We start from the raw sequence: 54,165 nt of genomic DNA, 5'->3' as shown, positions 1-54,165 counted from the left end.
TATTTTTGGGTAATTCGACGGAGTAGCTCTTTCTCCAGCGCCGGAACCGCGCCATCAGGAAGTTTCTTCGTACGATCGATGGTGATTTCTATCTTCATGATTCCCTCCCGTGAATACTGTACATTTAAACAGTATACCCATAAGAAAAAATGATCAACGTTTTAACAGCACTTTATGCAAACTCTAGTGTGTTGTTTATGCTGGATTTTCCTTAGCTACACTTCTGAAAGCCAGTAATATCGGGCGTTCCGCTCACAGAGTTTTTCCGACATTTTTATGAAATTTTATTGTGCCCCTTAACAAAAATCGGGGGCTTGCTTTAGCTTCCGAGCATCGCGGCGCGTCCTTTCGCCTGTTCTCTGGTAATGGCGCTCATAGTCAGGCGTCCCAGTTGCTTACCTCTTCTGCTACGGCTTCGTCTGCTGCGTCCTGACAATCAATTACCTCATGCCATGACTCAGCAGCAGCGGCAGTTACAGCAGCCCAATTACGGGCGCAAGCTTTGCGATGCTTGCGCTTACCCATGCCCCAAGCTGGAATTTTCAGTTCTTTGTTCCACGCGCGAACCATGTATTTCATTGGCGATTTTGTCATCTCACTCTCCTTTAACGCCGACGTGGCAATAATGAGCGCCGTCTGGCCTATCTGATACAGTCCCGCAACGAGGACAAGGCGTAGGGGGCATAATTGACGCCCGGCATAAATCCCAAATACCCTGCCCGTCAAATCCCGCGTCGCACATATCGCTCATCCCATCCAGTACGTGAGGCGGAATATCGTCCGGAGCGGTCAGCACTGCGAGCGCAACTTCATAAATGGCTACGGTCTTTTTGAGTGTCTGCAATTCGTTATCAGGCGTAATGCAATGACGAAAGCACGGCAAAGTCTCGTTGATGCGTTCTATTAACTGCTCTTTAGTGAATTCCATCATTCAATCTCCGGCAGGCGGTAAAGCTTAATGACTCGACGTGAGTCTGCGTGTGGCGTAACAGGGTTAACAGTAAACAGGTATCCGCAGCCGTCTTTTTCGACGCACCGCAATTCCTGCTCGTCAGTCCAACCAATTGGCTGACTTGCCGCTTTCCGGTATTCCTGAAGCTCTGTCAGTGCCGCCTGGATAACCGCCGGACTTACTGACTCCAGATAGTCACAGAGCCACGAAGAATCCCGGCTATCGTCATTAGCCTGCACAACTACAGCCTGAATAGTGTCAGACGTTACTGCGTGGAAATTGCCTCCAACGCCACCTACAAGGGCGCTATCCCATTGAGGCCCGTAACGTTTAGCGGCATCAGCGGCCATTTCAATGATATTTTCTACCTGCTCGTCTGTTAGCTTGTTATTCATCAGCGCATAAATCCTCATATTTAACGAACTCACCGAAACACTGCAGCTCAGCGCCAGCCATGAAGTACCCCAGCGCCTCAGACCGTTCGCTGTCGTTCTTAAATCCGGCTAATGGGTAACGCTCGTAAAACTTATTTATCAGGTGTGCCAGCTTCATTTCTGGTGTTGCGGCTTTCCTGTATTCCTGAATCTCTGCCCGTTCTGCGTCATACAGCCATGAATCAATCGGGTTAAGCGAGTTTTCGCCTGGTGTTCCGCCTGATTGATACATCAGTGCCTTTGCACGTAGAAACAACTCATGTACCTTCTCCAGCCCGGCAATCTTCATCTGTGCCTCGGTCAACTCGCCAGCAAGCTTCCACTCTGATTTTGATAGCGTTTCTAGCTCGTTCAGAAGCTCTTCAGCGAGGGTTATGCGCATCACTACTTTCTGATAATTAAAGCGTTTAGCTTTATCGATGGTGGCGCATAGCGCCTGTCTGTCTGTCATTCTTGTGCTCTCTCGATAGGTTTCATTTCGGTTATTGGATCAATCTACTGGTGAGTAAATATCGATGACTCGCGCCGGGCTTAATGCCACCGCTGGCGACTCACACTGATTTCCCCACACGTCGAAACCGTGGGATGATTTACGGGCGAATAGTTCAATGCGCGGTACATCGCCCAGCAGCTGCACCAGCATTTCGCGAGCCTCATCCGGCTTGCGTGAGTTCTCGCGCCGGGGCGCGCTAAAATGCTGGATGATCGATGCATCCTGCCGTGGTGGTCTCCTGCCGCGCACAGCAAACAGCACGTCTTCAGAATTGGCGCGAGTCAGATGCCCCATCCCCATCGCCGATTTTTCTGGCTGGAGGAGACAGGTTTTATGCCAGGTGAAACCCTTCATGGTCACCAGCTTAAAGCCCCACGCCTCGACAACTTTCAACGCTTCCAGAGGCTGGGTTGGAACCCACCACATAGCCAGCAGGCTGTTTTCATCGGCCAGTTCCCAGACAGGTAAGCGACATATGTCCTGTACTTTCATCGTCGGATATTTGAACCCGGCACCGCGTTTCCCCGATTTACTTTTATCCCGGTATTCCCAGGGCGGATCCGCGTAAATCAACGTGTATTTTTTGTTCATGGCTCCCTACTTAACAACGCGGAGGTGAGTAACGTTTTTGCGATAACTCCCCCAGTCAAAATTCACCCATATGCCGCCGTCCATCGTCAGACGATCCATGATCCGGACACCCAGCACGCGTTCCAGCTCCCCGTGGTTCAGGTTCGTTAAAATCCCAACGGGTTTCATACCGGCCAGACGGCGATCAACAATCTGATTCAGGATGACCAACTCGCCGCGGGATTCACGCTGCACGCCGACTTCATCGAGGATCAGCAAATCCACAGCGCACAGGTCGTCAATCAGCGTGGCCTCGCTACCGCCGTTGTCGTAGCACGAGCGCACCCTCAGCATCAGGTCAGGAATCGTCACCACCAGGACGGTTTTACCCTGCTTCAGGAGGTGGTTACCGATAGCCGCAGCCAGGTGATTTTTTCCAGTACCCGGGCTGCCGCTGAAAATAAAACTGCTGAATCCGGTACCGAAGTTCTGCGCGTAGCTTTTCGCCATTGTGAAAGCTTTACGCTGGCCGTCTTCGTGCACCTGGTAGTTCGCAAAGGTGCAGTTGCGGTGCAGTTCCTGGATGCCGGAGCGCCCGAGAATTTTTTCAGCACGCGCCTGACGGTTCAGCTCGTTCACTTCGGCAGCACGTTTCCGCCCTTCCGCCTCCTGCCATTTCCGCCACTCGTCCACGTTGCTGAACTTCGGCGTTACACCTGCAGGAATGATTTTTTTCAGACGCTCCAGCGCGCCGCCTGATGCTGAGATGTTTTTCATGCCTACCCCCTGAAACCGTCCGGGATATTCCCGTAACTGCCCGATGGCTCAATGCCTCCGGATCTCGTTGGTGGCGTCCAGGCTTCGGCGTAATGACCTGCAGGGCCGAAGAACGTAGCCGCCTGTTTCACGAATTCGGTATTTGATTTCCCGGTAGCTCTGACGAATTCCGCATAGCGCTTCGTGCCGTCAATCAGCTCCTGAGCGGTCACACCCGATTTGATCCGAGCTTTCCAGGCCTTAAACGCAGATTGCTTGCTGTTTCCACCAGCGCGTTTGGGGTAATTCGCCCAGGCCTCCTCGAATTCAGATGAATATTCGCTTTTTGATTCCGCTTCCCCCTCGGGGGGACTAGAGGGGGGATCTTTTAAAATCTGTTTACTGCTTACTGCTTTCTGGATACCTGATGGCAAAGGCGTAGGCTTATCCTTAGGCAAAGGCATTGCCATATCGAAAGCCTTACCTATAGCCTCGGAAACCCCATAGCACGCGGCTTTAAGCGATATAAGTGCTTCCCATTTCAGCGGGCATTCCGGTAATAATTCAAAGGCTCGCACCCACGATTTAACGACATTCACCGAAGCTGGGGGATTGTGCTTTGCGGCATTCGGCAGCCAGAACACTCGGGCTTTCATGTCGGCTTTTACCATTCCTAAGGCTATGGCTTCGCCTAAGGCTAAGTCGAAGTCTTCGATTTCCCAGCCTAGCTCTTCGGCCATGGCAGCACGCCCGGCCTTGAACAGGCCCGGAATAATGCCTGTGAACGGGCTTGTCAGCAGGTAGATAAATAAGCTCTGCCCACTCGGCGGCAATGCGGACAACGCCCTGAATTTCGGGTCATCCCACATAGTGATCTTTACCTTGCGGTAAGGCTCATTGTTAGCCTTGGTCTTAGGCTTAGTGTTTGGCATACTGGTAGCCTTAAATATCGTCCAACATATTGAGGTAACTGTGATGTTTCCAATTGAAGCGGTAGAGCACAAAGCTCAGATAACGATTGATCATGATGCTGATAGCGACGGATTTCTTTTGTACTTCAAAATGGATCCTACAATTCCTGAAGGTGGAGATGCCCCGTTCTATATTCCGATCGAAGATACCCCAGCGGTAATTGCTGCACTTGAGGCGGCCTACGTACACATCACCGGAAAGAAGCCATGAGTTAGACATAATCACCCCCATTGCACCGCAACCAGTTTTCTCCAGTGCCAGGTATCACGGTATGCCACCTCAATTCCATGGCTTAGACGCATATCACGGAACCACTGACGCTGCTCCCAGATCTGCCAGCGACGGTTTTTTATTTTCCGGGGGATAATCAGGACAGAAAACAATCCAAGAACCGGGACTTTTACTGCGGAAATTCCACGGGCATAATCACGTTTGCATGCCGCTCGCAGGCTTAAATACACACCCAATGCAAAGGCGAACAGGGTGCTAGCTAACAAACTCAAAAGGAGTTGCCGGGTACTATGAACACCATCTGGAATGAGTTCGTTCTTTTGTTCAACACTAATCCTGCCCTGATTAGTTTCACCTGGACGGTTATAGCTTTTGGTTTGGGAACCTGGTTCGGCCACTGGCTTGCTATAAAGCGAGACAGGCTCAAAGAATTCAATGCTGTTGCTGATCCAATCGCCGTTGTGTTGATGCAAAAAATTAGCCTTGCCCAAAAGGGGCAAACCAACAATGCTCAAATCAGTTCGAGTGACATATTGAAGTTGAGTAGGATGATGACTAAACGTAACGCCCTTAAACTCTCCAAAGCATTTTCCACTTATCAGGAGGGCTGCAAGAACTGCGGTACCACTTCCGAACACGGGGATTATTCTTTTCACAACCCCGAACTTTTTATTGCCGGAGCTGAACAACTGCTGACTTTTCTTAAACGTCGTTAATTTCATTTTCATACCTCAAATCACGCAAAGGCAGGACTGGCAAACTGCCGTACAGCTGCGTTACGCATAGCTATCAAAGCGGCAATCGCCTGAGTTGTTTCCCTGACAATTACTTCGGGTGTGGCTCTCAGGTGCACAGCATTCACAGCCTCGATTCCTTCCCTCACTGCAACAGCAGCCAGCAACACAGGATCATCGGGTGCTTCCAACCGTGCCCGACGTTCAGCCGGAAGCGCTGCCAGAGCTGCAGGTTTTAACCCCTCTGCCTGTGGCGCATATCTCGGGCCATCAAACCCACGGAAGATCCGTTTAACGCGCTGCGTGGCGTTAATCAGCCCTTTTTCCGTATCGGTGATCGGCAGAATGTAACCACCACCTGCAGCGTGATATTGCTCAGCCACTGCCAGGCCAACAAACTTCCAACCTTCCACCAGCGCCCATGATTCCAGCTCGGCGGCCACGGCCTCAATCGGAGGACTGATTTTCATGATTCAGTTTGCCTTTGCGTTTAGCCTTATATTGGTCGTATGCAATCGGGTCATATTTCAGAACCCCACCAGAAGCGATTTGAAGACGCATAGCTTTGCCCTCTGGAACCAGATCCCCCCAAACAGATACGGATGAAGGTTTCACCCCTGCGGCCATTGCTAACTTCGTCTTGCTTCCGAAAAATTTTACTGCGTCATTTTTGAGCACTTCACTCTCTCCCTTAGGTTTTCCTAAGGAGATTAGATCGTAGAGAAACTTAAGTAAAGAAAATTTAGAATAACTTAATATGCAAAACGAAACTTTTGGCTCCCGTCTGTTACGCAGACGTAAAGAATTAAAGCTATCTCAAGCTGCCTTAGGGAAAATGGTCCAGGTGGCTCACGTAACTATTTCTCAATGGGAGCGAGATGAAACACAGCCTGCGGGAAAACGGCTTTTTGGTTTAAGTAAGGCTCTTCAGTGCAGTCCTACATGGCTAATGTTTGGTGACGAAGATAAAGTCCCAACTGAGCCAGTTCAGCAGCAGGTTCAAGAGTTATCGCCTCAACATCAGGAGTTGATCGAACTGTTTGATGCATTACCGGCATCAGAGCAAGAGGCTCAACTCAACGAGTTGCGCGCCAGGGTAGACAACTTCAGTCGCTTATTTGACGAATTACTGCAGGCACGTAAGCGCACCCAGAAAAAATAATCTCTCTTTTTCCCCCTACTGCGGGAATAACAGTCACTCTAAGTAAAAATTAAGCACCTTAAAAATCATAAGGTTAGCTTTTTTTGCCCTTTAATTTAGGTTTTTCTACATTTTATGTATTGATCTAATCCTTAGGTTAATCTAAATTCACCCCATCAACAGCAATCACCGCACAGTGATTACTCAGCAAAACGTTCCGTTAGCCGCGATAAGGCCACGATGGGAGAAACAAGATGACCACCAAACAAAACGCAATCGAGTTAGCACGTACCGCACGCAGCGAAGCGGCTAATACCGCCAAGCGCACTATCGCGGCGATTATCAATAACTGGAATGAGTGCGTGAAACAGGCAGGCTTCTGGTGCATTTACGATTTTCCAACTACCGGCTACACCCGTAAATCTCAGCTGGTGGCCGACCTGCTCCGCTGCGCTGATCAGCTGGATGAATATGTTGAACCTAACCCGCACGCAGCTCAGACCGTTGAACAGCAGACCCGCGAATTAAACGCATCTCTTACCCGCGTTTTGGACGTAGAAGAGGCCCACGCCGAAGCTCTGGAAATCAACAACGCTTACAACACCCTTTACGTTTATGCAGCAGGCGACGCCGCGCAGGATGTTTGGCCTCACTTGACCGAAGTAGAACGTACAGTATCAGTAGAGTTTGCCCACAAGCAGGCACTGCACGAGAATCGGCAGCATGATGATGCAATTGCATATTTCGCGGCAGAGGGCCCCCGCATATGTTTGGAAGCTTTTACTCAGCACCAGATAAAGCAGATCGCTGATTTTTGTCACTCTGATGCACTGGAATTAAATTCTGCATACAGGGAGTACGTGTAATGTACGGAACTCAGGAAGTTATTCGCGCCTGTGTTAAACCCGGAATGCTGGTAAGACATGAAGGGAAAACATATCAGGCATCTGCAAATAAAAACGGTAAGCTGTATCTATTCAACCTGACAGAATCAAAGCGTATCACCGATATATTCGTTGAGGTCTGCCTTAATTCTCGCGGCGAACCTCTTATTAACTAAGCAGTAAACGCAACATCTGTTTTATTTATGCCCTTACGGGCAGGGCATTTCTCAATCAAAATTCAGGAGCACATTATGAAAGCAGCATTTTTAATTAACTTCATTGCCGACACGATTGTTGAAAATGAAGAAATCAAAGTAGACCACATCCAGCTTGAAAACATTATCAGTGGCAATGTTAGTCTCGGTTATATTGCATTCAATAAAAATAAAAACGATCCTGAAGCTCGTCCACTAATCACGCCCATCATGGAGTCCGGTGAACTGGAAGAAGCATGCTGCGCATCTTGCGCAGCACGCTCCTTGTTCGCGGCGACAACTGGTTTGACTCTCGAATGCATTGAAACAGGCAAAGCAAACTCTCCTATGTCTGCTGTTAGTGCCTTAATTATGGCTTCAGTCCTTCACGCAGGCCTACGTAACAAACATTAACTCTGTGCCCCTGCGGGGGCATTTATCAACATGAGGATTTTCGAAAGTCCTCAGCTTGATAAATGAGGAGTTATTAGTGGATATCACACTCGCATTTAAACAGTTATCTCTCGTCAATGGCGATGAAATAACGTTGAGCATTGCACCCGGCGCAATGAAAAAAATGATTATGGAGTTAGTCGCCAATGGTTATTTAACCACTGAGGAATTAGTCATTCTTTCAATTGGTCAGCTGAAACTTTGCGATAAGCGTCATCTGGATCATGTTTTACCAGAAAACGTTTTAAAAAAATTAATTAGCACTTTCCAATCCGTTAAAAATGGAGAAACCCATGAACGATAAGCCGTTATTTATTCTTTATGCCATTCCCAACGAAAATATCGTTGAGGAAACTGGTGCAGTAAAAACCACCATCGCGTTTCATGCGGCAAATTTGCGCCAGGCTCGCGCACGGGCAACCATGCTTTTTATTGAACAGTTCCATGATGTTGACGAGGAACAGTTCGAGCTCGTTGTATGCGAGGACACTCCCGGCCTCCCTCATGGTGAGATTGATTGCTGGGATGATCAACTGCTGGCGGATTATGACTGGGACGCAGAAAACGGACTCCCGGTCCTCCGCGAAGAAGACGAGGAAGAAATCCCTCAACTGGTGGAATTCGACAAACTCTCCGCAACCATGAAAATTGCGGTGTTGGTTAAATACATGACCACAGAGATCACGAAAGACCAGCTGCCGGCCGCCCTTGAATTACTGCAGGATGAAGCCAGTACATTCCCCGGCCATATCGTCGAAGCGGTCAGTAAGATGCCGCCGATTGTTTCTATGTACCCAGAACGCATTATGGAGGCAATCGCCTACGTCGTCGAAAAATGCCCGACTAACAAAAAATGGCCGGAGATTAAAGCTCAGCTGGCGACCTGGCTCAAAGAGCATGAGAAAGAGCGCAAAGAAGCTACTGGCGAAGCCGACCGCGAAGAAGTGATCACAACGTCGTCAACGACCGCCTATAACGGTCGCACATACGAACACAATTACCGTACTCTCAACAAAGAAATCGCCTATGCCCTCTGGTCTGGTGATGTGGATCCCGCTAAGACCGATCCTTCAATTTCCCGTTGGGCTGACGGCATTATCAAAGATGATCGTGAAGACTGGAAACGTTGGTCTGCATGCATCGTCACCCGTGAAAATATTCTGACCTTTGACCGCCCCACTATCTTCGGTCTGGTGCGTAATGCCCCGAAACCGGACATCTACAAATTCCCGGGCGAACTGAATGCCTACATTACCGATTACCTGGCAAAACACGGCGTTATTGAAGGAGGAGACAATGAGAAAGAACAGGAACCACAGAACGCGCATGGCACACTGGCAGATGCGCAGACTGCATCTGGCTCAGTGGATACGCAACACCCTGACAGCGAGCCTGAGGAAGCGCCGGAAGAAGTGGTAACAGAGCGTCAGGGCCCGTTTTATTACCGTACCGCTGCAGGCGATAAAATTGGGCGCGCCAATAAGCTGCCGAAGCTGCAGGAAGTTATTGCGCAGGGCTGCATTGAAATCTCCCAGGAAGAATATCAGGCACGCAAAACCGGGACGTATAACGATCCCGTTAATCAGAAACAGGGTAGTGAAACATCTGACGAGGTGGGAAAACAACTGGCAGCTGGTCGCGGCGAATACGTCGAGGGCATCAGCGACAAGAACGATCCTAAATGGGTTCATACCGAACAGGACGCCTCAAATGAAGTGGAAAAACAGGAAAACTATGCGAATGCTGAGCAACCGGTAGTTGATTTCCAGAGCGTTGGCGCCAGCCTTGAAAAAGATCTGCAGGAGAAGCCAGAGCACGCCCAGGACAATCTAAAAATCTGGCGTAGTGTAATGCGCACGGATCCGCGCTTCACCAAACAAATGACGGGCACCGGATTTGAAGGTACCAGCATCAACGCTGAGTACATGATCATGCGCGCAACTGAAATTTTCGGACCTATCGGCAGCCGCTGGGGATTCGAGATTTTAGAAGATCGCATGATCCCTGGTGCGCCGTTCTCCGAACCGGTTTACGAAGATAAGAAATTTATCGGTAACCGCATGCTGCGTGACGGTGACGGCACCCTTCTTTTTGAGCAAAACCACAGTCTGAAAATCCGCCTCTGGTACCAAACAGAAACCGATGAAGGGTCTGTACATGCATATGGCGCGACGCCGTACATGTTCAAAACCAAACATGGGATTAAATGCGATGGTGAGGCTCAGAAAAAATCCCTCACTGATGCCCTGAAAAAAGCCCTGTCACTGCTTGGATTCAGCGCAGATGTGTGGCTCGGTCTGTACGACCTGCCGGAATACCAGGCGGAAAACTCCACGGAGTTCGCTATTAAAAATGCCAGCGATAAAGCGGAGGACGTAACACGCTTGCGCAACGAGCTGGACGAAAAACTTACCCGGGTGGCGAACACCATCGAGAACGCCGTAAGCACCAATGAAGCGAAGAAGGTATTTGACACCCTAGCGCGTGAAGTCGAAGTCCACCGCAAAGCGGCTGAAGCAAAAGGCGATCTGGAACACGCCAAATATCTGTCCGGCCGCCTGCGCCGTCTCTCACAGATCAAAGATCAGCGCATTAAAACCTTAACTGAAAATCAGGAGCAATCAGCATGAGCCAGAACACCACCGCAATTTCAATCGCCGCCAATATGACCGCCCTGCTCGCACTGGTGGAGAAAGGCGAATTCTCAATGGACGATATCGCCGACACGCTGGAAGGTGAAGAGCTGGCGCTGGGTGACAAATTCGACGGGATCATGACGCTGGTACGCAATCTCGAAGGCCAGGCCAAAACGGTAGACGAAGAGGTTAAACGCCTCAGCGACCGTAAAAAATCATTTGATACGCAGGCCAAAAACCTCAAAGCCTACATTCTGCAATGCCTGCAGGCGGCTCAGTTGAAGAACTTTAAAACAGAGCGAAATACCCTCACCGTGCGCAAAGGCTCCGTTTCTGTGGTGATCGATAACGTGGATCAGTTGCCGGACGAACTGGTAGACGTTGCCACTGTAGTTGCACCAGACAAGAAAAAAATCAAAGAAGCTATTGAAGCTGGTGAGGACATTAAAGGCGCACATCTGGAAATCGGTGCGGAATCACTGCAGGTACGTTGAGCTAGAGGATAAGTAAATGGGCGATATGGGCGATTATTTCCGTGACATCGCCCCTTTCCTGAAAGAAGGCAGGAAAAGGGCACGTAACGGAGCGCATGAAAGAATTAAGGCATTTTTCCTAAATAACAACATTACATTTGAAGAGGGAAATAACACCCTAGTTTTCAGAACTCCATCTGGAACGGTTTGCTATTACACGCCAAGTCAGAAAATGCAACACAAAAATACATGGCAGGAATGCAGCCCAACAAAATGTATGAAATACGTAAACAAATTAAGAGGCGTTAACGGACGTTAATGATTCACCATGACCAGAAAAAACAAGATCACCAATTTTTATACCGCAACCCACGCTCGATTATTTCCGTTATTGCTGATGCTGCAGCGACCGATAACAGCCAGTGCAGCAGCACCCTCAGTAAGCTTGTCAATGAAGGTAAAGTGATCAGGGAGAAAGTTGGACATGTCAGCTTTTACTCAACTGCTCCCGATTACGAACCGGTACCGGAAACCGCGCCGTATGTTCAGACCGCATCAACTGAGGATGTCGCAAGGCTCGAAGCAGAGATCAGCGAACTGGAACGCCGGGGACTCTGGCGCCGTGCTCTTACCCAACTGGCAAAGCTGGCAGGCATGCAAAGCACGTCTATTGGTGTCGGCCTGGTCGCCCAGCGGCGTAATCACTGCCGCAATATGCTGCGCTTTAAACCCGGTGCCGGGCTGTTCAAGTTAAGTGAATTTCGATAATCAGTTGTGATCCCCGGTCAGCGCTATCCTGCAGGCCGGGTATGAGGTGACTCATGACCAAAAAAGTTTTACTTCAGGATTGGGCTATCGGACCAAACGGATTCGACTACCCACAGAAACAATCCAGGCTAAATTATCTGGCGAAAACAGGTCAGATTTTCCCTCCAGCTACAAAAGACGGGAAACGCTGGGTTGTTGATGAGGATGCCATTTTTATTGGCAGTGTAGGTAAACCCAAAATTTCTCAGAATCTCCCTGAAGCGGCGAAAAACCTCGTGGAGAAAGTGATCAATGGGCGCACCTCGTAAGCACAATATCGATATCGAGAACCTTTACGTGAAACTCGATAAGCGAAATAACAAAGTTTACTGGCAGTACAAGGATCCGTTTACCCAAACATGGCAAAGTTTTGGTACCTGTGAAGATACCGCGAGGGCCGCCGCTATGGAATTGAATCGCCTGTTCGCTTCTCAGCAGGTGGAACAGAGTTTTGCCCTTATCGATCTTGCAAAGAAGAAGCGGGCCGGCAACGGGGTGGACGTTCGATTTAAGGATTGGGTGGAAAAATACCTCACGTTGTTGGATAAAAAACTCCAGAAAGGAGAGCTATCCCGGTCAACGGTCGAGGGCCGCAAACGCGCCGCTAACCTCCTCTGTGACCGGGTGGCTAATACGCCTCTTAAGGAAGTAGGATCGCGCGAGATGGCTGCCATTCTTGAGGAATTTATTGACCAGGGTAAATTCAGCCAGGCCAAGAACATCAGAGCGGATTGGGTCGATATCTTCAAAGAGGCTCAGTTTGCGGGAGAAGTGCCGCCTGGATTCAACCCGGTCATGGCAACACGTAAACCTCAGATAAAGGTCACCCGGGCGCGACTGAAGCTGGAAGACTGGCTGCTGATATTCGAGCATGCGAAAAAGAATGAATCGCCCTGGGCCGTCAATGCGCTGTTGCTGGCCATCGTCACCGCGCAGCGCTTATCAGATATCTTGAAGATGAAATTTAAGGACATCAAGGACGGGTATTTATACGTCGAACAGGGTAAGACTGGCGCAAAACTCGCCCTTCCCCTGTCTCTTCGTTGTGAGGCAATTGCTCTGACGCTGGGGGAAGTTGTGGATAGATGTAGGGATAATGCGCTGAGTCCCTACCTTGTTCATCATGTCAGAACGACGAAGAAATACAGATCAGGCGATCCCATCAACAAGGCCACAGCCAGCACTATGTTTGCGCGTTGCCGTGACCATGTTGGTATTGTTCCTCCTGAGGGTAAAACGCCAACGTCATTTCATGAACAACGCTCTTTGTCTGAACGTTTATATGAAAAACAGGGTGTCGATACCCAGCAACTTCTGGGGCACAAATCTGCAGCAATGACGGAGATGTACCACGATGAGCGCGAAGATGGATGGACGTTTATTGCTGCTCAGTAAGTGAGCGGTTTTGGGGAAGAGTTTTGGGGGGATTTTGGGGAAGAGGTTTTATGGTGGGTAAACTGTTATAGGTAAATAGGTCTGGTCTGTTTCTGCAACCCAGAGCTGGCGCGGCTTAGAATGGCATCGACATAATTACATCGCGGAGTTTTGCATGTTTGGTTTAGATGCTTTTCACCTTGCACGGATACAGTTTGCCTTTACCGTATCCTTTCACATTATTTTCCCGGCGATCACCATCGGCCTGGCAAGCTATCTTGCCGTACTCGAAGGGCTGTGGCTGAAAACCAAAAATCCGGTCTGGCGCTCGCTATACCATTTCTGGTCGAAGATTTTTGCCGTCAACTTTGGCATGGGCGTGGTCTCCGGGCTGGTGATGGCCTACCAGTTCGGCACTAACTGGAGCGGATTTTCACAGTTTGCGGGCAGCATTACCGGCCCGCTTCTGACCTATGAAGTGCTGACCGCCTTCTTCCTCGAAGCCGGGTTCCTCGGCGTGATGCTGTTCGGCTGGAACAAAGTCGGGCCGGGTCTGCACTTCTTCTCCACCTGCATGGTGGCGTTGGGTACTATTATTTCTACCTTCTGGATCCTCTCATCGAACAGCTGGATGCAGACCCCGCAGGGCTATGAGATCGTCAACGGTCAGGTCGTGCCGGTGGACTGGTTCGCCGTGGTGTTTAACCCCTCCTTCCCTTACCGCCTGCTGCATATGTCGATAGCCGCATTCCTGAGCAGCGCCCTGTTTGTGGGCGCATCCGCGGCATGGCATCTGCTGCGCGGGAATAATACTCCTGCCATCCGGGCGATGTTTTCGATGGCGCTGTGGATGACGCTGATTGTCGCCCCCATCCAGGCCATGGTTGGCGATATGCACGGGTTGAACACCTTAAAGCACCAGCCCGCCAAGATTGCCGCCATTGAAGGCCACTGGGAAAATCCGCCGGGTGAGCCTACCCCGCTGCTGCTGTTTGGCTGGCCGGATATGGAACAGGAGCGCACCCGCTTTGGGCTGGAGATCCCGGCGCTGGGGAGTCTTATCCTGACGCACAGCCTGGATAAACAGGTTCCGGCCCTCAAAGAGTTTCCGAAGGAAGACCGTCCGAATTCCACCATCGTCTTCTGGTCATTCCGCATTATGGCGGGCCTGGGCATGCTGATGCTGCTGCTCGGGGTGATGGCACTCTGGCTGCGCTACAAAAAACGCGTGTATTCGTCGCGCCCCTTCCTGTGGTTTGCGCTGCTGATGGGGCCAACCGGACTGATTGCCATCCTGGCCGGGTGGATCACCACCGAAGTGGGCCGCCAGCCGTGGGTGGTCTACGGACTACAGCGAACGAAGGATGCGGTGTCTGCCCACGGTGACCTGCACATGAGCGTGAGCCTGCTGGCCTTCTTCGTCGTCTATACCTCGGTATTCGGCGTGGGCTACAGCTATATGGTGCGCCTCATCCGAAAAGGCCCGCAGCCGCATGAAACTTTCGCTACCGAGTCCGACGGACGTCCGGCGCGCCCGCTTTCTGCCGTCACAACTGAACATAAGGAGCAGCCATAATGGGTATCGATCTTTCCATTATTTGGTTTGTGATCATCGTCTTCGCCACGCTGATGTATATCGTGATGGACGGTTTTGATCTGGGGATTGGCATTCTGTTCCCTGCCACGAAGAACGCCGACGATCGCGACGTGATGGTCAACAGCGTCGCGCCGGTCTGGGACGGAAATGAAACCTGGCTGGTGCTTGGCGGTGCCGCCCTGTTCGGCGCATTCCCGCTGGCCTATGCGGTGATCGTTGATGCCCTCACCATTCCGCTAACATTAATGTTGATCGGACTTATTTTCCGCGGGGTGGCATTTGAGTTTCGCTTTAAAGCCACGCCGGCCCACCGCCCCTTCTGGGATAAGGCGTTTATTGGCGGTTCCATTCTGGCAACGTTCACCCAGGGCGTGACGGTAGGCGCCGTCATTAACGGCTTTACCGTCACCGGCCGGGCCTATACCGGCGGCCCCTTTGACTGGTTTACCGCGTTTAACCTGTTTTGCGGCGCGGGGCTGGTAGTGGCCTATGCACTGTTAGGCTCTACCTGGCTGGTGATGAAAAGCGAAAACGCGCTGCAGGAGCGGATGCGTGAGGTGTCGAAAACGCTGTTAATCGTGCTGCTGGCGTTTATTGCGGCGATCAGCCTCTGGACGCCGCTGGCGCAACCGGCCATCGCTGCGCGCTGGTTTACGCTACCGAATCTGTTTTATCTGCTGCCGGTCCCTGCCCTGGTGGTGATTTTTAGCCTGTACCAGTGGCGCTGCCTGAATAATCCCGCCAGCCATAGCCGTCCGTTTATCCTGACGCTGGGGCTGATATTCCTCGGCTTTAGCGGGCTTGGGATCAGCATCTGGCCGCATATTATTCCACCGTCGATCACCCTGTGGCAGGCCGCCGCCCCGACGCAAAGCCAGGGCTTTATGCTGGTGGGCGCGCTGTTGATCATTCCCGTTATTCTGGTCTACACCTTCTGGAGCTACTACGTGTTTCGCGGCAAAGTTCAGCATGGGGAGGGTTATCACTGATGCAACAACCGGTCTGGAAAAGATTACTGTGGCTGGCCATTATCTGGGGCGGCAGCGTACTGGCGCTGGCTGCTGTCAGTATGCTCTTCCGTATGCTGATGACGGCGGCAGGATTTAAATCGCATTAGCGTCATTCCGGGCAACCGCTGCGTTGCCCGGCTCCTCCCAGCACTTTCAGATAAACCCCATTAACGCACGGCAGAGTATCGTTACACTGGAAAAAGATTCACGGTATTTATAGTTTGAGAAGAAAAATGAAAAAGCTCATTGCTTTAAGCGTTATTAGTCTTGTCCTTTCCGGCTGCGTTAATCCGGGCAAAGCCTCCGTACAGCCGGAGCAACTTAAAAACCACCGCTTTGTGCTGGAAAACGTCAACGGTAAGACCGTGAAGACCGCGACAACGCAACCTGAGATCGGTTTTAGCGCGCTGCCAGATATCAGCCTGGTGAATAACATCAGCGTTTCTGGTCAGATGTGTAACAGCTTCAACGGTCAGGGGAAATTGTCCGAAGGCGAGCTGAAGGTTAAAACGCTGGCCATGACGCGCAAGCTCTGTACCGAGCCGCAGCTGAATGAGCTGGATCAGGCCATCGGCGACATGCTGCGCAAAGGGGCGCAGGTCGACCTGACTGAGGACCAGTTAACCCTGGCGACAGCCGATAAAACGCTGATGTTTAAGCGTGTAGAATAATCAGTAGTTACCGCAGCTTCCAACGGCAAGCGACTGTTCGCTACAGCGTTTGCCGTTTGGCAAGGCGCACATCCCAATAGCAGAACCATCAAGCTGGCGGGCGACAGACAGCGAACCGCCAATCATCGCGCAGTTGGCCTGACCTGAACTGGACATTGCCGCTTTCATTCCCGGCGCCACGTGGGCTGCCGTTGCCTGCTGGACTGGCTCACTGCTACATGCCGACAACAATAACGCGGCACACCCTACCCAAAATGCTGAGCGCATGCTCTCTCCCCCATGAATAATGCGAAACCTATGCATAATAGGCATCACATCCCGTGTCGTCGAGAGCGGAAGTGCGTATTTATGCGCTCCGGAAACAATTTCTCGCAATTTTTTCGCCAAAAGTTTGATCTACTCATTGATGGCAGGAATACCAAGGACACAAAAGCGAAAATCGTAAAATCCCTCGTTTGCTAGAATACACAGATAATATTCAGGGTTTGTTGCCGTAATACAGACCCCTATTTTTTGCGCAATGTAAGGGTGTTGTCATATGCAAACTATTGACGGTAATGGTGCAGTTGCCTCAGTCGCGTTTCGCACCAGTGAAGTTATCGCCATCTACCCGATTACGCCAAGTTCTACCATGGCCGAGCAGGCGGATGCCTGGGCGGGTAACGGGTTAAAAAACGTCTGGGGCGATGTCCCGAGAGTGGTTGAGATGCAGTCCGAAGCCGGTGCGATTGCCACGGTACACGGCGCCCTTCAGACCGGCGCGCTTTCCACGTCGTTTACCTCTTCACAGGGATTGCTGTTAATGATCCCTACGCTTTACAAACTCGCCGGTCAGCTGACCCCCTTCGTTCTGCACGTTGCCGCGCGTACCGTTGCCACCCACGCGCTCTCTATCTTTGGCGATCACTCTGACGTGATGGCCGTGCGCCAGACCGGCTGCGCGATGCTGTGCGCCAGCAGCGTTCAGGAAGCCCAGGACTTTGCCTTAATTTCGCATATCGCCACGCTCAAAAGCCGCGTGCCGTTTATTCACTTCTTTGATGGTTTCCGCACCTCTCACGAAATCAACAAAATCGTCCCGCTGGCCGACGACACTATCCTGAATCTGTTGCCGCAGGCGGAAATCGACGCGCATCGCGCCCGGGCGCTTAATCCTGAACACCCGGTTATTCGCGGGACATCGGCGAACCCGGATACCTATTTCCAGTCCCGCGAGGCCACGAACCCCTGGTACAACGCGGTTTACGATCATGTTGAACAGGCAATGAATGACTTTGCCGCCGCAACCGGCCGAGAGTACAAACCGTTTGAGTACTACGGACATCCGCAGGCGGAACGGGTGATTGTGCTGATGGGGTCAGCCATTGGTACCTGTGAAGAGGTGGTTGACGAGCTGCTGACGCGCGGCGAAAAAGTTGGCGTGCTTAAGGTGCGTCTCTATCGTCCGTTCTCGGCCAAACATCTGCTTTCGGCTCTCCCTGAAAGCGCCCGCGCTGTGGCGGTGCTCGATCGTACCAAAGAGCCTGGCGCGCAGGCGGAACCCCTCTATCTGGATGTGATGACCGCCCTGGCAGAAGCCTTTAATCAGGGCGAACGTGAAACGCTGCCGCGCGTAATCGGGGGTCGCTATGGTTTGTCCTCCAAAGAGTTTGGGCCGGACTGCGTGCTGGCGGTATTCAACGAGTTAAGCGAAGCGAAACCCAAACCGCGCTTTACCGTCGGCATTTATGATGATGTGACTAACCTGTCCCTGTCGCTGCCGGAAAATACCCTGCCCCCGACCGCCAAACTTGAGGCGCTGTTCTATGGCCTGGGCAGCGACGGCAGCGTCTCCGCGACCAAAAACAACATCAAAATCATCGGCAACTCAACGCCATGGTACGCCCAGGGGTACTTCGTTTACGACTCCAAAAAAGCAGGCGGCTTGACCGTTTCTCACCTGCGCGTGAGCGAACAGCCCATCCGCTCCGCGTATCTTATTTCTCAGGCTGATTTTGTTGGCTGTCACCAGCTGCAGTTTATTGATAAATACCAGATGGCCGAGCGCCTGAAGCCCGGCGGCATTTTCCTCCTGAATACGCCGTACGGCGCGGACGAAGTCTGGGGGCGCCTGCCGCAGGAAGTTCAGGCGGTGCTGAACCAGAAAAAAGCCCGTTTCTACGTGGTCAACGCCGCAAAAATTGCCCGCGAATGTGGACTGGCTGCGCGTATTAATACCGTTATGCAGATGGCCTTCTTCCATCTGACCAATATTCTGCCGGGCGACAGCGCGCTGGTGGAGCTGCAGGGTGCGATTGCCAAAAGCTACAGCAGCAAAGGCCAGGAGCTGGTCGAGCGAAACTGGCAGGCGCTGGCGCTGGCGCGCGAATTGCTGTTTGAGGTACCGCTGCAGCCGGTGAATGCCACAAGCCCGAACCGCCCTCCGGTGGTGTCCGATGCGGCGCCCGATTTCGTGAAGACCGTGACGGCGGCGATGCTGGCCGGCCTGGGCGATGCCCTGCCCGTCTCTGCGCTACCGCCGGATGGCACCTGGCCGATGGGCACCACGCGCTGGGAAAAACGTAACATTGCCGAAGCGATCCCTATCTGGAAAGAAGAGCTGTGTACCCAGTGCAACCACTGCGTTGCGGCCTGCCCGCACTCTGCTATTCGAGCCAAAGTGGTTTCACCGGAAGAGATGGAAGCCGCGCCTGCCAGCCTGCATTCGCTGGATGTGAAATCTCGCGATATGCGCGGACAGAAATACGTTCTGCAGGTCGCGCCGGAAGATTGCACCGGCTGTAACCTGTGCGTCGAGGTCTGTCCGGCGAAAGACAGGCAGGATCCGGAGATCAAAGCCATCAATATGATGTCGCGTCTGGAGCACGTTGAAGAGGAGAAGGTCAATTATGACTTCTTCCTGAATCTGCCGGAAATCGATCGCAGCAAACTGGAACGTATTGATATTCGTACCTCACAGCTGATTACGCCGCTGTTTGAGTACTCTGGCGCCTGCTCCGGCTGCGGTGAGACGCCGTATATCAAGCTGCTTACCCAGCTGTACGGTGACCGGATGCTGATTGCCAACGCAACCGGCTGTTCATCCATCTACGGGGGCAATTTGCCTTCTACGCCGTACACCACTGACGCGAATGGGCGCGGTCCGGCGTGGGCAAATTCGCTGTTCGAGGACAACGCCGAATTCGGCCTGGGCTTCCGCCTGACCGTCGACCAGCACCGCGCGCGCGTGATGCGCCTGCTGGAACAGTTTGCCGGGCAGATCCCCGCTGAGCTCAATGACGCGCTTCACGCGGACGCGACGCCAGAAGAACGCCGTGAGCAGGTTGCCGAGCTGCGCCGCGCGCTGCAGGGCGTGACGGGGGCTGAACAGCTGCTGACCGACGCTGACGCCCTGGTCGAAAAATCAATCTGGCTGATTGGCGGCGACGGCTGGGCTTACGATATCGGCTTTGGCGGGCTGGATCACGTGTTGAGCCTGACCGAAAACGTCAACATCCTGGTTCTGGATACGCAGTGTTATTCCAACACCGGTGGTCAGGCATCGAAAGCTACGCCGTTAGGCGCGGTAACGAAATTCGGCGAACACGGCAAACGCAAGGCGCGCAAAGATCTCGGTGTAAGCATGATGATGTATGGTCATGTTTACGTCGCGCAAATTTCGCTGGGTGCCCAGCTTAACCAGACGGTAAAAGCGATTCAGGAAGCGGAAGCGTATCCTGGCCCATCGCTGATCATTGCATATAGCCCTTGCGAAGAGCATGGCTACGATCTGGCGCTCAGCCACGACCAGATGCGTCAGCTGACAGCGACCGGCTTCTGGCCGCTCTACCGGTTCGACCCGCGTCGTGCTGACGAGGGTAAATTACCGCTGGCGCTGGATTCGCGTCCGCCTTCGGACGCACTGGCCGAGACGTTAATGCAGGAACAGCGCTTCCGTCGCCTTAACGCCCAGCAGCCAGAAGTGGCCGGGCAGCTCTGGAAAGATGCCGCTGCTGACCTGCAAAAACGCTATGACTTCCTGGCGCAGATGGCGGGTAAAGCCGAAAAACCGACCAGCGACTAGTTCCCCTGCCCGGCTTGTCCGGGCATTTTTTTGCCATAAAAAAAGCCCGGCGTATTAACACCGGGCGAATCCAGATAATCAGTGAATATCTATTTAGTTTCCTTAATAGCATTCACGTTAATTATGGATGAATCATCTTACAGGCATATAACGCCGGCTAGATTAGCTTAATTAACGCCTGATTAATAATTCCAATTTAATATAGTTACTTTTAAATCATTCATCAAACCAATGACCATTTCCGCCGATTTATTCGGTTTAGATTTTACTTAGTTCGTAACAATTATATTTTATTACTCTTACACGGGAGTGATTTAGCATGAGACAACTTTCTCATTCTGAAAGTTCAACAGGTAATTGAATAAAAAAACTGCAAAGGAATATCACAATGCAAAGAAAAGTACTGGCCCTGATGATTCCGGCTCTGTTAATGGCTGGCGCAACTCATGCAGCAGAGATTTATAATAAAGACGGTAACAAATTAGATCTGTACGGAAAAGTAGATGGTCTGCACTATTTCTCCGACGATAAAGGTGCTGACGGCGATCAAACCTACCTGCGTCTGGGTTTCAAGGGTGAAACACAGATCAACGATATGATGACCGGCTACGCGCAGTGGGAATACAACATTCAGGCTAATAATACTGAAGGGTCTGATAATCAGTCCTGGACGCGTCTGGCCTTCGCTGGTGTAAAGGTGGGTGACTACGGCTCCTTCGATTACGGTCGTAACTACGGTGTGCTGTACGACGTGGAAGGCTGGACCGATATGCTGCCTGAGTTCGGTGGCGACTCCTACACCAAAGCCGACAACTTTATGACCAGCCGCGCCAACGGCGTGGCAACCTACCGTAACACCGACTTCTATGGTCTGGTGCAGGGCCTGAACTTTGCGCTGCAGTATCAGGGCAAAAATGAAGATGCCAGCAACAACCAGGAAGGCACCAACAACGGTCGCGACACGCGTCACGAGAACGGTGATGGCTTTGGTATCTCTACCACCTATGACTTCGGCATGGGGATTACTGCAGGGGCCGCGTATACCTCTTCTGACCGCACCAACGAGCAGGTCATGAATACCACTGCGGGTGGAGACAAGGCGGATGCCTGGACGGCGGGCCTGAAGTATGACGCCAATAACATCTATCTGGCGGCAATGTATTCTGAAACCCGCAATATGACACCGTATGGTGATAATACCGACGCCGTGGCGAACAAAACCCAGAACTTCGAAGTGACCGCGCAGTACCAGTTCGACTTCGGCCTGCGTCCGTCCGTTTCCTACCTGCAGTCGAAAGGTAAGGACCTGGGCAACGGCCAGGGTGACCAGGATCTGGTTAAATATGCTGACGTAGGGGTCACCTATTACTTCAATAAAAACATGTCCACCTACGTTGATTACAAAATCAACCTGCTGGATGAAGATGACAGCTTCTACAAAGACAACGGCATCAGCACCGATGATGTTGTAGCGTTAGGCCTGGTTTACCAGTTCTGATGGTCAGAGCCCGCATAATCATGCGGGCTCGCTTATTTTTTGAAGTTCGTCTCAAAAGACAGTTTAAGAAAAGGATTTGTTGAGGGAAAGTTGAAAGAAAGCTGGTTAAACTGCGGTGATAGCCCTTTTATCACTAAGGATAACAACGTTGTTTGGTCGTGTATCCCTTGCCGTACTTACCCTTTTAGCATTGCTGTGGATGGCGTTAATTTTTGATTTTGGTGATATCGTCGGGCATCTCGGCGCGCTGTTAAACCATCTGGATGGCAGTTAACAGGGTTGCCTGGGAAATAAAAAGCCACCAGCAGTGCCGGTGGCGGGTAAACGCGTATGTCGCGTTATTTTTTTACAGGTTGAGGCTTTTTATCACCTGATTCAGGGGCCTCACGCGGATCGTCTTTTTCAACACAGAGCATAGTTTCTCCTGTTTCAGTTACCCACTGCCTACTATAGCCGGAGGAGTAAAAGAGTGGCCAGGCGGCAATCATGCCTGCTCTTCCCCTTTCTCGCGAAAAGAAAGATAACCAAATACCCCACTTTCCCCATCCATGGGATGGTTAACGCCGTCCATCACCTTCACCTCTGGAAAATCAAAAGGTGATACGTTTTCAAAACAGGCGACATTAACGCCATATTCGTTTGGGTTAGAACGCCGCTGATGGAACGTATAAATCCCGCACACCGAGCAGAAGAAATGCCGTGCCGTTCCCGTGTTAAAGCGGTACTCGGTGAGCTTATCTTCACCTTTGGTCACCTTAATGCCTGACAACGGCGCAGAAACGACGACCGCGCCCCGCATACGACAAAAGGAACAGCTGCAGCGCCGGGCGGTGTTCAGCCCATCGGTAAGCTCAACGGTGAACGCCACCGCGCCGCAATGGCACTTCGCATTTCGTCTTTCAGACATGGGCTATACCCCTTTTCTCACCAGCTCGGCAGCCTTAACGAAAACCTCATCTTCTACGCCATCGCCTTTTTGCCTGCCGAGCCTGACCAGTTCATCGACAATGCTGTTGCGATGGATCGGTTTCTGCGCTGAAACCAGCCCAATAACGGCGGCCCCAATCGCCAGCCCCACTAATCCGGTTTGTTCATCTTTGTTTTTCATATTCATGCTCCTGGTACAACAAACAAGCGTAGCAGGAATATGGTAAAACGAAATGCCGGACAGATGCTCTGCGAATGTTATTTAAACAGTTCAGAGAGGTACGACTTCCAGAATCGACAGATACGAACGGGTGTCTATTATTTTGTTCAGCTTCAGATTGGTCTGTTCAAACAAGGCCTGATACTCAGACTCTGTTCGTGCTCGTCCTCCATCAAAGCTTGTTAACAGAAGAAGGTCAATTTCAAATCGTCCCTGTTCATTATTTTCTTTTTTAATAAGCGGTTCAAAAATTAATAAGCGGGAGTTATCTTTCATTGCATTTCTGCAGCACTGAAGTATCTGTACCGCCTTCTCATCAGGCCAGTCCATGAGGATATACTTAAGCAGATAAATGTCCGCTGCAGGACAGGCTTCAAAAAAGCTCCCATTAACGGTTTCCCATCGACGATTATCATTTAACAGGTGCAGTCGATTTCGCTCAAGCACATCTTTTTGATCAAAAAGGATCCCCGTCAGGGTCGGATTTCGACGTAAAACAGCCAGCAATGAGTTACCCAGCCCGCCGGCGATATCGGCAACCACGGCGTTTTGCGGGAACGAATAGCTATCTGCGATGACTTCATTTTCTACGGATGACATAGAGGCCATACCCGCATGAAAAACGTTGCTGTCAGTCATCGTGTCGTCATGCTGCCAGTATTCGTAAAAAGGCTTGCCAAACAAATCATTAAAAACAGGTTTGCCGTACAATATCTCATCCATTTTAGCCGCTGGCTGCCAGAATGTTGGGTCTGTCAGCATGAGCACCGCCGCACGCAAGGAAAATTCATGCTCAGAACAGAGGAATTGCGCTGAATGGCTAAGACTGTATTCAGCTTCAGATAATTCGTTGAAAACGCCACGAGAGGACAATAAGCGCATGATTCGATGAAGATAGTTAACGTCTACATTCAACTCCTTCGCCAGTTGCTTGACGGATTTTTTTCCTTCAACCAGACGATCTGCGACGCCTAATACCGCGACGGCTCGAAGTGCTGCCTGCCAGACAAAACCCATGCTTTGCTCTAACAGGCACATTCCTTCTTTACGGCTTAGTAAATCCAGACTATTACGTTGCGACATTTTCTGCTCCTTACCAGTAAAGATGTGTTGAACAACTAAAACGCCGCTAGCAAGCGTAAGTCTGGTAATGAGCTTTATCCATAACGTCAGAAAGGATTATTTATGCGGTTTTGTACCGTTTAGCATACAGTCCGTTTAAATACGTAAAAAACCAAGGCCACTTACCTTTAATATTTAATAGTAATGCATTACAACTATTAACTTAAAAATGATTGCGTTACATCCTAAAAAAATGCCTGTCGTAATACAGGCATTTCATAGTTAGAATCTCGGTGCCAGTCCATATTTTGGCGTTTTGATATTTGCCGCCCAAATTTTGATATCGTTTTGCAGGAGAATAGTGAAATCAGATCTCAGGTGCATCACCATGCCATTGACGCTTTCCGCGTCCACCACTGAAAAATGTTCAATTCTGTTTTTCCCTATCTGGACACAATTATATTTTGCGGGCAGCACTTTACCGTTCACATTAAGCGGCAGATTATTCTCACCACAGCGGCCTTCAGTAATATAGGATACCAGTAAATTAGCGGATTTTCTCCCAGGCTGGGAGACGCTCACCATGACTGGGAAACCTTCCGATGTCTGTGTCATATCATAAAGGACCGCATTTTTTATATACCAGGTATTATATTCCCGCTCCTGAAAAGCAGACCAGGAAGGCGCAGAAAAGAGCACCAGCACTGCCAGGATAAGTGATTCTATTTTCATGGGATGTTGTCGTCCGTGTTGTTGCACGTATTATTCAGATTGTGCAAAAAACAGCAACCACTTAAGAATAGTCCTACTACTATTGGCAGTGATGAAGGAATGAATTAAAGATATGCCTTACCGTCAACGGTCCCTGCCAACGCTCATAAAAGAGAATAAGAAGAAAAATGATAAACGGCCGCCATCATGGCGATGCTGACGACGACGCTGATGAAAAAGTAGCTTTTGAAGGGCTGCTTTTGGGTTTTATGGCGAAAGAGCTGTTGGCCGACAATGGCACCAGGCCAGCCACCTGTCACGCCAAATACCAGCAATGTCGCTTCCGGAACCCTGCGCATCCCCTTCCGCGCCGCCATTTTATCGGCGCCATACATGACCAACGTCATCACGTTGATCGCCAGAAACCACATGAACAGAGGATGGGTGGTAAGAAGACTGCCGATCGCAGCGAAAATCAGGAGTAAATAACAAAAGCGATTAAGGGTCATAGCACCAGTCACGGGGTGTTTAGCAGTTTTGGATGACGCATTATACGCTAGCTGACGAAAATCTCAGAGTGAGACGGCTATTCTAAAAGCAAACTGCGCCCCGGGCCTTTACTGGTTAACATTTAAACTGCGGTAATAAGTAAGCATTATTTCATTTTGCTTTAGCGGCCAGCATTTTTTTCTTAAAAAATTAACCTGAAACATCTTACGTCGAAAACACAGCGTAAGCGCATTGTTTTAACAAAACAACAAGTATTGCATCCATTAATCTAAAGAGGGGTGCGACAATATTGATTAGAATCAAATTAAACGTTAGGCAGCTAATATTCAAGTTCGCCCATCCTCTTCATATTTTCAAAAACAATGTTGAAAACAATTAATTTGACCATTCGGTCAATGCATAACAAAATATTGCTGTGGTTAAAGCAATAATGGTCTGCATTTTTTGGGGGATGATGTCCCCCCTTTTTATTTTCTCAGAAACAACTAAACAAACATTATTCCACCCTGATCTTAACTTTTGGCTTCGACAAGAGAACTTTGACCAGTTCCTTGAAAGGAAGAGGTTTGTAAAAGAAATACCCCTGTAAAAACCGGATATGATTGCGTGTGAGGTAATCGAGCTGCTCTTCTGTTTCAACGCCTTCCGCCACGATGCTAATTGACAGTTTTTTGGCCAACTCAAGTACCGAATCAAGGATTAGCGTTGAGTCCTCATTCGCGTTAACCCTGGCAACAAAGCTCTGGTCGATTTTAATGTAATCAATATGCAGATCCTGCAGATAGGACAGGCCGGAATAACCCGTACCAAAGTCATCCAGCGCAATGGCAAATCCATTGTTATGTAACTCATTCAATGTATTAACGAGATGTTCATCAATGTCGAGTGGTTCACGCTCCGTCACTTCAACGACAAGGTTAAGATCCTGTTGAGTAAAGCTGCGCTTGTAGTGGAGACACTCTTCAACAAAGGTGGACGCTACGATATGAGAAGCGCTGAAGTTAATCCCTACGTGAAACCCTTCTGGCAGCAATGTCGCAATAGCATTCATGTGTATTGCAACCTGCCTCATTAAGCTCTGAGTCAAAGGAATAATTAAACCGGATTTCTCCGCAAGAGGAATGAAGGACGCGGGAGAAATAAACCCTGATCGAGGATGCTTCCATCTGGCCAACACTTCCACACCCCGTAAGGTTCCCTCTTTGCCGCTCACAACGGGTTGGTAATACGGAATAATTTCATTTCTGTAAATGGCGATGCGCAGTGACTCTTCGGGTGAAACATCCTTAGAAATATAGCGTTGAAGAATATAAGCAGAGAGAGACGATATTATCAGCAGGAATAACACCACGCCTCCGGCTCGATTGAATAATCTCTTAAGGCTAAAAAGAGGTGGAGAGTTAAATTGTACCGAGAAAGGATAACCAGAGGCTTTTACCGTTAATACCTGTTTGTTCGTAAGGTCTGCCGTCGTAACATCCCCTGTCAGACCTAAAAGGGTATTGCCCACTCTCAGTGAATATTCAACGCCATTTAATGGCATATCCAGCGCATCCCGAATATGGCTATCGCTGATGCTAACGATGATTCGGCTTCCGGCGTGAATTGTCTGGTATAAGAGAACCGGAAGACCGTTGACGGTACTGGCCGAAGGGACGAGGAGCAGTGATGACTCAGGCAGGATTGAGCTGTTGACCAACAATACGCGGTTTCCCGGTAACGAGGAGCACCAGACAGCATCATTTTTCAAAATAACGATCGTTCTCAGGTGAGGCTGTAATGCCGCCTCGGTGCCCAGCCGATATTGCCCTTCAGCATCACACTCATTCTCGGCAAGCTGCATTGCCATTTCAGTCGCATGACGAGCTTCTTTAAGAATAACATTCATGTTCCGAACGACGTAGTGCGCCTCTGCCAGGCTATCAGCCCGTGCAGAATACCAGACCTGTAAATTGATGATAAAAACGCCGAGCAAGAACATTGTTGTGGCTGCAGCTACGGGGATAGATGCATGGCGCATTTAGGGTTCTCGATTTAAGTGAAGTAGCCGCTTCAACGATGGTGAAGTGATTGAATTGTTATTGTCTTAAGCATGGTCGATAACGTAATAATTACCATGCCAGGCGTCAGAAATGTTCTTGCCAGCCAGAGTGAGGGGAAACAAAAGGCCGCCGAACGGCAGCCCTGGTGGATAAATGTCTGTTAATATCGCTTTATTGTATTGATCGGGGTTCTTTCTGACCAGTCTGGTCTTTCGCCGGCCATGATTGCACGCTGTTGCGTTGGCGTCACAGACTGGGTTATTTCAGGCATTGACTTGTATTCGGGTTGTTTAGGTGGACTGAGAACCAGATCGGAGCTACAGCCTGACAGCAGGAAAATAGCCAGTAGAAATGAACTAAGCTTGAACACGTTAAACCCTTCCAATGGGATAAAATTTTAAGAAAAAGCGTGGTGCTGAACATACATAGCCTAATCAAAATATATTCACAAGGTCAATGCGCACAACCCTTTTTCCTGCCCCGGACTCGCAGAGGCGAACATCAAGTCGACGACTTTTTATCGAAAATTGACAGCAGATTCAACGTGACCGGAAACGCGCCACGAAAGCCATCCGGAAGGCTAAAATAACGTTTGCTTATCAACTCAGTCCGTGCCTTAATGATTTAGTTGGTTCGATGCAATACCGAATACAATATTTTACCACGCAGTCCTCATAACCAGGCGCTATCGCTGATATCCCCTCCTTTTGAGTCCATACGTTTTAGTCATTTCTTATCATTTAAAAAGTCTTTAAAGGAGTATTTATGTCTTCACGAATTCAAGGTCTGGTTAAGTGGTTTAATGAAGATAAAGGCTTTGGCTTTATCTCTCCCCTTGATGGCAGTAAAGATGTTCTTGTTCGTTTCTCTGCCCTGCAAGGAGAAAGTTTTAATACACTATTTGAAGGTCAGAAAGTCGAATTTGCGATTCTAAGCGGCGATAAAGGCCCTTCTGCTGCAAATGTCATTCTTCTCGATAGATAATATTATCAATGGCTCGTGATTACCAACAAGGTTTTCTGAGTAAACGGGCCCTGGATTATATGACTGTTATTCATATCAACAGCCGACATATTTTCTTAACGAGTGCGCTAACTAATGTGATGAAGTGCAGAACTGGTCCACAAGTAATCTAAACTCTAAGCTAACTCATTTTTCCACTACTTTGATTTATAATCGTTGAGTGGTTTTAAACAAAGCGTGGCAGTACGGGCAGACAAGTTGAGCGCCCTTTTGCACGCGATTAAAGCTATGCTCTGAATCTTTAGAGCAATTTGGGCATGGACATTTGACTAAATGATTTCGACGGGATTGTGTATTTTTACGTCCAGACATAGGCATCTCCTGATTTTACGGACTGCCACCATACACTTTAAAGCTAAAAAATGCTTGCTTTAGTTTTGGAAAGATCTCAAAAACACAGGGTGATTTATGAAGAATGTAATCGTTTTTTTCAATGGGAAACCAGGTAAAGTTGTCACAGTGCAACAAGCAACTACGTCCGTAAGACAAGAATATCCGGACGGTGAAGAAATACACTTTCAGGTTATGTCTGCCGGTTTCCCGTCTTTAACCGGCGATCGCAGCTTTGTCTACGTTGCCTCTGATAGAGAACTCACCTCTCAGAAGATACTTGATGCCGCAAAAATCCATTTGTAATCAGCATTTCCGGCTAGTTCTCTGTACTTCACAAAAGGAAAGATAAAACATCATTAAAATCACCAGTATTTTCAGTGAGCGTTTTTAGGCTTTATCTATTGAATTAAAAAAACAAAAATGCCTTACTATTAAAGCCTGCTAAATGCAGGCTTTTTTTATAAAACCTGCAAATGTAACCCTCTCATCTTTATTTAAACAATACAGACTAAAACTCGACACTTCTTTTCATTAAAATCTGGCTCTTTGCGGGAACTAATGCAAAAGAAATGGGTCAAATGAAGACCCTTGCCAGAAAAGATTATTTTATGACATCTTATATTGTAGTAACCACTGTTGCCGTTGTGATGGGGTTGATAACGTTGAGTCTGATTAAAGTTTGGATTAGCACGTCGAACAATCCTGACAATCTGTGACCTTATCGCAAGCCGCTTAAAGCGAGGCCACTTCCGTTTCTGGTAAATCAATGATAACCAGTGTACCAAAACTGCCTGTTTTTACAGTATGGGGAGTGCCAGCTTTAGCGATATAGAGCTGTCCAGCCGTTACAGAGATTTTTTTACCCTTCACGCCCAGCTCCAGACGTCCATCAATGACCAGTAACCCCTCGTCATACTCATGTACCTCTTCAATCACTGAGCGTTCATCCATTCGTAAAACTTTAAGATTTGCAGTTCCAATGCGGCCCAATACACGAGAGTGCCAGACCTCCGGTAAGGCAAGTACTTCTGTTTTGAGGTCATAAAGCGACATAAAGTCATTCCTTTTTATGTTCATTTAACGCTCTTATGCCATATAAGTTCCCCTCGGTCATATAACAAATATGGAAAACTAACACGAGTAAAATGCTATATGAGGTCCTTAAATCACACCGCACGCTAACGGCGTTGCTGCGCAAGTTATAACCCCGCAGTAAAACGTGCTGGCATTCGCCGCCGGAATCCGTACCATACGCGGCATACAATGTTTGCCCCTGCTGGCTCCGAAGGTAGTACTAAATGCAAGAGAATCAAGAGATTAACAAAAAAGAGCAATACAACCTGAATAAACTGCAAAAGCGACTGCGCCGTAACGTGGGCGAAGCCATTGCAGACTTCAACATGATTGAAGAAGGTGACCGCATCATGGTCTGCCTGTCAGGGGGTAAAGACAGCTATACCATGCTGGAGATCCTGCGTAATCTTCAGCAAAGCGCACCGGTGAAATTTTCCCTGGTGGCGGTCAACCTTGACCAGAAACAGCCGGGCTTCCCGGAGCACATTCTGCCGGAATACCTCGAGAAGCTGGGCGTTGAGTACAAAATCGTCGAAGAAAATACCTACGGCATTGTGAAAGAGAAAATCCCGGAAGGGAAAACCACCTGCTCACTCTGCTCTCGCCTGCGCCGCGGCATTTTGTATCGTACCGCGACGGAGCTGGGCGCGACCAAAATTGCGCTGGGCCATCACCGCGACGATATCCTGCAAACGCTGTTCCTCAACATGTTCTACGGCGGCAAGATGAAAGGCATGCCGCCTAAGCTGATGAGCGATGACGGCAAGCACATTGTGATCCGCCCTCTCGCCTACTGCCGCGAAAAAGACATTGAGCGTTTTTCTCAGGCTAAAGGTTTCCCGATCATTCCATGTAACCTGTGCGGCTCTCAGCCGAACCTGCAGCGTCAGGTAATTGGCGACATGCTGCGCGACTGGGATAAGCGTTATCCGGGTCGTATCGAAACCATGTTCAGCGCGATGCAGAACGTCGTCCCTTCCCATCTCGCGGACGTGGAGCTGTTCGACTTTAAAGGCATCAACCACGAGTCAGAAGTCGTGAACGGCGGGGACCTGGCGTTTGATCGGGAAGATATTCCCATGCAGCCAGCGGGCTGGCAGCCGGAAGAAGATGACAACCAGTTTGAAGAGCTGCGTCTCAACGTGCTTGAAGTGAAGTAAGCGATTAGCGTCTCAGAAACACCGTCTGAGACGCTTCATTCTTTATTTCAGCAGACGTACGCGACAGGTTTTACCCTTAATTTTCCCGTTTTGCAGCTGCTTCCATGCCTTATGGGCAACAGCCTGGCGAACCGCTACGTAGACATGCGCCGGATGGACCGCAATCTTGCCGATATCCGCCCCGTCCAGACCCACATCCCCGGTCAGCGCCCCTAATACGTCACCTGGACGCATCTTGGCTTTTTTACCGCCATCAATGCACAGCGTCGCCATTTCAGCCTCCAGCGGCACTACGCTGGCGCTGGCCGGTGCATTCATCCAGTTCAGCTTAATCTGCAGCATCTCAGACAAAATATTAACGCGCTGCGCCTCTTCCGGTGCGCAGAAGCTGATCGCCAGACCGCTGTTTCCCGCGCGCGCGGTACGACCAATACGGTGCACGTGCACTTCAGGGTCCCACGCCAGCTCGAAGTTCACCACCAGCTCAAGGGATTTAATGTCCAGACCGCGCGCAGCGACGTCGGTTGCGACAAGAACGCGGGCGCTGCCGTTAGCGAAGCGGACCAGCGTCTGATCGCGATCGCGCTGCTCCAGATCGCCATGCAACGACAATGCGCTCTGGCCGGCGGCATTCAGGGCATCACAGACCGACTGACAGTCTTTTTTGGTATTACAGAACACCACGCAGGACGCAGGCTGATGCTGGCTCAGCAATTTCTGCAGAAGCGAAATTTTCCCCTGCTGCGAGGTTTCAAAGAACTGCTGCTCGATAGCGGGCAGCGCATCTACGCTGTCGATTTCAATAGCGAGCGGATTTTTCTGCACGCGCCCGCTGATGGCGGCGATGGCCTCCGGCCAGGTCGCGGAGAACAGCAGCGTCTGACGATCGGCCGGGGCGAAACGGATCACCTCTTCAATTGCATCGCTGAAGCCCATATCAAGCATCCTGTCTGCCTCATCCATCACCAGCGTTTGTAACGCATCCAGCGAGACGGTGCCTTTTTGCAGGTGATCCAGCAGGCGACCGGGCGTTGCGACAATGATGTGCGGCGCATGCTGGAGTGAATCACGCTGCGCGCCGAACGGCTGTCCGCCACAGAGAGTTAAAATCTTGGTGTTGGGCAGGAAACGCGCCAGGCGACGCAGTTCACCCGCGACCTGGTCCGCCAGTTCGCGGGTCGGGCACAGCACCAGAGACTGGGTCTGAAAAAGCGCCGCATCGATATGCTGCAACAGGCCAAGGCCAAATGCCGCCGTTTTCCCGCTGCCCGTTTTTGCCTGCACGCGCACGTCACGGCCCTCAAGGATGGCGGGCAACGCGGCCGCCTGAACAGGCGTCATCGTGAGGTAACCCAACTCGTTGAGGTTATCGAGCTGGGCGGCGGGCAGAACATTCAGGGTAGAAAAAGCGGTCACAGTAGTCTCTCGTGGTCATCTTTGCGGTCAGATGGCGCGTATCCTCGCAGATCTCGCGGTTCGATGCGACAATTTAATCGGTTCTTGATCTGGCGGTGGGTCGGGCATCGGCTGCGGACGCGGGATGGGATCGGGCATTGGCACCGGATCGGTGGGGACGGGATCGGATTGACGCGATTGTTGCAGTAGCAGAGCGTTCAGGATGCTCATCATTCCCTCCAGAATTTGCTGTCGTCCCTTTTAGGGTAGACGCTGAGAATCAGGAGGCAAAAAAAAGCCGACTATGAAGTCGGCGTCGTACGAATCAATTGTGCTATGCAGTAATTCAAAAAAGGAAGTAAGACAATATGGAGCGCAACGCCCATCGCTTGACGTTGCATTCACCTGCGGGAGTAATATTGCACCTTATGGGGTAGATGTTTATTGACTTCGCTCAATTAAAAGAGCGTTTTGATCCCGTTAAAAGCTGAAAAAAGCGTAAATTTACAGCCATTTACTACGATGCAACCACCATGCAACACCACCAATCAAAACAACTAACATCACGCAAAACGCGGTAAAGCCGTAGCGATAAGCGCCACCCGGAATTCCCCCAAGGTTCACGCCAAACAGCCCGGTAAGAAACGTGCTGGGTAAAAACACCATCGCCATCAGGGACATCGTATAGGTTCTTCTCGCCAGAGACTCCTGCATCACCTGCGCGATTTCGTCCGCCATCACCGCCGTTCTGGCAATACAGGAATCAATCTCGTCCAGCCCGCGCCCCAGCCTGTCGGCAATATCCTGCATTCTGCGTCGCTGATCGTCATTCATCCACGCGAGCCTTTCGCTGGCAAGACGCGCATACACGTCGCGCTGCGGCGTCATGTAGCGGCGCATCACAATCAACTGCTTACGCAATAAGGCCAGAAAACCGCGGGGCGGGATCTGCTGATCGAGCAGGTTATCTTCCAGGTCGATGATTTTGTCGTGCAGTTCTTCAATAAATTCACTCGCATGATCGGTCAGGGCGTCACAGACGTCGACCAGCCAGCTGCCGCAGTCGACCGGCCCGGTGCCCTCTTTCAGATCGTTGACGATGTCATCCAGCGCCAGAACTTTTCGCTGCCGGGTCGACACAATGAGCCCGTCGTCCATGTAGACACGCATCGCAACCAGCTGATCCGGGCGTTCATCCGTGCTGCCATTAATGCAGCGCAGGGTGATCAGCGTCCCGTCCCCCATTCGGCTCACGCGGGGCCGCAGGCTTTCACCCGCCAGCGCATCGCGCACGTTATTGGGCAACAGCGGAGTCGAGGCCAGCCAGTCAGCGCTGTCCGGGTGGGTGTAGTTCAGATGTAGCCAGCAGGGATGCGCACTATCGATCGTATCATTATCTTCCAGCGGTCGCGCACCGCCACGACCATCCAGCACCCACGCAAAAACTGCGTCTGGAACGTTAAGTTCAGATCCTTTAATGCTTTCCACAGCGCCTCCACCTTTTTAGCTCTTCGGTGTCAGTCTAGCTTTCATCAGGGGTTAAGCAACAACTATGTATCCCATCGCGCTGAAATTGCTCATGAATTGTACATACCAGGCAGAGGCGTAAAAAAGCCTGGCATGCCAGGCTTTGAGGTGCTGTCAGAGAGAGTGCTCTGGCCGCTGCAGGAAAGATGGCGAGCCGCCAGGTGATGAGGACAAGGATGACTGATCGAGCCTGAAATTACGCGTTCGGGTCTGCAGCTCAATCACCTGATTACGCAATACATCAGACGAACCGTTGAGTTCCTCTGCCATTGCCACGTTACTTTGCGTAACCCGCTCCAGCTCCGATAGCGCCAGGGTAATCTGAGAAATGCCTTTCTCCTGCTCTGAGGTTGACGCGGAAATATCGTCCATTAAGCGGCTGACATTCCCCGAACCCGTCACGATTTCATGCATATTTTTCTCTGCCTGTGACACAACGCTGGCTCCCTGCGTGACGTTACTGCTGGTGACTTCAATCAGCGTTTTGATATTCTTTGCGGCTTCCGCGCTACGGTGTGCCAGGTTTCTTACCTCTTCCGCGACGACAGAAAACCCCTTTCCATGATCGCCCGCCCTTGCCGCCTCAACGGCCGCGTTGAGCGCCAGGATATTCGTCTGGAACGCAATGCCGTCAATCAACGAAATGATCTCCGTCATCTGCTGCGCGCATTCGGTAATGGACTGCATATTGCTGGCGACCTGCCCCATGAGCTCACCGCCCTTGCGCGCCTGTAACGTCGCCACATTTGCCTGCTCGCTCGCCAGGCGGGTGTTATCGGCATTGTTTTTGGTGCTCGCTGCCATTTGCTCCATACTGGCTGCGGTTTGCACCAAAGACGCAGACTGCTGCTCGGTTTTCACCGATAGCTGAGCGCTACGTGCCGAGAGTTGGTCCGATAAGGTCATAGCAGTTTGCGATGATGCCCTGATCTCCCGCACCAGCGTCGCAATATTACCGGAAAGGCTGTTTATGCCGGGGATGAGTCGGCCCGCACAGTTATTGCCAAATTCAGGGATAGATACGCCAAGGTTACCTGCGGTCACCTCCTCAATACTTCTCTTCACCGTATTGATCGGCGTCACAAGATACTTCGTCATATAGACCCAGAGCAAAAATAGCGCAACGAAATTGATGACATTAAGCGAAATAAAGAGAGACGTATTGCTGGAAAATAGAACAACGACACCCGCACTTACCAAAAAAAGAGAGAAAAGGAACCCGATAATAAAGGTCCTGACACTAATATTTTTTAGCATGATAATACCCACGTTTTATATTTTGGTCGGCACTTAGACTTATAGCATTGGCCCGGAAGTTTTTCATCGCAAACAACGCTTGTTTTTTGTTTCGCCGTTAGCATCCTGAGATTTGTCTTAAGTCAGATAAAAAAAGCGTATTAGTGAAAATGTTTTGCTCAGCATGCTGTGATACTGGTTTCCCGCCATCTTAAGCGATAGTATCGCCCGCGGTAAGACGATACGATCGCCTTCCTATTTAAGGAGCTTTGCTACTGTTATTCGTTCTTGTTTAGCAATGCTTAATATATTAACAAGAGAATATATTTTATATTCTTAATAAGTTTTAGAGTATTAATATGACTGGTCATTTTTCACGATAAATAACTAATATGGTTTGAATGCGCATGTTCGTTGTCCGATAAAGATGTACCCGGCAGGCGAAATCGGTAACCCTCTCAGGCGTGGGACTGCATAATGCTCAATATATCGTGGGACCCTGTGTTAATCGCTATCTCTTATCTGGTGGCGTTTATCGCCTCCTTTGTGGCGCTGGACAGCGCCGGAAAGATCCCCCTCTCCAGCCGAAAGGCTGCCCTCTTCTGGCGTATTGCCGGTGGGGTCACGCTGGGCATTGGCATTTGGTCGATGCACTTTATCGGCATGCTGTCGATGCAAATGCCCATGATGATGAGCTACGACCTCTGGTTAACCCTTGCGTCACTGGGCGTCGCGGTGGTTGCATCGGCCACGGCACTTAATATTGCCGTGGCGGGCAAAAAACTTTCTATCTTTCGACTCCTCTTTGCCACGGCGATCCTGAGCGCTGGCGTGGTGTCGATGCACTACATCGGTATGGCTGCCCTGAAGCTGGATGGCAGCATCGTCTGGGATCGCCGCATTGTGGCGTTGTCCGTGGTCATTGCCGTTGTTGCCTCCGGTACGGCGCTGTGGCTGGCTTTTCGTCTGCGGGATAAACGCAAAGGCGTTTTTATCGATCGCATTATCGCGGCTTTCGTCATGGCTGCCGCGATTTGTGCGATGCACTATACCGGCATGAGTGCCGCGCAGTTTCAGGAAATGGCGCATACCCTCCCCGGTGGGATCGGCGAGCTGGGGTTATCCATCTGGGTTTCAGTCACCACGCTCTGCCTGCTCGGGGTGATGTTAATCATCTCACTTATCGATTCCCACCGGCGCACCAGCCGGCTGACGGATAATCTGCATCAGCTCAACCGCCAGCTTGAGCTACAGGCGCGGTTTGACGCGCTCACCGGGCTCGCAAACCGCCACCAGATGGATCTCCGCATGCAGGATTGTCTGCGCAGCGCGCTGCTGAGCAAAAAGCCCTTTGCGGTTATTTTCCTGAACGTCGATCACTTCAAACGCGTTAACGATACGTGGGGTCACAGCGTCGGTGATGAGCTATTGATCACGGTCGCGCAGCGCATCACGGCCCGGCTCACGCGAGAGATGACCCTGGCAAGGCTGGGAGGCGACGCCTTTATCCTGCTGGTGCCAGAATGTGACGACGACAGGCTCAACGCCCTGATCACCGCGCTGCTCGAAGACGTGCGACGCCCTCTGTCTGTATGTGGGCACACGCTAAGCACAACGATCAGCGCGGGCGTCAGCCTCTATCCTCAGGATGGCGAAACGCTGCACGAGCTGAAGCTCAAGGCGGATGCAGCCCTACATCGCGTCAAAGAAGAGGGCCGCAACGGCTGGGCGATTTACCGGGCCGAGATGTCAACGGCGATCCCGGCGAAACCCGGTTTCCTGCAGGAGCTTTCTCAGGCGCTTGAGCGCGATCAGTTTGAGCTGTGGTACCAGCCAACCTGGCATGCGGGAGATAAAACCATTCACGGTTTTGAAGCCCTTCTGCGCTGGCGGCATCCTGAGCAAGGGGTTGTACTGCCCAATCTGTTTATCCCCTCCCTGGAGCAAACGGGTTTAATTATTCCGGTAGGTAACTGGGCCATTGAAGCAGCATGCCGACAGCTTCATTTCTGGACTGAGCAAGGTTTCAGCCAGTGGACGCTGTCGCTCAACCTATCCCCCATCCAGTTTGAACAGCCGGATATTTTCCAGATCATCTCGTCGATGCTGGAAAAATATAGCCTGTCTCCGTCCCGCCTGATCCTTGAGGTAACGGAAAGCACCGCGCTTAAAAATCTGGACCGCAGCATTGAGTTGCTCAATGCGTTTAATCACGCGGGGATCGTTGTCTCGATTGATGATTTTGGTACAGGCTATTCCAACCTTCTGATGCTGAGCGTGCTTCCGGCAAAAGAGCTCAAGATCGACAGAAGCTTTGTCACGTCGATGCTGGAAAATGAAAAAAGCTACAAGCTGGTTGAAACCATTATCAGCATCGCCCGGACCATGGAGATGAATGTGGTGGCAGAAGGGATCGAGACGGAAGAACAGCAGGCGGTTCTCACCCGACTCGGCTGCGATTACCTGCAGGGTTACCTTTTCTCCCGCCCCTTACCTGCCGAACAGGTACCCTGGCTACTGCTGCAGATAAACTCAGAAAAACAGATTATACCCATTAATAAAATTCAAACGGACCCCGCATTTATTTCTCAAAAAAATCATGCCTGACGGGGTTAAGTGGAGTATGTTTCAAAGGAGTACACGCGAGTCAATTCTGTCATGAATGTCAGGCACATGTTGTCGATGAACAGGAAACGCCTATGTCGCAACCTTGTTTTGATGCGTTGAATGTAATTAAAACACCCGTGTGGCTCGTTTCACCCGTGTCGGAAAAGATCATTTTTGCAAATGTGGCCGCAACGCAGATCATGGGGGATAAAACGCTCGATGACCTGCGCAAAGGGATCTACTCTGCCAGTGCGCAAACCGTCCTGTCGATGTATGTATCTGAACTGAAAACAGAGCAAGAGATTGTCGAAATCTGGACAACGAGCCGGGATGGACAGGATACGCCATTAAGCTGTCGCCTCTCGCTTGCCCACTACGCGCCCTGGGGAGATGTGATTGTTTTCCAGGGCATCGCCCAACAAATACTCTCAGGATTGAAGGCCACCCGTTCCGCCACCTACCGGCGGAAAAAACAGGGTTTTTATGCGCGCTTTTTTCTGACCAACAGCGCCCCGATGCTGTTAATCGATCCGGCCCGCGACGGCCAAATCGTCGATGCGAATCTGGCCGCGCTCAATTTTTATGGTTATTCACATGATGACATGTGCAGTAAGCATACCTGGGAAATCAATACGCTGGGGCGAGATGTGATGCCCATTATGACTGCGATTGCCGCGCTGCCCGGTGGTCATAAGCCGCTCAATTTTGTTCACCGCCTTGCCGATGGCTCCACCCGCCACGTTCAGACGTATGCCGGGCCCATTGAGATCTACGGTGACAAGCTGATGCTGTGCATCATCCACGATATCACCGAGCAAAAAAGGCTGGAGCAGGAGCTGGAACATGCGGCGTTACGTGACTCCATGACGGGGTTACTCAACCGGCGCCAGTTCTACGCGATTACCGATCAAAGCAACCTGAATACACTTCCCGCGCAGCAGCAATTTAGCCTGCTGCTGGTGGATACCGACCATTTCAAAAACATTAATGACCTGTTCGGCCATCTGAAAGGCGATGAGGTGCTTATCGCCCTTTCCCGGATGCTGGAAGCCTGTAGTCGGGAGGGCGATATGGTCTTCCGCTGGGGTGGCGAAGAGTTCGTTATCCTGCTGCCCCGCACCTCTCTCGATACCGCGATGCAGATTGCCGAGTCAGTCCGCGCAGCCGTTGCCCGCATTACGATTCCGGGCCTGCCGCGGTTTACCGTCAGCATCGGCGTGGCGCGGCACAATCAGGGAGAGAGTATTGACGAGCTGTTTAAGCGTGTGGACGATGCGCTGTATCGCGCTAAAAATGACGGACGCAATAAAGTGCTTGCGGCATGAAACTGGAGTATCCGGAAAAGCCCCGCTACAATGCCCACCTCGAATCAATTAGCTTCAGGTGGGTAAAAGCCGCAATGGGAAAAACAGAAATAATACTCACCTTAATTATTTTACTCCTTATTATATTGGGCTTCTGGTTTATTTTTAGCGGTGAGATCTGGCATCTCGTCGAATTTCTTGAAAATAGCCTTTACCCGACCTTTGACGCACCGTAACGCACGTTTAATCGATTGTTTCACCTACCGAATATGTCAGGTATCTGCTTCCCTTACAGCCGCGTAAAATACGCGGCGTTATCCTCCAACAACGTTGATAACGAATCACTTATTCATTTGCTTATGTTGCCCGTGCTCTGACGGGCTTTTTTATTTCCGGCAATTCAGCCACGCCAGGCTATATCTTAATCATCTTTATTGATAGAGGTGAGGAAAGATGAGCAAGAAGATCCTGATGCTGGTTGGCGATTACGCCGAAGATTACGAAACCATGGTGCCTTTTCAGGCTTTGCAAATGATTGGTCATCAGGTGGATGCGGTCTGCCCCGACAAACCGAAAGGCGACTACATTATGACGGCAATCCATGACTTTGACGGCGCCCAGACCTACAGCGAAAAGCCCGGTCACCGCTTTACCCTCAACGCCGATTTTTCAGCCGTAAAGGAGCAGGACTACGACGCGCTGCTAATCCCCGGCGGGAGAGCCCCCGAGTATCTGCGGTTAAATGAAGACGTCTTAAAGCTGGTACAGGCATTTGACGCCGCGCGTAAGCCGATTGCCGCAGTGTGCCACGGCCCACAGCTGCTTGCTGCCGCGGGGATCCTGAAAGGACGAACCTGTAGCGCCTACCCGGCCTGCGCGCCTGAGGTCCGTCTCAGCGGCGGACACTACGCCGCTATCGGCATCGATCAGGCCCATGTAGACGGTAACCTGGTGACGGCTCCCGCCTGGCCCGCGCATCCGCAGTGGCTGGCGAAGTTTAATGCGCTATTAGAATAACAGAGACCCGGCATTGGGCCACGCATAGCGGATGAAACCGTACCGCGTATTGCAGACCTGGCGCATTCCCGCGCCAGGTCTCATAAAACATCAGTGCTTCTCAATAAACATCGTCCGGCTATACGCCACGTCTTCCGGGTTATTAATAGGGTAGCCTTTCACCCAGGGCTTAATCAGACGACCATTGGTGTACTGGTAAATTGGCGCGATAGGCGCTTTCTCCATGAGGATTTTCTCCGCCATGTTGTAGTCCGTATTACGCGCTTTCGCCGTGGTTTCCAGCGTTGCCTGGTGGATAATTTTATCGTAGGCCGGGTCGTTGAAACGCGAGATATTACCGCTGTGGGTTGAGGTCAGCAGAGACAGGAAGGTCGACGGCTCGTTGTAATCGCCTATCCATGACGCGCGGATCACATCAAAATTGCCGGTATTACGGCTGTCGATATAGGTTTTCCACTCCTGGTTTTGCAGTTTGACGTCCACACCGAGATTTTTCTTCCACATGGACGCCACCGCAATGGCGATTTTCTGGTGGTTTTCCGAGGTGTTATACAACAGTGTCAACTTCAGCGGACGCTGAGGACCGTAACCTGCGGCCTGGAGCAACGTTTTCGCCTGAGCGTTCAGCTCCTGCTGGGACATCTGCTCGAACGGTGAAGGCTCTGGGGTGAAACCCGCCGTCACGTCAGGGGTGAAATGCCAGGCCGGCTTCTCGCCTGTACCTAATACCTTTTCTGCCATAATGCGGCGATCGATAGTCATGCTCAGCGCAAGACGAACCCGGGCATCGGCCGTCGGGCCCTTTTGCGTGTTAAACGCGTAGTAATAGGTTCCGAGCTGAGGCGGCGTATACACCTGTCCCGGAATGTCCTTCAGGAGCTTCTGATACATGTTTTTCGGGAACGATTCGGTGATATCAATATCCCCCGCCAGATAGCGCTTAGTGGCGGACGATTCCTGATTAATCGGAATGAAGGTCACTTTTTGCAGGACAGTTTTCGCGTTGTCCCAGTAGTGCGTATTCGGCACGACAACCAGTTTTTCATTCACCACGCGGTCGTTCAGGACGTACGCACCGTTGCCCACCAGGGCGCCCGGACGCGTCCACTCTTTCCCGCTTTCAACGTTCGCTTTTTGCACCGGATAGAAGGCGAAGTTCGCCGTCAGGTTGCTAAACCACGGGAGCGGTTTGTCCAGCTGGACGCGTAAGGTTCTGGCATCCACCGCCGTCACGCCCAGGGTGTCAGGCGCCGCTTTGCCATCGATAATGGCCTGCGCGTTGTTGATGCCTGCCAGCGCCGCAAACCAGGCAAACGGAGACGTGGTTTTCGGGTCAACCAGACGCTGCCAGCTGTAGACAAAATCCTGCGCGGTGACGGGCATACCGTCTGACCATTTCGCGTTATCGCGCAGGGTAAACGTCCAGATACGGTTATCGTTGCTCTGCCAGCGCGTCGCCACGCCCGGGGTCAGCTCCCCTTTCTCGTTCTGATTCACCAGCCCTTCGAAAAGATCGCGAATCACCTGAATCTCGGGTAATCCCACCGCTTTTGCCGGGTCGAGCGAAGCCGGCTCGTCTTTAATATGCCTGACCAGCTCCTGTTTTTGCGCCAGTACCGTGCCCTGGGGCACATCAGCAGCGTACGAGAGTGTAGAGAGTCCGCACAGGTACAGTGCAGCGCAGAGACGCGAAACAGGATGCTTCATATGATCCCCTTTAATAAATTCAGGTAACAAGCAGATGCGTAATTATTTGTTTCGAAACAGAGAAATGCAAATACCTTACGCCTGAATAGTGATTTAAGGCAATTCTCAACCGTTACGGAAACTATTTGATTAACAGCGAGTTTTGCACAACACTGCCAGTAGAGACATCTTTATCAGGATTTCGTATGGCAATCACCCGACCACGAGCGGAGCGCGGAGCCTTTCCGCCGGGCGCTGAGCAATATGGCCGCTCATTTTTAGGCGCATCGCTGATCTGGTTCCCGGCGCTCGATGCCGATCGCAGCAGCGGTTTGATCATTGCCGGCACGCACGGAGATGAGAACTCGTCCATCGTCACGCTTTCCTGCGCGCTGCGGACGCTGACGCCTTCATTGCGACGTCACCACGTGATTCTTGCCGTCAATCCGGACGGCTGTCAGCTTGGTTTACGGGCGAATGCGAGGGGAGTCGACCTGAACCGTAATTTCCCGGCGGCAAACTGGCGCGCCGGCGAAACGGTTTATCGCTGGAACAGCTCCGCCGAGGAGCGGGACGTGGTGCTGCTGACGGGAGACAAGCCCGGCTCCGAGCCGGAAACGCAGGCGCTGTGCCAGCTTATCCATAAGATCCACCCCGCATGGGTTGTCTCCTTCCACGATCCGCTGGCCTGCATTGAAGATCCGCGTCACTCCGACCTGGGCGCGTGGCTGGCGCAGGCTTTCGCCCTGCCGCTCGTCACCAGCGTGGGCTATGAAACACCCGGATCGTTCGGTAGCTGGTGCGCCGATTTGAGCCTGCCCTGCATCACCGCTGAATTCCCGCCGATTTCCTCCGACGAAGCCAGCGAAAAATACTTAAACGCGATGATGGAGCTTCTGCGCTGGCAGCCTCAGAGATGAAGCACGCCGCTGGTAAAATTAAGCGCCGGTGAAACGTCAACCGCCAGCCACGTCGGGCCATCCAGATCGGCGAAACGGACCTGATTGACCAGCGGCAGCGCCGCGCCGATCGCCCGGGATGTGCAGAGCATGCATCCCAGCATCAGGGAAAAGCCCTGCGCCTGCGCTTCCGCCGCCAGGGCCAGCGCCTCTGTCAGCCCGCCGGTCTTGTCGAGCTTGATATTGACCATCTCATAGCTGCCCTTAAGCGCGCTCAAATTCTCGCGGGTATGACAGCTTTCATCCGCACAGACGGGCAGCGGATGGATAAAATTCTTCAGCGCCGCATCATCCTTCGCTGGCAGAGGCTGTTCCAGCATCGCCACGCCCAGGTCAGCCAGCAGCTGGCATCGGGCGGCAAGCCCCTCGGGATGCCACGACTCGTTGGCATCAACAATCAGCGTGGCCGAGGGAACCGCCGAGCGAATGGCGACCATCCGCTCGCTGATCAGGCGATCGTCGAGCTTCACTTTTAACAGCGTGGCCCCGGCGTCATAGAGCGCTTTTGCGCTGGCGGCCATCTGCTCCGGCTCACCAATCACGACCGTTTGCGCCGTTACGACGGACTCCGGCAGCGCCGCTCCCAGCAAGGACGTCAGCGATTGCTGGTGCCTGGCGGCCTCAAGGCTCCAGAGCGCGCAGTCGATAGCATTGCGTGCTGCCCCGGCGGGTAAATGCTGCTGTAACGCCTCGCGCGTGAGCCCTTTTTGCAGCTCTGGCACCAGGGTCATGATATGCGCCATCACCGACGCAGGACTTTCTCCGTAGCGCGGGTAAGGCGTACATTCCCCAACGCCTTTAAACCCCTCTTCTTCGATTTCGACTACGACCACGCTGGCTTCACTTCGACTGCCGCGGGAGATCACAAACGGGGTATGCAATGGCCAGGCTTCTTCATAGACCTTAACGCTTCTCATCACTGACTCCTTGCGGCCCGGAAAGGCGAAAAATTTGGTTTGCCGTGTTATCCGCTGATGGCATACACTAGCCCCGACGTTAACTATATGTAAACAGGAAGATATCTATGTCACAACTCGTTCATTTCCAGGGCAACCCGGTTGCTGTTGCAGGTTCCATTCCGCAGGCTGGCAGCAAAGCGCAGGCTTTTACTCTGGTGGCTAAAGATCTGTCTGACGTCACACTGGCTCAGTTTGCGGGTAAACGCAAAGTACTGAACATTTTCCCAAGCATTGATACCGGCGTTTGTGCCGCGTCCGTGCGTAAATTTAACCAGCTGGCGACTGAAATGGACAACACCGTTGTGCTGTGCATTTCCGCTGACCTGCCGTTTGCCCAGTCCCGTTTCTGCGGTGCCGAAGGCCTGAGCAACGTTATTACCCTCTCCACCCTGCGCAGCGCAGATTTCCTCGAGAAATACGGCGTCAGCATCGCGGAAGGCCCACTGAAAGGTCTGGCAGCACGTGCCGTACTGGTTCTGGATGAAAACGACACCGTTGTCTTCAGCGAACTGGTTAACGAAATCACCACCGAGCCGGACTACACTGCCGCGCTGGACGTGCTGAAAGCATAATAAGTACTTAGCATTCTATACAACTTAATCTCAACCTCGCCGCGGCGGGGTTTTTTATTATCTCAAGGCTGAATCGTTAAAGCATAAATATTCACAAATCACATTAATCATGCAATAACTTAGACAATATGTAACATGAGCGTGATCAATAACGCATAATAATCGTTAAATTCCCCTATTTTCATCCCCAGTGAAGCACATCACATTTCCCTTTTTGTCTAAACATTAGATTTGCTTACGAAAGAAAATAATCGTTTCAGCAAAAAGGATAATATATGAAGATTAAATTCGCTTTTACGCTCCTTGCGGTACTGATTTCTGGCCATGCAGCGGCTAAAACCTGGGTGCTGACAAGCGCTGAAAGCAGCTTAGAGAAAGGAAACTGGAAGATTTCCAGTGATGAGCTGAAAGTTAAAAATCAAACGTTCAGCATTGAGCAAAAAGTCTTGCATGGTGGTAAACAGGAAGGCAGCAAAGTCATCATAATTAGCAGCAAAGACGGCCTGACGATTACCCTGAGCCCGACCCGCGGGATGAACCTTCTCCATGTTGAAGGCTTTGGCACCCGACTGGGGTGGAATTCGCCCGTTAAAGAGGTTGTTAATCCGGCCTACATCAACCTTGAAAGCCGCAACGGTCTCGGCTGGCTGGATGGTTTCAACGAGATGATGGTGCGCTGTGGCTATGAGTGGACAGGACATCCGGTCACCGCTGACGGGCAAATTTACACCCTGCACGGCAGGGCCGGTAATACCCCTGTTTCGCAGGTCGAGGTTGAAATCGCGGATGCCGCCCCGCATGAGATCCGCGTTCGCGGTTTGATCAAAGAGAGCACGTTTAAAAAAGCGGATCTGCAGACCATGACCGAACTGCGCTACGTTCCCGGAAGCAACCAGTTCAGCCTGCATGATGTTCTGACCAACCATGCGGATTACCCTCATGATTACCAAATCATCTATCACAGCAACTTCGGCACGCCGATCCTCGAAGAAGGCGCGCGTTTCCTTGCGCCGGCGGCGAGCGTGAGCCCATTCAATGACTACGCCAAAGCGGGCGTTAACGACTGGCAAACCTATGCCGGGCCGACAAAAGGCTTTGATGAGATGGTCTTTAACATTAAACCGCTCGCGGACAATAACCACGAAACGCTTGCAGCGGTGGTCAATAAAGCCGGAGATAAAGGCGCGTCAATCCAGTTTGATACCCGCCAGCTGCCCGTGCTGACCTTGTGGAAGAACACCGACACGCTGAAGCAGGGCTACGTCACGGGCATTGAGCCAGGCACCAGCTACGCCTACCCCGTTACGATTGAACGCGAGCAGAAGCGGGTTAAGCAGCTGCAGCCCGGTGCCAGCGCGCAGTTTGACCTGACCTATACCCTGCTACACAGCCCGCAGCAGGTGAAAGAGGTCGAAAACAGGATTGCATCGATTCAGGGAGAGACAAAAACAGAAATCGTTAACACGCCGATGGCGAAGGAATAAACGTAAAGTAAAAAGCCTCTTTGCAGAGGCTTTTTTGTTATTCGTCGCCTTTCTTATGATTCAGACCGTACTCGCGCAGCTTATTGGCGATCGCGGTGTGCGAGACGCCAAGGCGTTTTGCCAGCTTGCGGGTGCTGGGATAGCTGCGGTACAGCTGCGTCAGCACTGAGCGCTCAAAACGGCTGGTAATATCGTCCAGCGAACCTTCCATCGCCTCTTCGCCGACCGATACCGTCCCCGCGTCGTAATCAGGCAACAGAATATCCTGCGGACGCAGTTCATAGCCTTCAAGCTGGGTCAGCGCACGATAAACGGCGTTTTTAAGCTGGCGAATGTTGCCCGGCCAGCCGTAGCGCATCAGCACCGTGCCGAGATCGGCAGACAGCTTCGGACGCGGCACCCCCTGCTCGTCGGCAAAGCGGGCGACGAACAGCTCCGTTAGCGGCATGATGTCCTGCGGACAATCGCGCAGCGGTGGAATATTCAGCGTCAGGACGTTGAGGCGGTAATAGAGATCCTCGCGGAAGATCCCTTTTTGCACCAGCTCAACCAGGTTTTTCTGGGTGGCGCAAATGACGCGCACGTCCACATGCACTTCGTGATCCTCGCCGACGCGGCGGAAGGTTCCGTCGTTCAGGAAACGCAGCAGCTTAGCCTGCATGCGCGGCGACATTTCGCCGATTTCGTCCAGCAGCACGGAGCCGCCGTTAGCCTGCTCGAAGAACCCTTTCTTGCCTTCCGGCGCGTGGCCAAACAGCTCGCTTTCAACGGCATCTTCCGGAATAGAGGCGCAGTTAAGTGCCAGATAAGGCTTAGCCGCACGCGGGCTCGCCAGATGCACCGCGTGAGCCAGCAGGTCTTTCCCGGTGCCGGTATCCCCGGTAATCAGCAGCGGTGCGGTCAGGCTTGCGAGCTTGCGCGCCTGATCAACCACATGACGCATTTTCGGGCTGACGGCAATAATCTGGCTAAAGGCGCCAACATCCTGGCTGGAAATGTTCTGCAGCTGACGGCCCATGCGTAACGTCGAGCGCAGCATGATCACCGCCCCGGTCAACACGCGGGTATTCCCTTCCCCTTTCAGATAGACCGGCGTGATCTCCATCAGGAAATTCTGCCCGTTAATCACCACATGCTCGCTAAGCGTGTTCTGCGGATTGCTGTCCAGCCAGCGCTGGAAGTTAAAGCCGGGGATCAGCTGCGCGGCGTTATGATTGCTGAGCTTCTCCTGGCTCTGCGCGAAAAGCTGGCAGCTCGCGTGGTTAACGCGCTCAACTTTGCTTTTCAAATCCAGGGAGAGGAACGGCTCCGGCATGGCCTCCAGCAGCGCGCTCAGGGCCAGGTGCTCACGCTCAGAGGGCATCCAGGGAATGGTGCGTACATCCGTAACGCCAGCGATACGGCGGATTTCCGCCATCAGGCTGCTGAAGGTGTTAAATTCAATTTCGGCAAAATTGAGGTAAATTCGCCCGACAGGATCGATCTCAATGCCACGTAAATCAATGCTACGTAAAACAAGAAGATCGAGTAATTCGCGGGTCAGACCGAGACGGTCTTCACAGAAGACTTCAAGACGCATGGGAAATTCACCGTTTTAAGCCAATAACAGTAAAATGATATGTCAGAACACGGTGATCGGGAAGATGGCTGTCAACAAATATTGACAGCCAGCACGATAAGTGAACAAAACCTCACGGAGCGGGTTTCTTATTGAGCGTCTCTTTGAGCTGACCGATCAGTTCGCGCCTGAAATCTCCCAGACGGGGCTTATCGCCATCGATCCACGGCAGCGGACGGCAGACCTCCATCGCTTTAATCCCCAAACGCGCCGTTAATAACCCCGCGCCGATACCCTGAGCGGCACGAGCAGAAAGACGCGCCGCCAGATCCTGCGACATCCAGTCCATGCCCACTTCGCGCACCAGCTCACTCGCTCCGGCAAACGCGATATTGAGCAGGACCAGTTTGAACAATCTGAGCCGACTGTAATAACCCAGCTCTATGCCGTAAAGGTTCGCGATACGGTTGATCAGGCGCAGGTTACGCCAGGCGATAAAGGCCATATCGACCAGCGCCAGCGGGCTGACGGCAATCATCAGGGTGGATTCCGCCGCAGAGCGGCTAATCTCGCGCCGCGCCTGGGCATCCAGCACCGGCTGAACCATATGGGAGTAGAGCGTCACCACTTCCCGGTCATTCTGGGTTTCATGGATGGCGGCATACCAGCGCTGAAGCGCCGGATGCGACTGATCGATTCCGGCCTGGCTAGCCAGCTTTTCACAGAACGCGCGGCCTTTGCCGGTGCCGTGGCTGTGGAGCAGATCCCGCGCTTCATCACGCTCGTGCGCGCGCTGTCGCAGGCGCCAGAGCCGCCGCCACTCGGTGGCAACCGACCCGATGCCCGCCCCGACAATCAGCGCGCCCGCGGCACATCCGCCCAGCGCGACCCAGTCCTGAGTTTGCCAGGCATTCATCGTCCACTGCACGCCTTGACCAACCACGCTTACGCCAAACAGCGCCAGCCCGGCGGTGACCATCCTGCGCCACAGGCTGCGCTTTGGACGCAGGGCGGCTTCCACAACCGCCTCTGCCGGACCTTCCTCGACGCCGGGCTCCTCGATCAGGGCCGGGGAAAAGTTATCAGCCTGCGTGCCGCTGAAGGTCTGCGCGGTTTTAAACGCCTCCTGAGGATCCTGCTCAAGCGTTCCGGTAAAGTCTATGCGCGGTTTTAACGGTTCCGTCATCGCAATTTATCTCCAATCAAAAACTCCAGCGCCGCATCCAGACGGATGTGTGGTAATGGCCGATCGACGCTCATTGCCTGAGGGCGGAAGGCTTCAAACTGGAAGCCCTGGTTCTGCCAGAAGGCCTGACCCGGCAGCCGCGCAGGCACTTCCCCCGGATAGACGGTAAGCGGTTCACCGTCGCTGAGCCGGTTCCCGCGTAATGCCGGTATTTTCTCGCCGTTAAGATCGATCAGCCCGCTTTGCGTTGCCTGCACGGACGCAAGCCCAAGGCAATCCATGCCGATCCCTTCGAAGGCGGCGTTTTGCCAGGCGTCCTGAACCAGCTGCTGCAGCAGCGATACCATATTGGCATGCTGATCGACCGTGACGTGATCGGCCTTTGTGGCCGCAAAGAGCAGTTTGTCGATCACCGGTGAGAACAGACGGCGAAACAGCGTCCGCTGGCCGTAGTGAAAACTTTGCATCAGCTGCGTCAGCGCCAGGCGCATATCGTTGAAGGCCTGCGACCCGCTGTTGAGTGGCTGCAGACAATCCACCAGCACAATCTGACGGTCAAATCGCAAAAAGTGGTTTTTATAGAATCCCTTGACCACTTTTTCACAGTAGTAATTGTAACGCTCGCGCAGCATCCCGGCGTTAGTGTGCCTGTCGGCCTGCGCCAGCTTCGACTCACCCACCCCGTCCACGTCCGGCCAGGGGAAGAACTGAAGCGCAGGCGCGCCTGCTAAATCACCCGGCAGGACAAAGCGACCCGGCTGAATGAAGTGCAATCCTTCCTGCTTGCACTGATGCAGATACGCCGTCCAGGCTTCGGCAATGGCCGCCAGACGATTTTCATCGGCCGGTGCAAGCGGGTCCAAACCTTCGCAAAGCTGTCGCCATTTGGCCGACCACCCGGCGCGCTGCCCCTGCAACAACCCCGTCATCTGGCGGGACCAACTGAGGTAATCCTGCGCCAGCATCGGCAGGTCGAGCAACCATTCACCGGGGTAATCGACGATTTCAAGGTACAGCGTGGAGGTATCCTTGAAATGGCGCATCAGGGATTCATTCGAGCGAAAGCGCAGCGCGAGGCGAATTTCACTCACCCCTCGCGTCGGCGTCGGCCACGTGGGCGGATCGCCGTAGAGCTGCGCCAGCCCTTCGTCATAGGTAAAGCGTGGAATACCAAAATCACGCTGAGGGACGCGCTTCACGCCCAGCAGGCGTTCTTCCCGCACCGCGCTAAGCAGCGGCAGACGCGCGCCGGCGTGCAGGTTCAGGAGCTGGTTTACCATCGCGGTGATAAACGCCGTCTTACCGCTGCGGCTCAGCCCCGTCACGGCCAGACGCAGATGACGGTCAACGCCACGGTTCACCAGTGAATTGATTTCGTTTTTAAGTCGCTTCATCGCCGTCCTTCGTTGCCTGGAAGCCTTAAATGCATGGCTTCAGAATACAATAAATGGGGGCAGATCGTTGATTATCAATTCTTATTTATTGCTATTGCCGTTTTCTCTCCAGTAAGATGAACGGCATTGCTGTCAGTCCGGAGTGAGTAAGGTGTATGTCACCCACCATCTATGATATCGCACGGGTTGCGGGCGTATCGAAATCAACCGTTTCCCGCGTTCTGAATAAACAAACGAATATTTCTCCCGAGGCGCGTGAAAAAGTGCTGAAGGCGATTGACGAATTAAATTATCAGCCCAACAAACTGGCCCGCGCCCTGACCTCTTCAGGCTTCGATGCCATTATGGTTATTTCGACCCGTTCAACCAAAACCACTGCCGGAAATCCTTTTTTCTCCGATGTCCTGCATGCCATTACGGCAAAAGCGGAAGATGAAGGATTTGACGTTATTTTACAAACGTCAAAAAGTAGCGAAGACGATCTGCTGAAATGCGTGAGTAAAATAAAACAGAAGATGATCAAAGGGATCATTATGCTGAGTTCACCAGCAAATGAATCCTTTTTCACCACGCTGGATGCGTATGGCGTACCGGTAGTAGTTATCGGCAAAGTCGAAGGTGAGTTTCAGAATATTTATTCCGTCGACACGGATAACTTCCATGACAGCGCCATGCTGACCGAAACCTTTATTAAAAACGGACGCCGTAAAATTGCCTGTCTGCATGCCCCGCTTGATTATCATGTTTCGATCGATCGTCTTGCGGGCTATAAAGCCAGTCTGGAAAAGCACCATATTGCCCTCAACCCGGACTGGATCAGGGATGGCGGTTATACCCATGAGAGTGCGCTTACGGCGGCGCTGGAATTGTTGTCTTCACCCACGCCGCCTGATGCAGTATTCGCTACCGACAGCATGAAGTTACTTAGCCTCTATCGCGCTGCGGATGAGTTGAACCTGATGATCCCGGAGCAGGTGGTCATCGCCGGATACAGTGACCCGATGCTGTCTCTCATTTTAACGCCCGCACCTGGCGGCTTCGATATCCCGACCCGAAAACTGGGCGAAGAGAGCTGCGATCTTCTTTTCAGGCGTATTGCGGGTCAGCCCGCACCGCAAAAAGTTCTCGTTGATACCCACTTTTTACTGGCGGCCTCGCTGCGCTAAAACCAGGGGCTTAGCGCCCCTGGCGTGCCCTCGGTCAGAACGCGTAATTTACTCCAACGCCCGCATAGTGGAAGCGGTCGTTTTTACCCTCGTCATGGTTTTCCCATTCATAGGCGTATTCAAGCGTCATGGATAAACCGTTGTTGAAGTCATAGGCATACTGCATACCCAGGCGGTTGAAATCATGTCCTTCACGCTCAGGATCGTCCCGCCAATCCCAGTTCGACCAGCGATCGAGCCCCAGCCGGGTATAAGGCGTTAAGGTCGTCTGGCCCAATGAAATAGGCAGGTAGGCGCGAATTTCCTGGGTGGAGAATTCGCCGTTATTACGCGAACCGTTCATATTGAAACCGCGCTCTAAATAGTAATTCACTTTAGCCGCAAAAGTTTCGTTAATGGTCCAGGTAAAGCCCGTTTCGGTTTCAACGCGGCTATCAGAATAACCGGTTTTCTCCAGATCGTTGGCAAACTGATACATGGCAAACCAGCCGCCAAAGCGCCAGTCATCGGTTAATTTAATATCCCAGTCAGGCTGAACTTTGTAGCGCTGCATATTCGCGCTGCCGTCTTTGGCACCATGTTCATCTTTAAAGTGGTAGCCATAATTACGGAAACCACCGGTCAGACCGAAAGTAAAATCATCGGTTCCGATAAAGCGATAGCGTAATTCAAATTCAGGACGGTCGAAATAGGTTCCACGGGTCATACTGCTGTAATCAACCGGCCCCTCCTGATACATCGCCAGCGAAATAGTCCACGCATCCCAGGTTGCATTAAACCATACGGAAGGTTCATATAATCCATCTTTATCGTCGCCCTGCCCCTCAACGTTTTCGATTTCATACATCGCGCCGATATTAAACTCCCACTGTTTCGCTGTTTCTGATGCTTGTGCACAGCTAACCCCTGCGCACAGCACGAGCGCAGCACTTCTTAGTAGAGTACCCATTTAATTTTCCCTTTATAAGTAACAAACAAAAAAACCGGAAATTTGCATTTCCGGCGAACACCTTTCTTATCTAATAGCCGCTTCGGTTTCAGCGTCGAAGAAATGGCACTTGTTCATATCGAACTGGATGTCGATATTATCCCCAGAGGCATAATCATTCGCCGCGCCAGCGCGCACAACCAGCTCATGGCCGCCAACGGTGGCGTAAAGCATGAACTCCGCGCCGGTCAGTTCGGCTACGCTGACTTTCGCCGCGATATTCTCACCTCGGCTCTGCAGCGTGAGAATATCTTCCGGGCGGATCCCAAAGACCACGGCTTTGCGCTGATACCCTGCGGCATTCAGTGAAGCGAGCTTGTCCTCCGGGATCGCCAGACGCAGCGTTTCCGTAACAAAATAGCGATCGTCGATAGCGCCGCGAATAAAGTTCATGGCTGGCGATCCAATAAATCCTGCAACAAACATGTTTGCCGGTTCGTTGTACACCTGCTTCGGTGCACCGACCTGCTGAATAATGCCGTCTTTTAAGATCACGATGCGGGTCGCCATGGTCATGGCTTCCGTCTGATCGTGGGTCACGTAAATCATGGTGGTGTTGAGCTTCTGGTGCAGCTTGCTGATTTCAGCCCGCATCTGCACGCGAAGCTTGGCATCGAGGTTGGAAAGCGGTTCATCCATCAGGAACACGCCCGCTTCGCGCACGATCGCCCTGCCCAACGCCACGCGCTGACGCTGGCCGCCGGACAGCGCGCCGGGTTTGCGCTTGAGATACTCGCGTAAACCGAGGATCTGTGCCGCCCAGTTAACGCGTTCTTCGATAACCGCAGGCGCAATTTTTTGCATCTTCAGGCCAAACGCCATGTTGTCGTAGACCGTCATATGCGGATAAAGCGCATAGTTCTGGAAGACCATCGCAATATCCCGAGACTTGGCGGGCACGTCATTCATGCACACCCCGTCAATAATTAGTTCACCCGCGCTGATCTCCTCCAGACCGGCAATCATTCGCAGCGTCGTGGATTTACCGCAGCCCGAAGGCCCAACGAAGACGATGAACTCCTTGTCTTCGATTTCGAGATTGAAATCCTTAACCACGTGGACCTGGTTATCATAGATTTTCTGAATGTGTTTCAGGGACAGTTGAGCCATTGTTAATTCCTTAGCAATACGTCCGGGATGCCCAAAACTCGGTCAGGCATTTCCAGGTCAGTTCCCGCGTTGAATGAAGTTGTAATCCCGCATGGTTCAGGCCAGATCCAATCCCAACCGATAGCATTCCCGCCGCGTTGATCGCCTCAACGCCTGCAGGTGCATCTTCGATACCTATAGCCGCGTCAGGACGCACATTCAGGCCTAAACAGGCGGCGAGGAAGATCTCCGGGTCTGGTTTTGAGCGGCGAATACGGGAAGCATCGGCGCAAAAATCGAAGGCCTGATGAATGCCAAGCGCGTGCAGGATCCCCGGGGCATTCAGGGAAACGGAGGCGAGCCCAACTTTGACCTTCGCCGCACGGATATCCGCCAGCACGTCGCGAATACCGGGAAGCAGTGAACCCTCCGTCAGCGACGCCAGAGACTGGACATAGAGCGCGTTTTTCTTCGTCGCCAGCGCGAGGCACTGCTCATCGCTAAACGTCCCCTCTTTCCCGCCATGCTTCAGGATGCGCTGAAGGGAATCCATGCGGCTAATCCCCTTCAGCTGTTCGTTAAACGCTTCGTCGAAGGTGATGCCGATTTCGTCAGCCACTGCACGCCAGGCCAGAAAATGGAGGTGCGCGGTATCGGTGATCACACCGTCCAGATCGAATACAACAGCCTTAAGCGTCATGGCGCCCCTCCGTGGTAGCGGTCCCATTTTCAGATGCAAGAAAATCCTTATAAGCGCAAATTTTCCGCCCCGATACATGTAGCGTTTTGCCCCACAGCGTCAGCGTGGCAGGTGCCGAAGCTTCTATGGTTAACACCTCATTTTCATAGGTGAAGTGCAGCGTCGCGTTCCGCCAGCGCAGAGGGAATGTGAGTTTTTGCCAGTGAGCTGGCAGTTTCGGCGCAAGATGCAGCTCCCCTTCTACAATCTGCACACCGGCAAAGCCCTGAATGACGCCGGACCAGATAGCGCCGGTCGCAGCAGCGTGAATTCCGTCATCGCAGCTGTGTGGGT

Annotated in this window: 65 protein-coding genes and 1 pseudogene (2 of these 66 cut by a window edge); 32 read left to right on the top strand and 34 right to left on the bottom strand. The window is 51.9% G+C overall.

Going from position 1 to position 54,165, the window contains the following annotated elements; genetic code table 11:
- From DEO48_RS00730 to DEO48_RS27050, 8 genes are all read right to left on the bottom strand, one after another.
- Positions 1 to 98: the 5' portion of a DinI family protein gene (locus tag DEO48_RS00730; RefSeq protein WP_109844020.1), read on the bottom strand. 136 nt of this gene lie to the left of the window's left edge; the window shows 98 of its 234 coding nt (coding positions 1-98); it begins with the start codon at positions 96 to 98; the stop codon falls past the left edge of the window.
- Between the two features lie 280 nt (positions 99 to 378).
- On the bottom strand, positions 379 to 594 hold the full coding sequence (locus DEO48_RS00725; RefSeq protein WP_109844019.1) for a hypothetical protein: 216 nt from the start codon (positions 592 to 594) through the stop codon (positions 379 to 381).
- Position 595: 1 nt separating this feature from the next.
- Positions 596 to 931 (bottom strand): hypothetical protein, encoded by a 336-nt coding sequence (locus DEO48_RS00720; protein ID WP_109844018.1) that lies wholly within the window; start codon positions 929 to 931, stop codon positions 596 to 598.
- Entirely contained in the window at positions 928 to 1,347 is a 420-nt protein-coding gene (locus DEO48_RS00715) for a hypothetical protein (RefSeq protein ID WP_109844017.1), read from the bottom strand. Before DEO48_RS00715 ends, DEO48_RS00720 begins: the two co-directional genes overlap by 4 nt.
- Complete coding sequence (locus tag DEO48_RS00710; protein ID WP_109844016.1) at positions 1,340 to 1,837, bottom strand: hypothetical protein; 498 nt, start codon at positions 1,835 to 1,837, stop codon at positions 1,340 to 1,342. The genes DEO48_RS00715 and DEO48_RS00710 overlap by 8 nt, the downstream gene beginning before the upstream one ends.
- A 39-nt stretch (positions 1,838 to 1,876) precedes the next feature.
- Positions 1,877 to 2,470 carry an MT-A70 family methyltransferase gene (locus tag DEO48_RS00705; protein ID WP_109844015.1) on the bottom strand — a complete coding sequence of 198 codons (594 nt, stop codon included), beginning with the start codon at positions 2,468 to 2,470 and terminating at the stop codon, positions 1,877 to 1,879.
- Between the two features lie 6 nt (positions 2,471 to 2,476).
- Positions 2,477 to 3,226 carry an ATP-binding protein gene (locus DEO48_RS00700; protein ID WP_109844014.1) on the bottom strand — a complete coding sequence of 250 codons (750 nt, stop codon included), beginning with the start codon at positions 3,224 to 3,226 and terminating at the stop codon, positions 2,477 to 2,479.
- 2 nt (positions 3,227 to 3,228) lie between these two features.
- Positions 3,229 to 3,945: a hypothetical protein gene (locus DEO48_RS27050; RefSeq protein WP_258306047.1), complete on the bottom strand. Its 717-nt coding sequence runs from the start codon at positions 3,943 to 3,945 to the stop codon at positions 3,229 to 3,231.
- Positions 3,946 to 4,180: 235 nt separating this feature from the next.
- Between DEO48_RS27050 and DEO48_RS00690 the strand changes: the two genes are divergently transcribed.
- Positions 4,181 to 4,387, top strand: coding sequence for a hypothetical protein (locus tag DEO48_RS00690; protein WP_109844013.1), 207 nt, complete (start codon positions 4,181 to 4,183; stop codon positions 4,385 to 4,387).
- An 11-nt stretch (positions 4,388 to 4,398) separates the two neighbouring features.
- Here the strand turns inward: DEO48_RS00690 and DEO48_RS26480 are convergent, their stop codons facing one another.
- The 3 genes from DEO48_RS26480 to DEO48_RS00675 are packed head-to-tail and all read right to left on the bottom strand — an operon-like array spanning position 4,399 to position 5,820.
- Positions 4,399 to 5,130, bottom strand: a complete 732-nt coding sequence (locus tag DEO48_RS26480; protein WP_146198222.1) for a hypothetical protein — start codon at positions 5,128 to 5,130, stop codon at positions 4,399 to 4,401.
- Between the two features lie 14 nt (positions 5,131 to 5,144).
- Positions 5,145 to 5,612 carry a toxin YdaT family protein gene (locus tag DEO48_RS00680; RefSeq protein ID WP_109844011.1) on the bottom strand — a complete coding sequence of 156 codons (468 nt, stop codon included), beginning with the start codon at positions 5,610 to 5,612 and terminating at the stop codon, positions 5,145 to 5,147.
- The gene (locus DEO48_RS00675; protein ID WP_109844010.1) at positions 5,590 to 5,820 is read right to left on the bottom strand and encodes a Cro/CI family transcriptional regulator; all 231 of its coding nucleotides are present in this window, start codon (positions 5,818 to 5,820) and stop codon (positions 5,590 to 5,592) included. Before DEO48_RS00675 ends, DEO48_RS00680 begins: the two co-directional genes overlap by 23 nt.
- A gap of 79 nt (positions 5,821 to 5,899) precedes the next feature.
- On the opposite strand from DEO48_RS00675, the gene DEO48_RS00670 reads away from it, so the two are divergent.
- From DEO48_RS00670 to hslJ, 15 genes are all read left to right on the top strand, one after another.
- On the top strand, positions 5,900 to 6,304 hold the full coding sequence (locus tag DEO48_RS00670; protein WP_109844009.1) for a helix-turn-helix domain-containing protein: 405 nt from the start codon (positions 5,900 to 5,902) through the stop codon (positions 6,302 to 6,304).
- A 233-nt stretch (positions 6,305 to 6,537) separates the two neighbouring features.
- The gene (locus DEO48_RS00665) at positions 6,538 to 7,149 is read left to right on the top strand and encodes a hypothetical protein (RefSeq protein ID WP_109844008.1); all 612 of its coding nucleotides are present in this window, start codon (positions 6,538 to 6,540) and stop codon (positions 7,147 to 7,149) included.
- A complete protein-coding gene (locus DEO48_RS00660; RefSeq protein ID WP_109844007.1) occupies positions 7,149 to 7,343 on the top strand; it encodes a hypothetical protein in 195 nt (64 codons plus the stop codon). Before DEO48_RS00665 ends, DEO48_RS00660 begins: the two co-directional genes overlap by 1 nt.
- Positions 7,344 to 7,418: 75 nt before the next feature.
- Entirely contained in the window at positions 7,419 to 7,775 is a 357-nt protein-coding gene (locus DEO48_RS00655; protein ID WP_109844006.1) for a hypothetical protein, read from the top strand.
- A 76-nt stretch (positions 7,776 to 7,851) separates the two neighbouring features.
- Positions 7,852 to 8,118, top strand: a complete 267-nt coding sequence (locus tag DEO48_RS00650) for a hypothetical protein (protein WP_109844005.1) — start codon at positions 7,852 to 7,854, stop codon at positions 8,116 to 8,118.
- Entirely contained in the window at positions 8,108 to 10,444 is a 2,337-nt protein-coding gene (locus DEO48_RS00645; protein ID WP_109844004.1) for an exodeoxyribonuclease VIII, read from the top strand. The genes DEO48_RS00650 and DEO48_RS00645 overlap by 11 nt, the downstream gene beginning before the upstream one ends.
- On the top strand, positions 10,441 to 10,944 hold the full coding sequence (locus DEO48_RS00640) for a siphovirus Gp157 family protein (RefSeq protein ID WP_109844003.1): 504 nt from the start codon (positions 10,441 to 10,443) through the stop codon (positions 10,942 to 10,944). The genes DEO48_RS00645 and DEO48_RS00640 overlap by 4 nt, the downstream gene beginning before the upstream one ends.
- A 16-nt stretch (positions 10,945 to 10,960) precedes the next feature.
- Positions 10,961 to 11,242, top strand: a complete 282-nt coding sequence (locus DEO48_RS00635) for a hypothetical protein (protein WP_109844002.1) — start codon at positions 10,961 to 10,963, stop codon at positions 11,240 to 11,242.
- Positions 11,242 to 11,691 (top strand): hypothetical protein, encoded by a 450-nt coding sequence (locus DEO48_RS00630; RefSeq protein ID WP_109844001.1) that lies wholly within the window; start codon positions 11,242 to 11,244, stop codon positions 11,689 to 11,691. The genes DEO48_RS00635 and DEO48_RS00630 overlap by 1 nt, the downstream gene beginning before the upstream one ends.
- Positions 11,692 to 11,744: 53 nt before the next feature.
- Positions 11,745 to 11,999, top strand: coding sequence for an excisionase (locus DEO48_RS00625; RefSeq protein ID WP_109844000.1), 255 nt, complete (start codon positions 11,745 to 11,747; stop codon positions 11,997 to 11,999).
- The gene (locus DEO48_RS00620; RefSeq protein ID WP_109843999.1) at positions 11,983 to 13,125 is read left to right on the top strand and encodes a tyrosine-type recombinase/integrase; all 1,143 of its coding nucleotides are present in this window, start codon (positions 11,983 to 11,985) and stop codon (positions 13,123 to 13,125) included. Before DEO48_RS00625 ends, DEO48_RS00620 begins: the two co-directional genes overlap by 17 nt.
- Before the next feature lie 154 nt (positions 13,126 to 13,279).
- The gene (locus DEO48_RS00615; protein WP_033145693.1) at positions 13,280 to 14,680 is read left to right on the top strand and encodes a cytochrome ubiquinol oxidase subunit I; all 1,401 of its coding nucleotides are present in this window, start codon (positions 13,280 to 13,282) and stop codon (positions 14,678 to 14,680) included.
- Positions 14,680 to 15,690, top strand: coding sequence for a cytochrome d ubiquinol oxidase subunit II (gene cydB / locus DEO48_RS00610; protein WP_109843998.1), 1,011 nt, complete (start codon positions 14,680 to 14,682; stop codon positions 15,688 to 15,690). Before DEO48_RS00615 ends, cydB begins: the two co-directional genes overlap by 1 nt.
- Entirely contained in the window at positions 15,690 to 15,818 is a 129-nt protein-coding gene (locus DEO48_RS00605; RefSeq protein ID WP_008501283.1) for a DUF2474 domain-containing protein, read from the top strand. Before cydB ends, DEO48_RS00605 begins: the two co-directional genes overlap by 1 nt.
- 126 nt (positions 15,819 to 15,944) lie before the next feature.
- Complete coding sequence (gene hslJ, locus DEO48_RS00600) at positions 15,945 to 16,382, top strand: heat shock protein HslJ (RefSeq protein WP_109843997.1); 438 nt, start codon at positions 15,945 to 15,947, stop codon at positions 16,380 to 16,382.
- Here the strand turns inward: hslJ and DEO48_RS00595 are convergent, their stop codons facing one another.
- On the bottom strand, positions 16,383 to 16,649 hold the full coding sequence (locus DEO48_RS00595) for a DUF333 domain-containing protein (protein WP_023312003.1): 267 nt from the start codon (positions 16,647 to 16,649) through the stop codon (positions 16,383 to 16,385).
- 271 nt (positions 16,650 to 16,920) lie between these two features.
- On the opposite strand from DEO48_RS00595, the gene nifJ reads away from it, so the two are divergent.
- From nifJ to DEO48_RS27045, 3 genes are all read left to right on the top strand, one after another.
- Complete coding sequence (gene nifJ / locus DEO48_RS00590; RefSeq protein ID WP_109843996.1) at positions 16,921 to 20,445, top strand: pyruvate:ferredoxin (flavodoxin) oxidoreductase; 3,525 nt, start codon at positions 16,921 to 16,923, stop codon at positions 20,443 to 20,445.
- A gap of 388 nt (positions 20,446 to 20,833) precedes the next feature.
- Positions 20,834 to 21,943: a porin OmpC gene (gene ompC / locus DEO48_RS00585; protein WP_109843995.1), complete on the top strand. Its 1,110-nt coding sequence runs from the start codon at positions 20,834 to 20,836 to the stop codon at positions 21,941 to 21,943.
- Positions 21,944 to 22,091: 148 nt separating this feature from the next.
- Positions 22,092 to 22,217: a hypothetical protein gene (locus DEO48_RS27045; protein ID WP_255319991.1), complete on the top strand. Its 126-nt coding sequence runs from the start codon at positions 22,092 to 22,094 to the stop codon at positions 22,215 to 22,217.
- Positions 22,218 to 22,281: 64 nt separating this feature from the next.
- On the opposite strand, the gene DEO48_RS27040 is transcribed toward DEO48_RS27045, so the two are convergent.
- From DEO48_RS27040 to DEO48_RS00555, 7 genes are all read right to left on the bottom strand, one after another.
- Entirely contained in the window at positions 22,282 to 22,359 is a 78-nt protein-coding gene (locus DEO48_RS27040; protein ID WP_223239581.1) for a hypothetical protein, read from the bottom strand.
- Between the two features lie 68 nt (positions 22,360 to 22,427).
- Positions 22,428 to 22,850 (bottom strand): GFA family protein, encoded by a 423-nt coding sequence (locus tag DEO48_RS00580; protein ID WP_023312006.1) that lies wholly within the window; start codon positions 22,848 to 22,850, stop codon positions 22,428 to 22,430.
- A gap of 3 nt (positions 22,851 to 22,853) precedes the next feature.
- A complete protein-coding gene (locus DEO48_RS00575; RefSeq protein WP_023312007.1) occupies positions 22,854 to 23,051 on the bottom strand; it encodes a hypothetical protein in 198 nt (65 codons plus the stop codon).
- Between the two features lie 90 nt (positions 23,052 to 23,141).
- Complete coding sequence (locus tag DEO48_RS00570) at positions 23,142 to 24,173, bottom strand: methyltransferase (protein WP_109843994.1); 1,032 nt, start codon at positions 24,171 to 24,173, stop codon at positions 23,142 to 23,144.
- A gap of 261 nt (positions 24,174 to 24,434) precedes the next feature.
- Positions 24,435 to 24,884 (bottom strand): hypothetical protein, encoded by a 450-nt coding sequence (locus tag DEO48_RS00565; RefSeq protein ID WP_023312009.1) that lies wholly within the window; start codon positions 24,882 to 24,884, stop codon positions 24,435 to 24,437.
- Between the two features lie 143 nt (positions 24,885 to 25,027).
- On the bottom strand, positions 25,028 to 25,372 hold the full coding sequence (locus DEO48_RS00560; protein WP_045355858.1) for a DUF1294 domain-containing protein: 345 nt from the start codon (positions 25,370 to 25,372) through the stop codon (positions 25,028 to 25,030).
- Between the two features lie 497 nt (positions 25,373 to 25,869).
- A complete protein-coding gene (locus DEO48_RS00555; protein ID WP_109843993.1) occupies positions 25,870 to 27,393 on the bottom strand; it encodes a cyclic diguanylate phosphodiesterase in 1,524 nt (507 codons plus the stop codon).
- Positions 27,394 to 28,180: 787 nt separating this feature from the next.
- Between DEO48_RS00555 and DEO48_RS00550 the strand changes: the two genes are divergently transcribed.
- Entirely contained in the window at positions 28,181 to 28,399 is a 219-nt protein-coding gene (locus tag DEO48_RS00550; RefSeq protein WP_109843992.1) for a cold shock domain-containing protein, read from the top strand.
- A gap of 186 nt (positions 28,400 to 28,585) precedes the next feature.
- On the opposite strand, the gene DEO48_RS26905 is transcribed toward DEO48_RS00550, so the two are convergent.
- Positions 28,586 to 28,750 (bottom strand): YnfU family zinc-binding protein, encoded by a 165-nt coding sequence (locus tag DEO48_RS26905; RefSeq protein ID WP_216786936.1) that lies wholly within the window; start codon positions 28,748 to 28,750, stop codon positions 28,586 to 28,588.
- Between the two features lie 96 nt (positions 28,751 to 28,846).
- Between DEO48_RS26905 and DEO48_RS00545 the strand changes: the two genes are divergently transcribed.
- Entirely contained in the window at positions 28,847 to 29,074 is a 228-nt protein-coding gene (locus tag DEO48_RS00545; protein ID WP_109843991.1) for a hypothetical protein, read from the top strand.
- A gap of 266 nt (positions 29,075 to 29,340) precedes the next feature.
- Positions 29,341 to 29,487 (top strand): YnaM/YnfT family protein, encoded by a 147-nt coding sequence (locus DEO48_RS27360; RefSeq protein ID WP_375232158.1) that lies wholly within the window; start codon positions 29,341 to 29,343, stop codon positions 29,485 to 29,487.
- 16 nt (positions 29,488 to 29,503) lie between these two features.
- On the opposite strand, the gene DEO48_RS00540 is transcribed toward DEO48_RS27360, so the two are convergent.
- Positions 29,504 to 29,824 (bottom strand): cupin domain-containing protein, encoded by a 321-nt coding sequence (locus DEO48_RS00540; protein WP_109843990.1) that lies wholly within the window; start codon positions 29,822 to 29,824, stop codon positions 29,504 to 29,506.
- A 141-nt stretch (positions 29,825 to 29,965) separates the two neighbouring features.
- Here DEO48_RS00540 and DEO48_RS27355 point away from each other — a divergent pair.
- Positions 29,966 to 30,034, top strand: a pseudogene (locus DEO48_RS27355) (hypothetical protein); the annotation flags it as partial.
- A gap of 35 nt (positions 30,035 to 30,069) precedes the next feature.
- On the top strand, positions 30,070 to 31,005 hold the full coding sequence (ttcA, locus tag DEO48_RS00535; protein ID WP_023312015.1) for a tRNA 2-thiocytidine(32) synthetase TtcA: 936 nt from the start codon (positions 30,070 to 30,072) through the stop codon (positions 31,003 to 31,005).
- A 42-nt stretch (positions 31,006 to 31,047) separates the two neighbouring features.
- Here ttcA and dbpA read toward each other — a convergent pair whose 3' ends face one another.
- From dbpA to DEO48_RS00515, 4 genes are all read right to left on the bottom strand, one after another.
- Entirely contained in the window at positions 31,048 to 32,421 is a 1,374-nt protein-coding gene (dbpA, locus tag DEO48_RS00530) for an ATP-dependent RNA helicase DbpA (protein ID WP_109843989.1), read from the bottom strand.
- 27 nt (positions 32,422 to 32,448) lie between these two features.
- The gene (locus tag DEO48_RS27325; RefSeq protein ID WP_305089335.1) at positions 32,449 to 32,622 is read right to left on the bottom strand and encodes a hypothetical protein; all 174 of its coding nucleotides are present in this window, start codon (positions 32,620 to 32,622) and stop codon (positions 32,449 to 32,451) included.
- A 282-nt stretch (positions 32,623 to 32,904) separates the two neighbouring features.
- The gene (gene zntB / locus DEO48_RS00520) at positions 32,905 to 33,888 is read right to left on the bottom strand and encodes a zinc transporter ZntB (protein ID WP_109843988.1); all 984 of its coding nucleotides are present in this window, start codon (positions 33,886 to 33,888) and stop codon (positions 32,905 to 32,907) included.
- A 153-nt stretch (positions 33,889 to 34,041) separates the two neighbouring features.
- Positions 34,042 to 35,184 (bottom strand): methyl-accepting chemotaxis protein, encoded by a 1,143-nt coding sequence (locus tag DEO48_RS00515; protein ID WP_059346848.1) that lies wholly within the window; start codon positions 35,182 to 35,184, stop codon positions 34,042 to 34,044.
- Between the two features lie 456 nt (positions 35,185 to 35,640).
- On the opposite strand from DEO48_RS00515, the gene DEO48_RS00510 reads away from it, so the two are divergent.
- The 4 genes from DEO48_RS00510 to DEO48_RS00495 all read left to right on the top strand — a co-directional run bounded on the left by DEO48_RS00510 (position 35,641) and on the right by DEO48_RS00495 (position 40,091).
- The gene (locus tag DEO48_RS00510) at positions 35,641 to 37,770 is read left to right on the top strand and encodes a bifunctional diguanylate cyclase/phosphodiesterase (protein WP_109843987.1); all 2,130 of its coding nucleotides are present in this window, start codon (positions 35,641 to 35,643) and stop codon (positions 37,768 to 37,770) included.
- Positions 37,771 to 37,862: 92 nt separating this feature from the next.
- The gene (locus DEO48_RS00505; protein ID WP_109843986.1) at positions 37,863 to 39,095 is read left to right on the top strand and encodes a sensor domain-containing diguanylate cyclase; all 1,233 of its coding nucleotides are present in this window, start codon (positions 37,863 to 37,865) and stop codon (positions 39,093 to 39,095) included.
- Positions 39,092 to 39,310, top strand: a complete 219-nt coding sequence (locus DEO48_RS27350; protein ID WP_109843985.1) for an Ecr family regulatory small membrane protein — start codon at positions 39,092 to 39,094, stop codon at positions 39,308 to 39,310. The genes DEO48_RS00505 and DEO48_RS27350 overlap by 4 nt, the downstream gene beginning before the upstream one ends.
- A 217-nt stretch (positions 39,311 to 39,527) precedes the next feature.
- A complete protein-coding gene (locus tag DEO48_RS00495) occupies positions 39,528 to 40,091 on the top strand; it encodes a DJ-1/PfpI family protein (protein ID WP_033145709.1) in 564 nt (187 codons plus the stop codon).
- A gap of 90 nt (positions 40,092 to 40,181) precedes the next feature.
- Here DEO48_RS00495 and DEO48_RS00490 read toward each other — a convergent pair whose 3' ends face one another.
- Complete coding sequence (locus DEO48_RS00490; RefSeq protein WP_109843984.1) at positions 40,182 to 41,798, bottom strand: ABC transporter substrate-binding protein; 1,617 nt, start codon at positions 41,796 to 41,798, stop codon at positions 40,182 to 40,184.
- Positions 41,799 to 41,983: 185 nt separating this feature from the next.
- Between DEO48_RS00490 and mpaA the strand changes: the two genes are divergently transcribed.
- Positions 41,984 to 42,697 carry a murein tripeptide amidase MpaA gene (gene mpaA, locus DEO48_RS00485; RefSeq protein WP_109843983.1) on the top strand — a complete coding sequence of 238 codons (714 nt, stop codon included), beginning with the start codon at positions 41,984 to 41,986 and terminating at the stop codon, positions 42,695 to 42,697.
- Here mpaA and ycjG read toward each other — a convergent pair.
- A complete protein-coding gene (gene ycjG, locus DEO48_RS00480) occupies positions 42,688 to 43,653 on the bottom strand; it encodes an L-Ala-D/L-Glu epimerase (protein ID WP_109843982.1) in 966 nt (321 codons plus the stop codon). The two genes, mpaA and ycjG, sit on opposite strands and share 10 nt — an antisense overlap.
- Positions 43,654 to 43,760: 107 nt before the next feature.
- Here ycjG and tpx point away from each other — a divergent pair, with 107 nt between their 5' ends.
- Positions 43,761 to 44,267, top strand: coding sequence for a thiol peroxidase (gene tpx, locus DEO48_RS00475; protein ID WP_023335907.1), 507 nt, complete (start codon positions 43,761 to 43,763; stop codon positions 44,265 to 44,267).
- Between the two features lie 275 nt (positions 44,268 to 44,542).
- Positions 44,543 to 45,751 carry an aldose 1-epimerase family protein gene (locus tag DEO48_RS00470; protein WP_109843981.1) on the top strand — a complete coding sequence of 403 codons (1,209 nt, stop codon included), beginning with the start codon at positions 44,543 to 44,545 and terminating at the stop codon, positions 45,749 to 45,751.
- A 37-nt stretch (positions 45,752 to 45,788) separates the two neighbouring features.
- On the opposite strand, the gene tyrR is transcribed toward DEO48_RS00470, so the two are convergent.
- The 3 genes from tyrR to DEO48_RS00455 all read right to left on the bottom strand — a co-directional run bounded on the left by tyrR (position 45,789) and on the right by DEO48_RS00455 (position 49,889).
- A complete protein-coding gene (gene tyrR / locus DEO48_RS00465) occupies positions 45,789 to 47,330 on the bottom strand; it encodes a transcriptional regulator TyrR (RefSeq protein WP_023335909.1) in 1,542 nt (513 codons plus the stop codon).
- 112 nt (positions 47,331 to 47,442) lie between these two features.
- Positions 47,443 to 48,495 carry a YcjF family protein gene (locus tag DEO48_RS00460; RefSeq protein WP_045355871.1) on the bottom strand — a complete coding sequence of 351 codons (1,053 nt, stop codon included), beginning with the start codon at positions 48,493 to 48,495 and terminating at the stop codon, positions 47,443 to 47,445.
- Complete coding sequence (locus DEO48_RS00455; protein ID WP_109843980.1) at positions 48,492 to 49,889, bottom strand: YcjX family protein; 1,398 nt, start codon at positions 49,887 to 49,889, stop codon at positions 48,492 to 48,494. The genes DEO48_RS00460 and DEO48_RS00455 overlap by 4 nt, the downstream gene beginning before the upstream one ends.
- Before the next feature lie 155 nt (positions 49,890 to 50,044).
- On the opposite strand from DEO48_RS00455, the gene DEO48_RS00450 reads away from it, so the two are divergent.
- The gene (locus DEO48_RS00450) at positions 50,045 to 51,055 is read left to right on the top strand and encodes a LacI family DNA-binding transcriptional regulator (RefSeq protein WP_109843979.1); all 1,011 of its coding nucleotides are present in this window, start codon (positions 50,045 to 50,047) and stop codon (positions 51,053 to 51,055) included.
- A gap of 34 nt (positions 51,056 to 51,089) precedes the next feature.
- Here DEO48_RS00450 and DEO48_RS00445 read toward each other — a convergent pair whose 3' ends face one another.
- From DEO48_RS00445 to DEO48_RS00430, 4 genes are all read right to left on the bottom strand, one after another.
- Positions 51,090 to 52,004: an OmpG family monomeric porin gene (locus DEO48_RS00445; RefSeq protein ID WP_109843978.1), complete on the bottom strand. Its 915-nt coding sequence runs from the start codon at positions 52,002 to 52,004 to the stop codon at positions 51,090 to 51,092.
- Between the two features lie 66 nt (positions 52,005 to 52,070).
- Entirely contained in the window at positions 52,071 to 53,153 is a 1,083-nt protein-coding gene (locus DEO48_RS00440) for an ABC transporter ATP-binding protein (RefSeq protein ID WP_109843977.1), read from the bottom strand.
- A 10-nt stretch (positions 53,154 to 53,163) separates the two neighbouring features.
- Positions 53,164 to 53,832: a beta-phosphoglucomutase gene (pgmB, locus tag DEO48_RS00435; RefSeq protein WP_109843976.1), complete on the bottom strand. Its 669-nt coding sequence runs from the start codon at positions 53,830 to 53,832 to the stop codon at positions 53,164 to 53,166.
- Positions 53,822 to 54,165 carry the final stretch of a glycoside hydrolase family 65 protein gene (locus DEO48_RS00430; protein ID WP_109843975.1) on the bottom strand. The gene runs 1,936 nt beyond the window's last position, so only the last 344 of its 2,280 coding nucleotides appear in the window; the start codon falls outside the window, past its right edge; the stop codon is at positions 53,822 to 53,824. The genes pgmB and DEO48_RS00430 overlap by 11 nt, the downstream gene beginning before the upstream one ends.

The sequence above is a fragment of the Enterobacter sp. CGMCC 5087 genome (assembly GCF_003144775.1).
In the GTDB taxonomy this organism is placed as follows: domain Bacteria; phylum Pseudomonadota; class Gammaproteobacteria; order Enterobacterales; family Enterobacteriaceae; genus Enterobacter; species Enterobacter cloacae_M.
Note: the sequence above shows the minus strand (reverse complement) of the source record. Positions and strands in the feature narration are given on the sequence as shown.

What these genes read in the sequence shown, in the direction of transcription:
- DEO48_RS27360 (WP_375232158.1), top strand. Translation starts at nt 29,341, where the DNA reads ATGGGTCAAATGAAGACCCTTGCCAGAAAAGATTATTTTATGACATCT.
- DEO48_RS00615 (WP_033145693.1), top strand. Translation starts at nt 13,280, where the DNA reads ATGTTTGGTTTAGATGCTTTTCACCTTGCACGGATACAGTTTGCCTTT.
- DEO48_RS00690 (WP_109844013.1), top strand. Translation starts at nt 4,181, where the DNA reads ATGTTTCCAATTGAAGCGGTAGAGCACAAAGCTCAGATAACGATTGAT.
- DEO48_RS27040 (WP_223239581.1), bottom strand. Translation starts at nt 22,359, where the DNA reads ATGCTCTGTGTTGAAAAAGACGATCCGCGTGAGGCCCCTGAATCAGGT.
- DEO48_RS00670 (WP_109844009.1), top strand. Translation starts at nt 5,900, where the DNA reads ATGCAAAACGAAACTTTTGGCTCCCGTCTGTTACGCAGACGTAAAGAA.
- DEO48_RS00700 (WP_109844014.1), bottom strand. Translation starts at nt 3,226, where the DNA reads ATGAAAAACATCTCAGCATCAGGCGGCGCGCTGGAGCGTCTGAAAAAA.
- DEO48_RS26905 (WP_216786936.1), bottom strand. Translation starts at nt 28,750, where the DNA reads ATGTCTGGACGTAAAAATACACAATCCCGTCGAAATCATTTAGTCAAA.
- DEO48_RS00565 (WP_023312009.1), bottom strand. Translation starts at nt 24,884, where the DNA reads ATGAAAATAGAATCACTTATCCTGGCAGTGCTGGTGCTCTTTTCTGCG.
- DEO48_RS00575 (WP_023312007.1), bottom strand. Translation starts at nt 23,051, where the DNA reads ATGAAAAACAAAGATGAACAAACCGGATTAGTGGGGCTGGCGATTGGG.
- ycjG (WP_109843982.1), bottom strand. Translation starts at nt 43,653, where the DNA reads ATGAGAAGCGTTAAGGTCTATGAAGAAGCCTGGCCATTGCATACCCCG.
- tyrR (WP_023335909.1), bottom strand. Translation starts at nt 47,330, where the DNA reads ATGCGTCTTGAAGTCTTCTGTGAAGACCGTCTCGGTCTGACCCGCGAA.
- DEO48_RS00550 (WP_109843992.1), top strand. Translation starts at nt 28,181, where the DNA reads ATGTCTTCACGAATTCAAGGTCTGGTTAAGTGGTTTAATGAAGATAAA.
- DEO48_RS00630 (WP_109844001.1), top strand. Translation starts at nt 11,242, where the DNA reads ATGATTCACCATGACCAGAAAAAACAAGATCACCAATTTTTATACCGC.
- DEO48_RS00460 (WP_045355871.1), bottom strand. Translation starts at nt 48,495, where the DNA reads ATGACGGAACCGTTAAAACCGCGCATAGACTTTACCGGAACGCTTGAG.
- DEO48_RS00555 (WP_109843993.1), bottom strand. Translation starts at nt 27,393, where the DNA reads ATGCGCCATGCATCTATCCCCGTAGCTGCAGCCACAACAATGTTCTTG.
- DEO48_RS27050 (WP_258306047.1), bottom strand. Translation starts at nt 3,945, where the DNA reads ATGGCCGAAGAGCTAGGCTGGGAAATCGAAGACTTCGACTTAGCCTTA.
- DEO48_RS00545 (WP_109843991.1), top strand. Translation starts at nt 28,847, where the DNA reads ATGAAGAATGTAATCGTTTTTTTCAATGGGAAACCAGGTAAAGTTGTC.
- DEO48_RS00620 (WP_109843999.1), top strand. Translation starts at nt 11,983, where the DNA reads ATGGGCGCACCTCGTAAGCACAATATCGATATCGAGAACCTTTACGTG.
- DEO48_RS00625 (WP_109844000.1), top strand. Translation starts at nt 11,745, where the DNA reads ATGACCAAAAAAGTTTTACTTCAGGATTGGGCTATCGGACCAAACGGA.
- DEO48_RS00570 (WP_109843994.1), bottom strand. Translation starts at nt 24,173, where the DNA reads ATGTCGCAACGTAATAGTCTGGATTTACTAAGCCGTAAAGAAGGAATG.
- DEO48_RS00505 (WP_109843986.1), top strand. Translation starts at nt 37,863, where the DNA reads ATGTCGCAACCTTGTTTTGATGCGTTGAATGTAATTAAAACACCCGTG.
- DEO48_RS00665 (WP_109844008.1), top strand. Translation starts at nt 6,538, where the DNA reads ATGACCACCAAACAAAACGCAATCGAGTTAGCACGTACCGCACGCAGC.
- DEO48_RS26480 (WP_146198222.1), bottom strand. Translation starts at nt 5,130, where the DNA reads ATGAAATTAACGACGTTTAAGAAAAGTCAGCAGTTGTTCAGCTCCGGC.
- DEO48_RS00515 (WP_059346848.1), bottom strand. Translation starts at nt 35,184, where the DNA reads ATGCTAAAAAATATTAGTGTCAGGACCTTTATTATCGGGTTCCTTTTC.
- DEO48_RS00495 (WP_033145709.1), top strand. Translation starts at nt 39,528, where the DNA reads ATGAGCAAGAAGATCCTGATGCTGGTTGGCGATTACGCCGAAGATTAC.
- DEO48_RS27350 (WP_109843985.1), top strand. Translation starts at nt 39,092, where the DNA reads ATGAAACTGGAGTATCCGGAAAAGCCCCGCTACAATGCCCACCTCGAA.
- DEO48_RS00510 (WP_109843987.1), top strand. Translation starts at nt 35,641, where the DNA reads ATGCTCAATATATCGTGGGACCCTGTGTTAATCGCTATCTCTTATCTG.
- DEO48_RS00540 (WP_109843990.1), bottom strand. Translation starts at nt 29,824, where the DNA reads ATGTCGCTTTATGACCTCAAAACAGAAGTACTTGCCTTACCGGAGGTC.
- DEO48_RS00640 (WP_109844003.1), top strand. Translation starts at nt 10,441, where the DNA reads ATGAGCCAGAACACCACCGCAATTTCAATCGCCGCCAATATGACCGCC.
- DEO48_RS00660 (WP_109844007.1), top strand. Translation starts at nt 7,149, where the DNA reads ATGTACGGAACTCAGGAAGTTATTCGCGCCTGTGTTAAACCCGGAATG.
- mpaA (WP_109843983.1), top strand. Translation starts at nt 41,984, where the DNA reads ATGGCAATCACCCGACCACGAGCGGAGCGCGGAGCCTTTCCGCCGGGC.
- DEO48_RS00490 (WP_109843984.1), bottom strand. Translation starts at nt 41,798, where the DNA reads ATGAAGCATCCTGTTTCGCGTCTCTGCGCTGCACTGTACCTGTGCGGA.
- DEO48_RS00635 (WP_109844002.1), top strand. Translation starts at nt 10,961, where the DNA reads ATGGGCGATATGGGCGATTATTTCCGTGACATCGCCCCTTTCCTGAAA.
- DEO48_RS00655 (WP_109844006.1), top strand. Translation starts at nt 7,419, where the DNA reads ATGAAAGCAGCATTTTTAATTAACTTCATTGCCGACACGATTGTTGAA.
- DEO48_RS00450 (WP_109843979.1), top strand. Translation starts at nt 50,045, where the DNA reads ATGTCACCCACCATCTATGATATCGCACGGGTTGCGGGCGTATCGAAA.
- DEO48_RS00605 (WP_008501283.1), top strand. Translation starts at nt 15,690, where the DNA reads ATGCAACAACCGGTCTGGAAAAGATTACTGTGGCTGGCCATTATCTGG.
- DEO48_RS00445 (WP_109843978.1), bottom strand. Translation starts at nt 52,004, where the DNA reads ATGGGTACTCTACTAAGAAGTGCTGCGCTCGTGCTGTGCGCAGGGGTT.
- ttcA (WP_023312015.1), top strand. Translation starts at nt 30,070, where the DNA reads ATGCAAGAGAATCAAGAGATTAACAAAAAAGAGCAATACAACCTGAAT.
- hslJ (WP_109843997.1), top strand. Translation starts at nt 15,945, where the DNA reads ATGAAAAAGCTCATTGCTTTAAGCGTTATTAGTCTTGTCCTTTCCGGC.
- DEO48_RS00560 (WP_045355858.1), bottom strand. Translation starts at nt 25,372, where the DNA reads ATGACCCTTAATCGCTTTTGTTATTTACTCCTGATTTTCGCTGCGATC.
- DEO48_RS00720 (WP_109844018.1), bottom strand. Translation starts at nt 931, where the DNA reads ATGATGGAATTCACTAAAGAGCAGTTAATAGAACGCATCAACGAGACT.
- nifJ (WP_109843996.1), top strand. Translation starts at nt 16,921, where the DNA reads ATGCAAACTATTGACGGTAATGGTGCAGTTGCCTCAGTCGCGTTTCGC.
- DEO48_RS00440 (WP_109843977.1), bottom strand. Translation starts at nt 53,153, where the DNA reads ATGGCTCAACTGTCCCTGAAACACATTCAGAAAATCTATGATAACCAG.
- DEO48_RS00455 (WP_109843980.1), bottom strand. Translation starts at nt 49,889, where the DNA reads ATGAAGCGACTTAAAAACGAAATCAATTCACTGGTGAACCGTGGCGTT.
- DEO48_RS00715 (WP_109844017.1), bottom strand. Translation starts at nt 1,347, where the DNA reads ATGAATAACAAGCTAACAGACGAGCAGGTAGAAAATATCATTGAAATG.
- DEO48_RS00580 (WP_023312006.1), bottom strand. Translation starts at nt 22,850, where the DNA reads ATGTCTGAAAGACGAAATGCGAAGTGCCATTGCGGCGCGGTGGCGTTC.
- DEO48_RS00705 (WP_109844015.1), bottom strand. Translation starts at nt 2,470, where the DNA reads ATGAACAAAAAATACACGTTGATTTACGCGGATCCGCCCTGGGAATAC.
- tpx (WP_023335907.1), top strand. Translation starts at nt 43,761, where the DNA reads ATGTCACAACTCGTTCATTTCCAGGGCAACCCGGTTGCTGTTGCAGGT.
- DEO48_RS00725 (WP_109844019.1), bottom strand. Translation starts at nt 594, where the DNA reads ATGACAAAATCGCCAATGAAATACATGGTTCGCGCGTGGAACAAAGAA.
- ompC (WP_109843995.1), top strand. Translation starts at nt 20,834, where the DNA reads ATGCAAAGAAAAGTACTGGCCCTGATGATTCCGGCTCTGTTAATGGCT.
- DEO48_RS00595 (WP_023312003.1), bottom strand. Translation starts at nt 16,649, where the DNA reads ATGCGCTCAGCATTTTGGGTAGGGTGTGCCGCGTTATTGTTGTCGGCA.
- cydB (WP_109843998.1), top strand. Translation starts at nt 14,680, where the DNA reads ATGGGTATCGATCTTTCCATTATTTGGTTTGTGATCATCGTCTTCGCC.
- DEO48_RS00645 (WP_109844004.1), top strand. Translation starts at nt 8,108, where the DNA reads ATGAACGATAAGCCGTTATTTATTCTTTATGCCATTCCCAACGAAAAT.
- DEO48_RS00470 (WP_109843981.1), top strand. Translation starts at nt 44,543, where the DNA reads ATGAAGATTAAATTCGCTTTTACGCTCCTTGCGGTACTGATTTCTGGC.
- pgmB (WP_109843976.1), bottom strand. Translation starts at nt 53,832, where the DNA reads ATGACGCTTAAGGCTGTTGTATTCGATCTGGACGGTGTGATCACCGAT.
- DEO48_RS00680 (WP_109844011.1), bottom strand. Translation starts at nt 5,612, where the DNA reads ATGAAAATCAGTCCTCCGATTGAGGCCGTGGCCGCCGAGCTGGAATCA.
- DEO48_RS00710 (WP_109844016.1), bottom strand. Translation starts at nt 1,837, where the DNA reads ATGACAGACAGACAGGCGCTATGCGCCACCATCGATAAAGCTAAACGC.